54 protein-coding genes, 1 pseudogene and 1 riboswitch (2 of these 56 running past the window's edge) are annotated in these 57,671 nt (G+C 40.3%); of the genes and pseudogenes, 11 read left to right on the top strand and 44 right to left on the bottom strand.

Annotated elements, in window-relative coordinates; all coding sequences use genetic code 11:
* The 3 genes from AC1D69_RS05375 to yhbH form a co-directional block, all read left to right on the top strand.
* A protein-coding gene (locus AC1D69_RS05375; protein ID WP_495455302.1) for an RNA-guided endonuclease InsQ/TnpB family protein crosses the window boundary here: on the top strand, window positions 1-800 show its 3' portion. Its footprint begins 313 nt before the window's first position; the window shows 800 of its 1,113 coding nt (coding positions 314-1,113); the start codon falls outside the window, past its left edge; its stop codon occupies window positions 798-800.
* Between the two features lie 224 nt (window positions 801-1,024).
* Entirely contained in the window at window positions 1,025-2,281 is a 1,257-nt protein-coding gene (locus tag AC1D69_RS05370; RefSeq protein WP_495455108.1) for a polysaccharide deacetylase family protein, read from the top strand.
* Between the two features lie 437 nt (window positions 2,282-2,718).
* The gene (gene yhbH / locus AC1D69_RS05365) at window positions 2,719-3,879 is read left to right on the top strand and encodes a sporulation protein YhbH (protein ID WP_495455107.1); all 1,161 of its coding nucleotides are present in this window, start codon (window positions 2,719-2,721) and stop codon (window positions 3,877-3,879) included.
* Window positions 3,880-5,038: 1,159 nt separating this feature from the next.
* Here the strand turns inward: yhbH and AC1D69_RS05360 are convergent.
* From AC1D69_RS05360 to AC1D69_RS05350, 3 genes are all read right to left on the bottom strand, one after another.
* Window positions 5,039-5,389: a hypothetical protein gene (locus AC1D69_RS05360; protein ID WP_495455301.1), complete on the bottom strand. Its 351-nt coding sequence runs from the start codon at window positions 5,387-5,389 to the stop codon at window positions 5,039-5,041.
* 93 nt (window positions 5,390-5,482) lie between these two features.
* On the bottom strand, window positions 5,483-5,986 hold the full coding sequence (locus tag AC1D69_RS05355; protein ID WP_495455106.1) for a CYTH domain-containing protein: 504 nt from the start codon (window positions 5,984-5,986) through the stop codon (window positions 5,483-5,485).
* A gap of 3 nt (window positions 5,987-5,989) precedes the next feature.
* Window positions 5,990-6,952 (bottom strand): 3'-5' exoribonuclease YhaM family protein, encoded by a 963-nt coding sequence (locus AC1D69_RS05350; protein WP_495455105.1) that lies wholly within the window; start codon window positions 6,950-6,952, stop codon window positions 5,990-5,992.
* 315 nt (window positions 6,953-7,267) lie between these two features.
* Here AC1D69_RS05350 and AC1D69_RS05345 point away from each other — a divergent pair, with 315 nt between their 5' ends.
* Window positions 7,268-8,710: a SpoVR family protein gene (locus tag AC1D69_RS05345; RefSeq protein WP_495455104.1), complete on the top strand. Its 1,443-nt coding sequence runs from the start codon at window positions 7,268-7,270 to the stop codon at window positions 8,708-8,710.
* 55 nt (window positions 8,711-8,765) lie between these two features.
* Here AC1D69_RS05345 and AC1D69_RS05340 read toward each other — a convergent pair whose 3' ends face one another.
* A complete protein-coding gene (locus tag AC1D69_RS05340; protein WP_495455103.1) occupies window positions 8,766-9,773 on the bottom strand; it encodes a LacI family DNA-binding transcriptional regulator in 1,008 nt (335 codons plus the stop codon).
* 159 nt (window positions 9,774-9,932) lie between these two features.
* Window positions 9,933-11,828, bottom strand: coding sequence for a PrkA family serine protein kinase (locus AC1D69_RS05335; RefSeq protein ID WP_495455102.1), 1,896 nt, complete (start codon window positions 11,826-11,828; stop codon window positions 9,933-9,935).
* Window positions 11,829-12,109: 281 nt separating this feature from the next.
* Here AC1D69_RS05335 and AC1D69_RS05330 point away from each other — a divergent pair, with 281 nt between their 5' ends.
* Complete coding sequence (locus tag AC1D69_RS05330; RefSeq protein WP_495455101.1) at window positions 12,110-12,871, top strand: DUF2161 domain-containing phosphodiesterase; 762 nt, start codon at window positions 12,110-12,112, stop codon at window positions 12,869-12,871.
* Between the two features lie 4 nt (window positions 12,872-12,875).
* Here the strand turns inward: AC1D69_RS05330 and AC1D69_RS05325 are convergent, their stop codons facing one another.
* Together AC1D69_RS05325 and AC1D69_RS05320 are read right to left on the bottom strand one after the other, a co-directional pair.
* Window positions 12,876-14,105: an aminotransferase-like domain-containing protein gene (locus tag AC1D69_RS05325; protein ID WP_495455100.1), complete on the bottom strand. Its 1,230-nt coding sequence runs from the start codon at window positions 14,103-14,105 to the stop codon at window positions 12,876-12,878.
* A 100-nt stretch (window positions 14,106-14,205) separates the two neighbouring features.
* Window positions 14,206-14,862 (bottom strand): response regulator, encoded by a 657-nt coding sequence (locus AC1D69_RS05320; RefSeq protein WP_495455099.1) that lies wholly within the window; start codon window positions 14,860-14,862, stop codon window positions 14,206-14,208.
* 173 nt (window positions 14,863-15,035) lie between these two features.
* On the opposite strand from AC1D69_RS05320, the gene AC1D69_RS05315 reads away from it, so the two are divergent.
* Together AC1D69_RS05315 and AC1D69_RS05310 are read left to right on the top strand one after the other, a co-directional pair.
* Window positions 15,036-15,443, top strand: coding sequence for a hypothetical protein (locus AC1D69_RS05315; RefSeq protein ID WP_495455300.1), 408 nt, complete (start codon window positions 15,036-15,038; stop codon window positions 15,441-15,443).
* Entirely contained in the window at window positions 15,440-16,501 is a 1,062-nt protein-coding gene (locus AC1D69_RS05310; RefSeq protein ID WP_495455098.1) for a phosphodiester glycosidase family protein, read from the top strand. The genes AC1D69_RS05315 and AC1D69_RS05310 overlap by 4 nt, the downstream gene beginning before the upstream one ends.
* Window positions 16,502-16,767: 266 nt before the next feature.
* On the opposite strand, the gene AC1D69_RS05305 is transcribed toward AC1D69_RS05310, so the two are convergent.
* From AC1D69_RS05305 to metA, 20 genes are all read right to left on the bottom strand, one after another.
* Window positions 16,768-17,019 (bottom strand): AbrB/MazE/SpoVT family DNA-binding domain-containing protein, encoded by a 252-nt coding sequence (locus AC1D69_RS05305; protein ID WP_495455097.1) that lies wholly within the window; start codon window positions 17,017-17,019, stop codon window positions 16,768-16,770.
* A 113-nt stretch (window positions 17,020-17,132) separates the two neighbouring features.
* Entirely contained in the window at window positions 17,133-17,597 is a 465-nt protein-coding gene (gene trmL / locus AC1D69_RS05300; RefSeq protein WP_495455096.1) for a tRNA (uridine(34)/cytosine(34)/5-carboxymethylaminomethyluridine(34)-2'-O)-methyltransferase TrmL, read from the bottom strand.
* A 121-nt stretch (window positions 17,598-17,718) separates the two neighbouring features.
* Entirely contained in the window at window positions 17,719-18,807 is a 1,089-nt protein-coding gene (gene serC, locus AC1D69_RS05295; RefSeq protein ID WP_495455299.1) for a 3-phosphoserine/phosphohydroxythreonine transaminase, read from the bottom strand.
* Window positions 18,808-19,240: 433 nt separating this feature from the next.
* Entirely contained in the window at window positions 19,241-20,665 is a 1,425-nt protein-coding gene (glnA, locus tag AC1D69_RS05290) for a type I glutamate--ammonia ligase (protein ID WP_495455095.1), read from the bottom strand.
* 302 nt (window positions 20,666-20,967) lie between these two features.
* Window positions 20,968-22,026 (bottom strand): 3-deoxy-7-phosphoheptulonate synthase, encoded by a 1,059-nt coding sequence (aroF, locus tag AC1D69_RS05285; protein WP_495455094.1) that lies wholly within the window; start codon window positions 22,024-22,026, stop codon window positions 20,968-20,970.
* A 242-nt stretch (window positions 22,027-22,268) separates the two neighbouring features.
* Window positions 22,269-23,225, bottom strand: coding sequence for a 4-hydroxy-3-methylbut-2-enyl diphosphate reductase (locus tag AC1D69_RS05280; protein ID WP_495455093.1), 957 nt, complete (start codon window positions 23,223-23,225; stop codon window positions 22,269-22,271).
* Between the two features lie 44 nt (window positions 23,226-23,269).
* Window positions 23,270-24,724, bottom strand: coding sequence for a sensor histidine kinase (locus AC1D69_RS05275; protein ID WP_495455092.1), 1,455 nt, complete (start codon window positions 24,722-24,724; stop codon window positions 23,270-23,272).
* A 1-nt stretch (window position 24,725) separates the two neighbouring features.
* Entirely contained in the window at window positions 24,726-25,415 is a 690-nt protein-coding gene (locus AC1D69_RS05270) for a response regulator transcription factor (protein WP_495455091.1), read from the bottom strand.
* Between the two features lie 158 nt (window positions 25,416-25,573).
* Window positions 25,574-27,208 carry a S1C family serine protease gene (locus AC1D69_RS05265; RefSeq protein WP_495455090.1) on the bottom strand — a complete coding sequence of 545 codons (1,635 nt, stop codon included), beginning with the start codon at window positions 27,206-27,208 and terminating at the stop codon, window positions 25,574-25,576.
* A 127-nt stretch (window positions 27,209-27,335) separates the two neighbouring features.
* Entirely contained in the window at window positions 27,336-27,998 is a 663-nt protein-coding gene (locus AC1D69_RS05260; RefSeq protein ID WP_495455089.1) for a response regulator, read from the bottom strand.
* Between the two features lie 2 nt (window positions 27,999-28,000).
* On the bottom strand, window positions 28,001-29,056 hold the full coding sequence (locus AC1D69_RS05255) for a sensor histidine kinase (protein ID WP_495455088.1): 1,056 nt from the start codon (window positions 29,054-29,056) through the stop codon (window positions 28,001-28,003).
* A 4-nt stretch (window positions 29,057-29,060) separates the two neighbouring features.
* Complete coding sequence (gene liaF, locus AC1D69_RS05250; protein ID WP_495455087.1) at window positions 29,061-30,074, bottom strand: cell wall-active antibiotics response protein LiaF; 1,014 nt, start codon at window positions 30,072-30,074, stop codon at window positions 29,061-29,063.
* Between the two features lie 196 nt (window positions 30,075-30,270).
* Window positions 30,271-30,456: a hypothetical protein gene (locus AC1D69_RS05245; protein ID WP_495455086.1), complete on the bottom strand. Its 186-nt coding sequence runs from the start codon at window positions 30,454-30,456 to the stop codon at window positions 30,271-30,273.
* Between the two features lie 139 nt (window positions 30,457-30,595).
* Window positions 30,596-31,297, bottom strand: a complete 702-nt coding sequence (locus tag AC1D69_RS05240) for a 3D domain-containing protein (RefSeq protein ID WP_495455085.1) — start codon at window positions 31,295-31,297, stop codon at window positions 30,596-30,598.
* Between the two features lie 137 nt (window positions 31,298-31,434).
* Window positions 31,435-33,375, bottom strand: coding sequence for a threonine--tRNA ligase (gene thrS, locus AC1D69_RS05235; RefSeq protein WP_495455084.1), 1,941 nt, complete (start codon window positions 33,373-33,375; stop codon window positions 31,435-31,437).
* Between the two features lie 383 nt (window positions 33,376-33,758).
* Entirely contained in the window at window positions 33,759-34,664 is a 906-nt protein-coding gene (locus AC1D69_RS05230) for a putative sporulation protein YtxC (protein WP_495455083.1), read from the bottom strand.
* A 207-nt stretch (window positions 34,665-34,871) separates the two neighbouring features.
* Window positions 34,872-36,008 carry a cyclic dehypoxanthinyl futalosine synthase gene (mqnC, locus tag AC1D69_RS05225; RefSeq protein ID WP_495455082.1) on the bottom strand — a complete coding sequence of 379 codons (1,137 nt, stop codon included), beginning with the start codon at window positions 36,006-36,008 and terminating at the stop codon, window positions 34,872-34,874.
* A gap of 119 nt (window positions 36,009-36,127) precedes the next feature.
* The gene (locus AC1D69_RS05220; RefSeq protein WP_495455081.1) at window positions 36,128-37,309 is read right to left on the bottom strand and encodes a trans-sulfuration enzyme family protein; all 1,182 of its coding nucleotides are present in this window, start codon (window positions 37,307-37,309) and stop codon (window positions 36,128-36,130) included.
* 2 nt (window positions 37,310-37,311) lie between these two features.
* Window positions 37,312-38,490 carry an aminotransferase class I/II-fold pyridoxal phosphate-dependent enzyme gene (locus AC1D69_RS05215; protein ID WP_495455080.1) on the bottom strand — a complete coding sequence of 393 codons (1,179 nt, stop codon included), beginning with the start codon at window positions 38,488-38,490 and terminating at the stop codon, window positions 37,312-37,314.
* Window positions 38,491-38,520: 30 nt separating this feature from the next.
* Window positions 38,521-39,456, bottom strand: a complete 936-nt coding sequence (gene metA / locus AC1D69_RS05210; RefSeq protein ID WP_495455079.1) for a homoserine O-acetyltransferase MetA — start codon at window positions 39,454-39,456, stop codon at window positions 38,521-38,523.
* 128 nt (window positions 39,457-39,584) lie between these two features.
* Window positions 39,585-39,712, bottom strand: a riboswitch (SAM riboswitch).
* 450 nt (window positions 39,713-40,162) lie between these two features.
* Between metA and corA the strand changes: the two genes are divergently transcribed.
* Entirely contained in the window at window positions 40,163-41,098 is a 936-nt protein-coding gene (corA, locus tag AC1D69_RS05205; RefSeq protein WP_495455078.1) for a magnesium/cobalt transporter CorA, read from the top strand.
* Between the two features lie 58 nt (window positions 41,099-41,156).
* Here the strand turns inward: corA and AC1D69_RS05200 are convergent, their stop codons facing one another.
* From AC1D69_RS05200 to AC1D69_RS05140, 13 genes are all read right to left on the bottom strand, one after another.
* Window positions 41,157-42,170, bottom strand: a complete 1,014-nt coding sequence (locus AC1D69_RS05200; protein WP_495455077.1) for an HRDC domain-containing protein — start codon at window positions 42,168-42,170, stop codon at window positions 41,157-41,159.
* Between the two features lie 163 nt (window positions 42,171-42,333).
* A complete protein-coding gene (locus tag AC1D69_RS05195) occupies window positions 42,334-43,215 on the bottom strand; it encodes an ROK family protein (RefSeq protein WP_495455076.1) in 882 nt (293 codons plus the stop codon).
* A gap of 212 nt (window positions 43,216-43,427) precedes the next feature.
* Window positions 43,428-43,610: a hypothetical protein gene (locus tag AC1D69_RS05190; RefSeq protein WP_495455075.1), complete on the bottom strand. Its 183-nt coding sequence runs from the start codon at window positions 43,608-43,610 to the stop codon at window positions 43,428-43,430.
* Window positions 43,611-43,651: 41 nt separating this feature from the next.
* Window positions 43,652-44,512 carry a 5'-3' exonuclease gene (locus AC1D69_RS05185; protein ID WP_495455298.1) on the bottom strand — a complete coding sequence of 287 codons (861 nt, stop codon included), beginning with the start codon at window positions 44,510-44,512 and terminating at the stop codon, window positions 43,652-43,654.
* A gap of 121 nt (window positions 44,513-44,633) precedes the next feature.
* On the bottom strand, window positions 44,634-44,999 hold the full coding sequence (locus AC1D69_RS05180; protein WP_495455074.1) for an arsenate reductase family protein: 366 nt from the start codon (window positions 44,997-44,999) through the stop codon (window positions 44,634-44,636).
* Between the two features lie 2 nt (window positions 45,000-45,001).
* Window positions 45,002-46,009 carry an RluA family pseudouridine synthase gene (locus AC1D69_RS05175; RefSeq protein WP_495455073.1) on the bottom strand — a complete coding sequence of 336 codons (1,008 nt, stop codon included), beginning with the start codon at window positions 46,007-46,009 and terminating at the stop codon, window positions 45,002-45,004.
* The gene (locus tag AC1D69_RS05170; RefSeq protein WP_495455072.1) at window positions 46,006-46,575 is read right to left on the bottom strand and encodes a cob(I)yrinic acid a,c-diamide adenosyltransferase; all 570 of its coding nucleotides are present in this window, start codon (window positions 46,573-46,575) and stop codon (window positions 46,006-46,008) included. Before AC1D69_RS05170 ends, AC1D69_RS05175 begins: the two co-directional genes overlap by 4 nt.
* A 171-nt stretch (window positions 46,576-46,746) precedes the next feature.
* Window positions 46,747-47,289, bottom strand: coding sequence for a hypothetical protein (locus AC1D69_RS05165; protein WP_495455071.1), 543 nt, complete (start codon window positions 47,287-47,289; stop codon window positions 46,747-46,749).
* 96 nt (window positions 47,290-47,385) lie between these two features.
* Window positions 47,386-47,646 carry an aspartyl-phosphate phosphatase Spo0E family protein gene (locus AC1D69_RS05160; protein WP_495455070.1) on the bottom strand — a complete coding sequence of 87 codons (261 nt, stop codon included), beginning with the start codon at window positions 47,644-47,646 and terminating at the stop codon, window positions 47,386-47,388.
* Between the two features lie 118 nt (window positions 47,647-47,764).
* Complete coding sequence (locus AC1D69_RS05155; protein WP_495455297.1) at window positions 47,765-48,973, bottom strand: aminotransferase class I/II-fold pyridoxal phosphate-dependent enzyme; 1,209 nt, start codon at window positions 48,971-48,973, stop codon at window positions 47,765-47,767.
* A 13-nt stretch (window positions 48,974-48,986) separates the two neighbouring features.
* Complete coding sequence (locus tag AC1D69_RS05150; RefSeq protein ID WP_495455069.1) at window positions 48,987-49,487, bottom strand: Lrp/AsnC family transcriptional regulator; 501 nt, start codon at window positions 49,485-49,487, stop codon at window positions 48,987-48,989.
* A 185-nt stretch (window positions 49,488-49,672) separates the two neighbouring features.
* Window positions 49,673-50,059 (bottom strand): spore coat protein, encoded by a 387-nt coding sequence (locus AC1D69_RS05145; RefSeq protein WP_495455068.1) that lies wholly within the window; start codon window positions 50,057-50,059, stop codon window positions 49,673-49,675.
* Between the two features lie 36 nt (window positions 50,060-50,095).
* The gene (locus tag AC1D69_RS05140; RefSeq protein ID WP_495455067.1) at window positions 50,096-50,329 is read right to left on the bottom strand and encodes a hypothetical protein; all 234 of its coding nucleotides are present in this window, start codon (window positions 50,327-50,329) and stop codon (window positions 50,096-50,098) included.
* A 128-nt stretch (window positions 50,330-50,457) separates the two neighbouring features.
* Between AC1D69_RS05140 and AC1D69_RS05135 the strand changes: the two are divergent.
* A pseudogene (locus AC1D69_RS05135) lies at window positions 50,458-50,738 on the top strand (NAD(P)/FAD-dependent oxidoreductase); the annotation flags it as partial.
* A gap of 82 nt (window positions 50,739-50,820) precedes the next feature.
* Here AC1D69_RS05135 and AC1D69_RS05130 read toward each other — a convergent pair.
* The gene (locus AC1D69_RS05130) at window positions 50,821-51,375 is read right to left on the bottom strand and encodes a hypothetical protein (RefSeq protein WP_495455066.1); all 555 of its coding nucleotides are present in this window, start codon (window positions 51,373-51,375) and stop codon (window positions 50,821-50,823) included.
* A gap of 129 nt (window positions 51,376-51,504) precedes the next feature.
* Entirely contained in the window at window positions 51,505-53,874 is a 2,370-nt protein-coding gene (locus tag AC1D69_RS05125; protein WP_495455065.1) for an endonuclease MutS2, read from the bottom strand.
* Between the two features lie 148 nt (window positions 53,875-54,022).
* Between AC1D69_RS05125 and AC1D69_RS05120 the strand changes: the two genes are divergently transcribed.
* Window positions 54,023-54,379 (top strand): phage holin family protein, encoded by a 357-nt coding sequence (locus AC1D69_RS05120; protein ID WP_495455064.1) that lies wholly within the window; start codon window positions 54,023-54,025, stop codon window positions 54,377-54,379.
* Window positions 54,380-54,600: 221 nt separating this feature from the next.
* Window positions 54,601-54,987, top strand: a complete 387-nt coding sequence (locus AC1D69_RS05115) for a cupredoxin domain-containing protein (protein WP_495455063.1) — start codon at window positions 54,601-54,603, stop codon at window positions 54,985-54,987.
* Between the two features lie 51 nt (window positions 54,988-55,038).
* Here AC1D69_RS05115 and zapA read toward each other — a convergent pair whose 3' ends face one another.
* Together zapA and pheT are read right to left on the bottom strand one after the other, a co-directional pair.
* Window positions 55,039-56,631 carry a cell division protein ZapA gene (gene zapA, locus AC1D69_RS05110; protein ID WP_495455062.1) on the bottom strand — a complete coding sequence of 531 codons (1,593 nt, stop codon included), beginning with the start codon at window positions 56,629-56,631 and terminating at the stop codon, window positions 55,039-55,041.
* Window positions 56,632-56,776: 145 nt separating this feature from the next.
* Window positions 56,777-57,671, bottom strand: the 3' end of a protein-coding gene (gene pheT, locus AC1D69_RS05105; RefSeq protein ID WP_495455061.1) for a phenylalanine--tRNA ligase subunit beta. It continues 1,556 nt past the right edge of the window; 895 of the gene's 2,451 nt are visible here — the last part of the coding sequence; its start codon lies off the right edge, out of view; its stop codon occupies window positions 56,777-56,779.

The following is a 57,671-nucleotide window of genomic DNA, read 5'->3' as shown; positions in this document are numbered from 1 at the left end:
ATAGGGATTATTCTCTATCCAAAGATACCTTTTCTTTGAATACACTTGAAGGAAGAGTAAAAGTTCCCTATGAAGCAAAAGGTATGGAACAATACTTCGATACTGAGTGGTCTTTCGGAACAGCTAAACTCGTTAGCAAGTATGGGAAATGGTTTATGCATATTCCTATGACCAAAGAAATAGAAGATGTTTCGGATAGTGATATCGAACAAGTTGTTGGCGTTGACTTAGGTATAAACTTTGTTGCTACAACTTACGATTCTCAAGATAACACCTTGTTTTTCAATGGAAGACCAATCAAACATAAACGTGCAAAATACAAACATCTCAGAAAACAACTGCAACAACTCGGAACTGCCTCCTCACGCAGAAAGATAAAACGAATTGGACAACGAGGATCCCGTTGGATGACTGATGTAAATCATCAGATCAGTAAGGCACTCGTGGATCATTATGGAGCAAATACGTTATTTGTTATGGAAGACTTATCAGGTATTCGAAATGCAACTGTAAAAGTTAGAGTTAAAGATCGTTATGTGTTCGTATCTTGGTCTTTCTTTCAGTTCCGTCAAATGCTTGAATATAAAGCTGTTATGTCTGGCTCGAAAGTTATTGCAGTTGATCCAAAATACACTTCGCAGACATGTCCAAAATGTGGTCATACAGAGAAGGAAAATCAAGACAAAAAGAATCATGTTTTTTGTTGCAAAACGTGCCAATACATATCTAATGATGATCGTGTAGGAGCAATGAATCTTCAACGAAAAGGAATTGAGTACATCGTTGAAATAACTACATAAGCATGTCTTTTGTAGTTGGGTAGCTGTCAACCTGCCCTGATGTAACGCCATACTAAGGAAGGATACACGCAAGAATCGTTCGCACTTCTGGGCAGCTACAAGCTCGTGACTTTAGTCATGAGTTATTGACTCTCACCTCCATCTGAATGATAATCTCTGCTTAATCCTGAAAGGAGGGGAACCCTATCCACTCTTACACTGAGAAATGGCTTGAGCTTCTGTCTGTGGATAAAGGAAATACTAATATCATTCATGTCAAATTTTCCTTTGACCAAACTGTTCTACTGCAATGGGAGCTTGATGCTTATACGGCAGATCATATTATAGCAATTACTGATGTATCGGAGAGAGTAAAATACAGATTATCCTTACAGTGTTACTTCAACGTAATCCATAATCATCACTATAGCTACATAACGAAATATGGTCATGGAGTTAGTGACAAGATCATGTTCCCATGTTCTGAGTCTTATTCAACAAAAATTTCATCATTAAGAGAAATTGAAAGTCTGGATGCATTAAGTCTCACATCCTCATTCTCTATTCCACTTCAACAACATGTCTCAGACCTTCAGGATGAAGAGCCTAATGAGTCGAATGGGATTACCCCTTTACAATTTAGCAGAAGATTGAAACCAACCTTAACTCGAGTACTCGTATCCACGATAATTATTGCACTGATCTCTTTCATATATGTCCCAGAGTATTCATATACAAGTGAGAAAGTATTTGCAAATGTTATAAATGTATCTCCCGAATTAACCAAACGAATCGATCTGGAGCCTAAAGTAATAACTGAGAATAATGAATTAACATCTTCTACTCCTTTAGAAGAAAATTCCTTATCTTCAGTAAATGAGCCATCCGAGATTACGGTTACGTTACCTCCTTCCCCCCATGTAATTGACATGGATAAGGAGGTCAATTTTAAGGTACCTGTTGGATCCGTTTCCATCACTTTTGATGATGGTCCTTCCATTTATACCAAGGATATCGTCAATGTATTAAAGCAGTATAACGTAGGGGGAACATTCTTTTTCGTAGGAACACAAGTACGTAAATTCCCTGAGGCTGTCAAGTACGTAGATGACAATGAGTTCTCCATAGGAAATCATTCAATGACTCATGCTAATTTGGCTGAATTATCTGCAACCAACCAGAAATATCAAATCGAGCAGACCAATCAACTAATTCAGAACATTATATCCAAGCCAGTTCTTCTGTTCAGACCACCCTATGGCTCAAGGGATGATACACTTGACCAGCTAGTATCTAATAACAACATGAAAATGGTTCTGTGGAATAGTGATCCCGAGGATTGGAATCATAGTAGTTCGCAAAGAGTATTGGATTACATTATTAGTACCAAATCATCTGGTTCTATTATTCTTTTACATGAATCGAAAGAAACATTAAAGGTATTACCCTTAATCATTGAATTCTTACAAAAACAACAACTTGAAGTTTCGAGTTTACTCTAATTAATAAGACTAATACCCAGGAGTATCACTAGAAGATGGCGCTACGATAACAGATTAGCTTGGATAGTTTAAATAAAGTAAATATACAATAAAGACTGCTGATTCATTCAGCAGTCTTTTATTTGTCTTATATTCTTTTTTCACACCATTAGTCAGACAAGTAACGATTCAGATTATATAGGTCAGTTAGATTAATTAATCTCTATTATCTCGTCAGATTCATTCCACTTAATCTAATTCTATATTTTATACATCATGTTAGCCATCCAAGAAAAAGATTTCCCCCTCAAATGTACTCTCCCCTTCACCCTCCAGCGCTATCGAATAGCGCTTCATATTTATTCCCTCCTGTCTATCACATAACCACTCTCCCCGTGAATATACTTACTTAATAACAGACCACACTGTGCCGTACAATCCAATGGGAGGTGTCTATCATGTCATCGTCGCCCCAGCCTTATTCGTTCGTTGTTTCTCGCGAGGATTGGTCTCTTCATCGAAAAGGTTACCAAGATCAAGTCCGTCATCAACAAAAGATACGCGATGTAATTAAGCAGAACTTGCCCGATCTGATTACCGAAGAGAATATTATCATGTCTGATGGAAAACAGATTATTAAGGTACCCATTCGAAGTCTAGACGAATATCGCTTCATCTATAATTCCCAGAAACAGAAACACGTGGGGCAAGGGGATGGAGATAGCCAAGTTGGAGACGTTCTCGGTCGTGATCCCGCACAGAAACCGGGTAAAGGAGATAAGGCCGGGGACCAGCCAGGGCAGGATATTGTAGATGCTGAGATCAGCATTGAAGAAGTGGAGAACATGCTTTTTGAGGAGTTAGAGCTACCCCACTTACAACAGAAAGACAAGGAACAAATCGAGACACACAAGGTCATCTTTAATGATGTCCGTAAGAAGGGTATGATGTCCAATCTAGATAAAAAAAGAACCATCCTAGAGAACTTACGTCGTAACGCATCCGCGGGTAATCCAGGAATTCACGGAATCAATCCAGATGACCTTAGATACAAAACATGGGATGATGTTGTGGTTCCTGATTCCAATGCAGTCATCATTGCAATGATGGATACCTCTGGGTCTATGGGATCTTTTGAGAAATATTGCGCACGGAGCTTCTTCTTCTGGATGAATCGTTTCTTACGGAAACAATATGAGAATGTTGATATTGTATTCATCGCTCATCATACAGAAGCAAAAGAGGTAACAGAGAATGATTTCTTCACACGTGGAGAAAGTGGTGGTACGATCTGTTCATCCGCATACCAGAAGGCACTTGAAATTATCGATCAACGTTATCCCCCATCCAAATTCAATATCTACCCTTTCCATTTCTCTGATGGTGATAATCTGACGTCCGACAATGAACGCTGCGTAAAGCTGATTGGTGAGTTACTCAAAGTCAGCAACATGTTCGGCTACGGGGAAGTCAATCAATACAACCGGAGCAGTACCCTCATGTCAGCCTACCGCAACATTAAAATAGATCAATTCATGTATTACGTTATCAAAGAAAAAGGTGAAGTATATCAAGCACTGAAGACCTTTTTCCATAAGCGTGAAGGTGCACCTAGTTAATGACACGATATCATCCAATTCTCGAATGCAATCGGATAAATAAACCAGAACAAAGAGCCCTTGACCCTCCTATTTTGAACTGTGACCCGAAAGATGGACACTTTTAAAAAAGTGACCTCTCTTGGGTCTTTTTGCGCATGAAAGGTTAGGATCACAAATGGGAAACAGTTCGTCTACTGGTGAAACTAGGTTTAGTGAGAACCAGATCCGTCAGATAGAGAAAAATGTTAACGTGTTGCATGTTTCAGAGAGTTCAATAACATATCAGCACTCGAGAGACAAGCCAGGCAGAACAAACCTGACACCTCTGAGTGCTTCGAACTCATAAACCGTACGATCCGTAAGCACCAATTAGAGAAGATGACGTATTATCTTTTAAAATGGCGAACGTCAGTAAAAGTGCCTATTATCGTTGGCTAGCTGCTGAAGAATACAGACAATTATGCAAAAATAGATGATGAGCAAGACCTCATATTGATTAAGGAACACTTCGACAAGTGTAATGGCAAAGTAGGTACTCTCGTTCTAAAATGCGTTTAGATAACAAGAGTGGTGCAATTTCATCGCCACAGGAGGTAATTCAAGGAATTTAACAAGAATTAAACCACTATATTACCGAGTTTAGTCATTAATAAACAAAACCAAATACATGTATTTATTAGTATATATAGAATTTAATGTTATGATATATTAAAAAAAAAGTGGAGGCATCAAATGAAGATATCTTTAAGAAACACTTTAGTTGGTGCCAAAATACAGTCACTAATAGTATAAAATTTAATAGCCTATTTCAGGTGGATACTTAAAAAAGGTATCTGTGACCGAGGACTATGAAAAATATGCCCGCATGAGTGTGAAATAAGGAGTTACTCCTAACAGTGATTATACGCGTACATTTCACACAGAGTATGGTCACCTACAGCTAAACATACCACGAAATTAAAATGGGTAATTTAAGCATAAATCCGTTGCGCGGGGACAATCTGCAGGTTGAAGAAGTAACGTTATCTAGAAGAAAGATATGTGACGTACATCAATCCAATTATGGAGATTAAGATTTGGTCCATATTCATTTCACTAAATATTATTCTTTTAAAGAATAACACCCTTGCTCCCTTCCCATTTTTTTGGGAGGGAGCAAGGGTGTTATTCATGACCTTCATGAGTTCCGATTCACTTGAAGCAATGAAATTTTCTTAATGGATAGTGTATCTCTCACGGTATCTTCTGAAATGACATTCAACTTAATAAGACTAGCAATCTTGGTAGGATCTGCTTTAGAGATCATCTTCCACACACTAGGATCGGGTAAAGCGGCATATAACTTGTTATCGTCATATTCCTTTCGCTCCTGAGAGACAATCTTCACCTGGTAAGGACCCATTTGGAGCTCTGTTAGCTCTTGTTCTATGCAGTGATTGATAATTTCATTTCGTAGATCTCCTAATTCCTGCTCTATTTCTTTTTGCTTCTTTTTCAGTTGGAAATACCGTTTTACTTGAGTCTCCATCATTTCACGCCTCTCTCTTTTTAACATAGATATGCTGAGAGAGTCACTTTTATAACGAAATAGACCGCGTGAGAAATTGCGGTCTATCTCATCTTATTCAGAAAACTTTGCTTGAAGATCGATCCATACCTTCTTATTACTATACTGCTTCTCTGAGCTTATATCTTTACCGAACCAATCGGGTGCTACGAAGGCATTCGCTTCCTCTAAGGAATCAAATTCAACCTCAACTACCATCAGATCAATTTGGTCATAACAATCAATTTCAACAACCATACCTTCCCACACTGCCGTAATTCGGTTCTTCGTTAACGGAATCGCATCAAATGCTTGTACAATTTGATCATATATCCCCTCTGAGATGGAATATTCAATCTCCTCGCGAGCCAGACCATTGCCTTTCTTGAAGGTATGTGTGAACGACATCTCATTCGTTTCTAGGTCAATAATCCTCCGCACTCTCAATTCCTGATCCGTATCGAGCGCTATATATGTCTGCTCTATCCGGTGTTCTGAACGGAATTGCAGCTTCCCTTCACCTACTAACGATTCTGATATTTCAGGTAGTAGGAACTTACGTTCAATTTCTAAAGACATATGTTATAGCTCCTTCTTCATACGATAAATAGCTTTATTCTCTAATCCACGAATGAACGGCGTCCATTCCTCTGTCTCTGGTGTTGTATCGAGTGCATCCTCTACCATCTGTAGTTTGGCATCCATCGCATCAATGAAATGAAGGGCAACGGCTTCTGCCATTTGAGGTTGAACCGGACTTCCCCATTCACCCAAGTTGTGATGTGATAAGACCATATGTTGTAGACAGATCACTTTTTCAGAATGAAGATCAATATCACATCTTATTGCAGCTTCCGTAATCCAATTCGACGCCATGGAGATATGACCTAGCAGCTTACCTTGAACACTATATTCTTTGACGATACCAAGCTCTGCTGTCAGTTCCTCCGTCTTCGCTATGTCATGAAGAATAATACCTGCTTTGATCAGGTCTGCATTTAAGAAAGGTCTCTGTTTGCAGATGAATTCTCCAAGTTCCAACATGCGTACCATATGATAAGAAAGTCCTGCGTAAAAGGCATGATGGTGCATTTTGGCAGCAGGATAATGCATTAATTTATCTTCTACTTTAGTAACGCAGAAGTTAACAATAGTACGCATCTCTTCATCTTGAATACTTTCCATTGTCTGCTTAATGGTATACATCAGATCTATAGGCTGAATCGGAGCCGCACGAATAAAATCAGTGATCGTCACACCATCTTCATCCGTGACCTTACGCATCTTCGAGATTTTGACCTGTAGCCGTTCACGATAAGTGTGTGCGATGCCCTGAACCTTTACGAGATCCATAGGGAAAAATGTTTCCTTATCTGTTGCACTAGCATCCCAGAATTTAGCTGAGAGTTGACCACTGGAATCGCCCAGGACAATATCGAAGTAATCCTTCGGGGGAGTCCCGTTCGTCTGTTTGACTTCCAGCTCTTTCAATATATAAAAGCCAGTAAATTCATCCTGATTTATTAACGTATTAATTAAAGTCATGTGTTTACCTCCAACATGAAATGAAACCATTGTATTTTTTTAACAATAATATATTCGTAACTAGTTTCTTATAACTAACTACAATAACATACTGAGCATTTCTGTGCTATTTCTAGGCTTATCTTTTTTATGTAAATCTCTATTTCATACCTAGAATGTTCTGCTCACCATTGATGCCCGCTCATTTGACACACTTCCTTATCATACAACATAACTATAAGAACGCCCATTGAATATCTCTACATCTCTCCACATACACATAATAAGAATCTAATTTTTCTCCTTACAGAACAGGAAAGGGGGAAGCTCAATAACATGCATCCGGATGAAATAACCGCATTAGAGCGTTCCATAGCAGAAATTACTGAAATAGCCACTGGATTCGGATTGGATTTCTATCCTATGCGTTACGAAATATGTCCAGCGGACATTATCTACACTTTTGGAGCTTACGGAATGCCGATCCGATTCTCACACTGGTCCTTCGGAAAAACATTCCACAAAATGAAGACACAGTACGATTTCGGTTTATCCAAAATTTATGAGCTTGTCATCAATTCCAACCCCTGCTACGCTTTCTTACTTGATGGAAATTCGTTAATTCAGAACAAATTAATCGTTGCCCATGTTCTTGCTCACTGCGACTTTTTTAAGAATAATGCGCGGTTCAGTAAAACAAATCCCGCAATGGTTGAGAGTATGTCTGCCACAGCCGAGCGAATCAGCCAGTACGAAATCAAGTATGGTAGCCAACGAATTGAGGAATTCCTAGATGCTGTGTTAGCGATTCAAGAGCATGTCGACCCTGATCTAGTTAGTCCCTACCGTCGGAATCGTTATGACCGTAATGGAGATGGTATAACAGACTCTGGACACGAGAAGGCCGATAAGCCGATAACCGGGTTCGAGGATCTATGGGAATTAGATCAGGACGCTACAAATACTACGAATCCCACAAACCAACCCAAGAAATTCCCTCCACGTCCAGAGAAGGATCTCTTGTGGTTCATCCAAGAATTCTCGCCTAATTTAGAACCTTGGCAACGCGATATTCTAACGATGCTTAGAGATGAAATGCTCTACTTCTGGCCACAAATGGAAACCAAAATTATGAATGAAGGATGGGCCAGTTATTGGCATCAACGAATCTTAAGAGAACTGGATCTGACTTCCGAAGAAACCATTGAATATGCCAAACTCAATTCTGGGGTTGTTCAACCGTCAAAGAATAGCCTAAACCCTTATTATCTGGGACTGAAAATTTTTGAGGATATCGAGAAACGTTGGGACTCCCCTAAAGGGAACGATTTACATTCACATTCCTCTTCTCTTCAATCTGGGCAGGGACGAAGCAAAATATTTGAAGTACGAGAACTAGACTCAGACACCTCTTTCATAAGCAATTATATGACGAAAGAGCTTGTGAATGATTTAGACTTGTATGTATTTGAGAAGAAGGGTCCCGAATGGAAAATAACAGATAAATCATGGGAGAACATTCGTGATCAACTCGTCTACTCACGCGTAAATGGTGGCTTCCCTTACCTAGTCGTTCAAGATGGTAACTATGAAGATAACGGAGAATTATATTTAAAACATATGTATGAAGGATCTGAATTGGATCTAAAGTATGTTGAGCAGACTCTTCCCTACGTTCATAAGCTCTGGGGTAGGACCATTCACTTAGAAACAACGATGGAAGATAAAACGGTACTCTTTACATTCGACGGAAAAAAAGCAGCTAGAAAATTCGTCTAAACCATGTCATAACTAAAAGGACACGCAAATGTGTGTGTCCTTTTTGTGATATCCGTTAGTATTCCCTTGGCTTCCCTGTCGATTGCCTAATGACAAGATTCGATGGCTCTGTCAAAATGGGTGGTTGAGAATTAGAATTCTCAATCATGACTAGTAAATGTTCAATGGCTCTAATTCCGATATTATGTACGTTCTGATTAATTGTCGTTAATGCTGGTTTAAATACCTGCGCATAGTATGTATTATCAAACCCTATAACAGATATATCTTGTGGAACGGACATTCCTTGTTCTTCGATCTCATGAATTGTCCCAAATGCAGCCATATCCGAAGTACATATAATACCTGTTGGTGGTTCAGGTAATGAGAGCAGCTCTCTTGTGGAAGCGCTTCCCCCTTCAAATGAATAGTCGCATATTTTCAAATAGGAAGGTTCAAATGGAAGGTTTAAAAATTCTAATTGTTTCCTATATCCATTATATCTACCATCTGCAGCAATATGTCCTAGCACTCCTGAAATGTAAGAGATCTTACGATGGCCTAAATCATATAAGTGCTGTACTGCTAACTCTACAGCGTTCTCATTGTCTGTTGTAATATTACCAGCACGTTTCCCTGTTAATGCCGTATCTATAAACATAGCGGGAACTTCTGATTGAATAAGTTGCTCTAAATTAGGATTATCGTATTCCACACCAAACACCACAATACCATCCAAATTACGACTCTGACAATGATCAATAAAGGAGTAACTTGGATCATCAAGTCGGGTAGACAATTTCATGAGGTCATATCCACTATGTTCTAATGCTGTCTTAATCCCCTCTAATAACTCAGCTACGTAAGGATTCGTAAATGGAATGTTAATTAATACACCTACAGTCCAAGAACGTCCTTTCACTAATCCACGTGCGACTACATTCGGTTGATATCTCAGAAGTTGGATTGCAATCTTTACCTTTTTTCTTGTTTTATCACTAACGTCTGGGTAGTTATTGATAACCTTGGAAACGGTTGCAACAGACACGCCTGCTTCCTTTGCTACATCATGAATAGAAGCCACTACAAACTCAACCTACTCTCTCTTTTGAATCTATATCTACATGATACACTTGTCCTATATATTATAACGCACAACCAATTGTTTACAATACAAATAACCTCCAGTTCTCAGTTATAGAGTCTAGAGGTTATTTATATATTTATTTCCTAATCACTCCCATTACCTATTCAGCAAACTTCCCACATATTTCAACAACTCATTAGCACAGATCGGGCAGTACCCATGATCATTAATAAGTCGTTTACTTACCTCATTAATTCGTTTCAATTGGTTTCCATCTGGTGTCTTGGTCGACGTTGTAATCTTCACGATGTCTTTAAGATCAACGAAGAGTTTCTTCTCTATCGCTTCACGAAGCCGATCGTGATTGTTGTATTCGAACTTTCTACCCTTTCTGGAATAGGCAGAGATTCGGATTAGAATTTCCTCACGGAATGCTTTCTTAGCATTCTCAGAGACCCCAATCTGTTCTTCTATGGAACGCATCAGTCTTTCGTCCGGATCCATCTCCTCATCCGTCAGCGGATCTCGAATTTTGGACCAATTGCAGAATGCTTCTATGTTGTCGAGGTAATTCTCAAATAAAGTTTTGGCTGATTCTTCAAAAGAATATACAAACGCCTTCTGAATTTCCTTCTTAGCCAGTTCATCGTATTCTTTACGGGCAATCGCTATGAAATTCAGATACCGCTCACGCTCTTCTTTCGTAATGGATGCATGTTGATCCAACCCATCCTTGATAGCTCTCAGTACATCAAGTGCATTGATACACTGAAGATCTTGCTTAATTAGAGCACTAGAAATCCGGTTAATAACATAACGAGGATCTACGCCCGACATTCCTTCATCTAGATATTCATTCTGCATTTCTTTCAGATCAGCTTCTTTATACCCTTCGACTTCTTCCCCATCGTACATACGCATTTTTTTGACAAGATCCATCCCTTGTTTCTTAGTCTCTTTGAGACGCGTCAGAATGGAGAAAATTGCGGCAGCTTTAAGTGCATGTGGGGCAATATGAATATGTTTCATATCACTTTGTCCAATTAATTTTGAATAGATCTTCTCTTCCTCAGAGACCTTCAGATTGTACGGTATGGGCATAACAATCATACGTGATTGTAGAGCTTCATTCTTCTTGTTAGAAATAAAGGACTTATACTCGGATTCATTCGTATGAGCAATAATGAGTTCATCTGCTGATATTAGAGCAAACCTTCCGGCTTTGAAGTTCCCTTCTTGTGTCAAAGAAAGGAGGTTCCACAGAAACTTCTCATCACATTTCAACATCTCTTGAAATTCCATTAAGCCCCGATTCGCTTTATTTAACTCACCATCGAATCGATAAGCACGAGGATCTGACTCCGAACCAAATTCCGTAATCGTAGAAAAGTCTATACTACCCGTTAAATCCGCAATGTCCTGGGACTTCGGATCCGATGGACTAAACGTTCCAATCCCGATACGTCCTTCTTCAGATATCAATACCCGCTGCACATTTACCTTTTCAATATCTCCACCGTATTCTGTCTTTAATCGCATTTGGCAAGAAGGGCATAAACTTCCTTCTATACGAACCCCCAGCTCTTTCTCGACTTCGGGACGAAGGTCCAGAGGAATCAAATGTAGTGGTTCTTCATGCATCGGACAACCCTCAATCGCGTACACTGCCCCTTTATCCGTCTTGGTGAACCTCTCCATACCACGCTTTAAAAGGGTTACGATGGTTGATTTCCCTCCACTTACAGGGCCCATGAGCAATAATATCCGCTTACGAACATCTAATCGCCTTGCTGAGGAGTGGAAATACTCTTCCACAAGCCTCTCTACAGAACGATCTAATCCGAAGATCTCCTGTTCAAAAAACTTATACCTCTTATGCCCATTGACCACTTCTGTGCCAAATGATTCGATCATTTCATACACACGAGCATGGGCAGTCATGGCAGGTGTAGGATCTTTTCGAAGCAATTCAATGTAATCTTTGAATGTCCCACTCCACTCCAACTGATTACTCTCTGCACGATAGGCTGCTACTCGTTCGAAAATATCCATGATTGGTACCTCCTATGACTTATGTTTAGAACTGGCATCTCCAAGTAGAACCGGCTTCTGCGTGAAATATAAGGATCCAGTATAGTGTGAAACCTATTCCTGCTTATATTTCTAAATGTGTCACGGGTCAACCCCTTATCGTTTGAAAAAGTGTACTACATACCTATGCAAGAAAGTGAGTTTAGTTGACCTATTTTTTATCAATATAGAGTTTGCCTTTTTAGAAATGCTATAATTAATCATTACTCATCATGAATAAAGTCAGTGAAGGAGACATCTACATGGCCATTCAACACGAAACGGAGCTATATGAACCATTAAAACTTTTTTTTGAAAACCAGGGATTTGTCATTAAAGGAGAAGTACGCCATTGTGATCTGGTCGGAGTAAAGGAGGATTTAGCTGAACCTCTAATTGTGGAAATGAAAAAGACATTCAATCTCTCGTTGTTATTACAAGGGATGGAACGCCTCAAGATGAGTTCTAACGTCTATTTAGCTGTAGAACGTAGTCGCGCCAAGCGTGGAGCAGTAAACCAGCGTTGGAGTGAGTTGTCGGTTCTCTGTAGACGTCTAGGTCTAGGTCTAATCACAATTACCTTTTACAAGACTAAGAAGCCTATTGTAGAGATTCTCACTACGCCAATGGCACAAGTACAACCTCAAACAAGAAATAAACGCCGTCAATCCAAGCTAATTGATGAATTCCGTGAACGTAGTGGTGATTACAATATAGGTGGAAGTAATCGCGCGAAGCTCGTCACAGCTTATAGAGAAAAAGCACTTCGCGTCGCATTGCCTCTACGAAATGCCGAAGACTGCGGTATCTCTCCAGCGTCGATACGTGCTACTACCGGAGTAGCTAATGTAGCTTCCATCCTACAAAACAATTATTATGGGTGGTTTGAACGGGTCTCTCGCGGTCGTTATATTCTTACCTCCGTAGGTCTTGCTGCCTTAGATCAGTATCAAGGTGTCTTAGAGGTGCCCTCTTCACTTCAATCTATAGCTACACTTATAGAATATCCCACGGATTCAGAATAATCATTTAACTCCTAGCTGTGAATTCGTTCATGGCCTCGCCGATCAGATGCATCCCTAGCAATAATTCATCTCGTCCAGGATGGGTGAAATTAAGTCGAATGGTCCCCAAACCTTCTGCCTTGTTCGCGAAACATAATGTTCCTGGACAGAATGCCACCCCTTTACGGATAGAGCATTTAAGTAAAGCTTCGCTCCGCAGCCCATCAGGCAATCGTATCCATAGGAACATTCCTCCGGAAGGTAGATCATACCTAGCATCTTTCCAAGCAGGACGCTTTAATAACTCATTCATCAGCTTCAGACGAATGCTATACTCACGTTTTAATAGAGCAACATGTTCATACCAGTCGAATGTTGTAGATTCCAGTAACTCGTACAATAATCGTTGATTCAAGTTACTGGATTGCCAGTCCGCTAATTGCTTCGCTGCACGCATTACCTCAATCAATTTCCGATGACCCACTGCCCATCCTGTTCTTAGCCCTGGTGCCACTGTTTTGCTGAATGATCCGACATATAACACTTGTCCACCCTCACCGTGACCATCCAGTGCGAATAATGAGGGGTACTGTATTCTGAAAGTAGTAGGATCACTTATTTGATTAAAATAAAGATCCCCGTAAGAGTCATCCTCTATAATTAGAACCTGCTTCTGTCGACATAGTTCTAATACTTGTTGTCGTCGCTTAAGGCTCCACAGAACTCCTGTTGGATTCGTAAAATTAGGAGAAATAAATAGCAACTTCGGAGTTTTAGTCTCGATGAGCTCTTCTAATTGTTGAAGGTTTAACCCTTCATGATCTCCATCTACAGGAATAATGTTGGCACCTTGCATCCGTAATATTTGCAGACTACCCGGTGAAGTAGGATTCTCAACAAGTACAGCATCACCTATATCTACATACACTCGTGCTAATAAATCCATGGCTTGCTGGCTTCCTGTAGTTAGAAGAATTTGACTCGTGTCTACACTGATTCCTTTGTGCTGATTCCACTCGGAGCTTAGCCACTCGCGAAGTGGCATGTACCCTTGTGGGTCTCCATACTGCAACGCCATGGGATGACTCGAGAAAACAGCTGCTGCTGCAGTATGTAAAGGAGTAAGTGGAAATAGATCTTCCGCTGGAAGTTCCTCTGCGAGTGATATAAATGAGCTCTGTCGGGAATACGATTGGATATTCTCTAATGGAGAAGACATAATCCATTCTGCACGTGAAGCAAAAGAATATTTCATGATACAACCTCCTCTACTTTTCTCTTCACTCACCTACAGCCCTAATGGGTATTCTAAAACAGGGTAAATTATGCTAAGAAATAGTAGATATCTTTCATTACTATGTATATAGAGACCGAATCGGATACGTATAAACAGCGAATTTCTCAATCGCCTGCGCTCGCGTACTAACCCCTAACTTCACATATATCCTTCGCAAATAATTATCAATAGATCTTCTGCTAAGCTCAATTTCGAGTGCTATTCTATCGTAAGTGATCCCTCTTACAATACGCTCCATGATTAACACCTCCGTCTCAGACAGATGGAACAGATCCTGAGTACTTGGGGGTACCTCTGCTGGCCATATCCCTTTCTTCAACCATTGAAGCGGCATAAATGCGTACCCTTCACGCAATCCCTCAATAAGAAGGAGCAGTTGCCTTGAAGATGCTTGTTGAGATAATACTCCGCTTGCTCCAAGACTAAGTAAACTGTTAGCCTTTTGAAGGCCTTCTTCACCTATGAAAATAACAATATGACTTTTCGCTGAATGAATTCTTAACTGTCCTAACACATCTTCCAACTTCCCTTTTGGTAATAAGTAATCCAGTAGAATTAAATCTGGCTGTAACTCTTTAACCATATGTATTCCTTCGGAGAAACCAGAGGCCATTCCTATTACATTTAAATAAGACTGTTCCTCTAAAATTAACTTGGTTCCTAACATACTTGTGGGCTGACCGCCCAAAATAATGACGTTCCAAACTAACGACATCTATATAATCCTCCCAGTCATTCTAAACAGACATAATAGAATTGTATCGCAGAAGTTCCATTAATAGGAACAATATTATGAATAAATATATGATTTTGCGTTTTTGCGTAAATGATAGTGTAATGTTAGAATGGGAACTTGGAAAAAAAATATTAAAAGATGAGGTGATCATTTTGCAATCCTCAACGGATTCTCCAGCCCCTTACAATGAACGTCGTACCGCAAAACGTAAACCTTCAGTAAAAGTATTCTTATTGCTGTGGATATTACTGATCGGAATAGGAATAACTGCTTCCTATTTATATAGTAATGAGCTGAAAAAGGACATGCTCCAACAACTCCAAGCGGACAACCGACAGCAAATGACATTATTAAAAACAGAATATGTACAGAGATTCACAGAATTATCTTCTCAAGTTGAAGTATTGAACAATAAGGTGCAATCATTTAATGAATTACTTACCTTCACCAAGGATAATGCGACGAGTAAAACCGATAATAGCAACAAATTATACACGCAATTAAATGAAGTAAAGACCCAACTTAATACGCTTCAGAAGAAAATGGATCTTCTCAAATGAAATTGCAAGTTAAACAGGTCAATCGGCTTTTTCTACTCGCAACAGCACCATTCATAGGAATCTTGTTCTGTCTCATACTCAACCATGGATCAGTAGAATTGGACATCGATACAGCTACCTACATTCCTACTGAATCTATTCAAACGGAAGATATTATAAATTATCTAAATATGGCAGAGGATATGGTCCATAGTACCCTTTCAACCATACGTCACACATCGGAGTTATACCAGAAAACACTTCATACAACAAACAGTATTGTAAAGACGACAACATCACAGGCCCATATGCCAGAGGATATTTACAATAAGAGGATCACTACTAAACTCGGTACCCCTTATGAGAAGGTAACTAGTGATCGCATATCTATTGAACTTTATAAAGTGAATCCCGGTACATACCGAGGTTACGCTATGAAAATAAAGCTAAAGGATCCTAAGGCCATGAATATGAGTCTCGGAAGAGACGTTATTGGAGGCTCCGAGACGACCATGCAAGCTGTCCAACGCTCTGGTGCTGTTGCTGGCGTTAACGCAGGTGGGTTTGCCGACGGTAAAGGAAAACGATACCCACTAAGCACAACCATCTTGAATGGTGAGTATTTAACCGGTTTTGAATCTAGCTTTAAGGATCTCTCGTTTGTTGGATTAGATAAGTCAGGTAAACTTATCGGTGGGAAATTCCATAACAAGGAGGAACTTGATCAACTCAATCCCTCTTTTGGTGCAACCTTTGTACCTGTACTCCTACATAACGGTCAGAAGGTACCCATTCCAACCCAATGGCAGACATCGCCTTTACGAGCACCACGTACCGTTATAGGAAACTATAAAGATGATCAACTACTGATCATGGTCATAGATGGATACAATGAGAATGGAAGTTCTGGTGCCACCTTACAAGAACTTCAAGGTAAGATGTTTCAATTAGGTGTTCGAGACGCCTACAATTTGGATGGTGGAGGCTCCTCCTCTCTGATCTTGAACGGTAGAGTGGTTAATAATCCTTCGGATGGCAGTCTTCGTTCTCTGCCCACCAATTTTTTGTTTTTTAAATAAAATTTAAATGGTATAATAAGTATAATAAAGTAGTTATAGGAGGTGTGGTAGCCACGATGTCTTTTTCATTAACTTTTTGGATCATTGCATTGGTTCTAGCTCTATTCTTGACCGGCATCCTCACATCATCGTATAACGATGATAAAACAAAAGGCCTATAATTTCGCATGGATAGGATGGCTTCCTCTAATGAGGGGGCCCTTTTTTTGTCGTTAGCTAAACAAAAAAAGCATCACGGTAAAACGCGATGCTTCCTGTCACATGCATTAAGCCTCAAGAAGACCCGTCATTTCTGACTGGCACTGTGCACAAATAAAGCGTTCTTTGAATTCGCTCACTTCTTCTACAGAACCACAGAACACACATTTCGGACGATATCTCTCCAAAATGATATGATCACCTTGCACTAAAATCTCAACTGGGTCGCCTTCATTCATCTGATATCTTTTTCTCAGTGATTTGGGTAAAACGATTCTTCCCAGCTGATCCACCTTACGAACTACACCAGCAGGCTTCATAATGGTACTACACTCCTCTATCCAAAAAATATAATACGCCCTCAACGAATAAAATGGGTATATCTTATTAGTTCGATATGATTATGTCGAATCCTGCTGTTATAAACAATTTTTTATCGTAAATCCACGAAATCTAACTGTCTCAGTGCTTCATACACAACTATTGCCGCTGAATTAGAGAGATTTAATGAGCGAACTTGCTCACCCATAGGTATTCGCATACATGTATCCGGATTAGCTGCAAGTAGTTCAATAGGCAGTCCCTTAGTCTCTTTACCAAACACGAAAAAGTCTCCATCCTGAAATTCAAAGTCACTGTATCTTAGAGATGCTTTCGTAGAAGCGTAGAAAAACCGGCTTCCTGCATACTTCTCCTGAACCTCTTCGAAGGAATCATGATATTCGATATGGACAGCATGCCAATAGTCTAGTCCTGCTCTCTTCAATGTTTTATCGTCGGTAAGAAACCCAAGAGGGTGAACCAAATGTAGATGTACCCCTGTTGCTGCGCATGTTCTTGATATATTTCCTGTATTTGCCGGTATTTCCGGCTCTACAAGTACAATATGTAATGCCATGATGATATCCTCCACCTATCTATTTTTAATGATTATAACCCTAAAGGTTACACAAAACAAAAGCCCTCCACCGTTGGCGGAAGGCTAAGAGTATCAGAGAATTGAAGACGTTCAACTTTCGTTACCCATGACTTTTTTGGAAATGTGACATGAAATCAGTTAATGCTTTACAACTCTCATAAGGAACTGCATTATAGATCGAAGCGCGTAAACCGCCTACACTACGATGCCCCTTGAGACCTACAAAACCTTCCTTCTCTGATTCTTTAATGAACTGATTCTCAAGTTCTTCGGAAGTCAGACGGAATGTGATATTCATAATCGAACGGCTTCCTGGTTCAACAGGTCCCCGATAAAAGCCACCGCTGTTGTCTATTGTATCATAGATTAGCTGTGCTTTCTTGCGGTTTGTCTTCTCTAATCCTTCAAGAGCGCCCTGCTCTTCAACCCATTTCAATACTTCATTCACCATATATACTGAAAAGGCTGGTGGTGTATTATACAAAGAATTATTTGAGAGATGTGTATTATAGCGTAACATGGTTGGGATATCCTTAGGTGATTCGTTAATCAGTTCTTCTCGAGCAATAACAACGGTTACTCCAGAAGGCCCTAGATTTTTCTGAGCACCAGCATAGATCAGTCCGAATTGATTCAGATCAATCTGGCGACTTAGAATGTCACTCGACATATCCGCTATTAATGGAATGCTACCCGTGTCCGGGTATTGTTGGTATTGTGTGCCTTCAATGGTTTCGTTAGAAGTCACATGAAGATATGCTGTATGATCAGACAATTGAATTTGACTTAGATCGGGTATGGACATAAACTTGTTAGCCTCAGAGGATGCCGCGATGTGTGTTTCCCCAATAAGTTTAGCTTCTTTAATCGCTTTATCAGCCCAACTTCCAGAGTGAACATAGCTAGCAACTTTACCTTTTGGAAGGAGGTTCATCGGTAACATTGCAAATTGAGTACTAGCTCCCCCTTGTAGGAATAGCACTTTATATCCCTTCGCATGACCAAGCAATGATAACAGACGGCTCTCTGCTTCATTATGCACTTCTTCGTATACTTTACCTCGATGAGACATCTCCATAATAGACATACCTGTATTTCTAAAATCTACAAATTCAGCTTGTGCACGTTCTAGAACTTGGAGCGGTAACGCAGCAGGTCCCGCATTAAAATTATAGGCTCTCTTAGTCAAGTGTACTCCCCACCCTTTCTCTTTCTTCATCTTAGAGGTTGTTCAAAAAGTCATCTTTTGATCACGAAGTATACCAAGAAGCTTATTCGACATCGAATATTGAATTCAGCCGGTCCTTCCGGTGCTCACGTAGATACTGCCTACGCTCCGCTCCTCACTCCCTATCTTCATCCAATCTTCTTGGTGCTGAAAATCCGACTTTTTGAACACGCACTTATATGATATCGCTATGATAGCAGTATTACTACAGCCCATCAAGTACGATTTGCACTAACTCATCGGAAACGGGAGATATAATTTTTTTATAGGTAGACTCATTTTTATTTATCGGATTAAAGCGGCACAGTGTGAAGGGACCATGCACCCTTTATATACAAAATCCTTCGGGCATGCCCGAAGGATTAACTTAATATTTGATTGTATGATAGCTATTCTAGCAATCGAAATATAGACCATATTCATGTGGATGAACACGTATTGCAACGGATTTCGCTTCAGCACGTTTCATATCAATAAAGTTATCAATGAAGGACTTCGTAAATACGTCGCCTTCTGTAAGGAATTCAAAGTCTGCTTCCAATGCATCCAACGCTTCATCCAAGGTTCCAGGAACGCTACGGATTTTGGATTTCTCTTCATCAGATAATTCATAAATATTCGTATCCATCGGTCCATAACCTAGTTCCGTAGGATCAATCTTTCTCTTGATTCCGTCAAGACCAGCCATAAGCATAGCTGAGAACGCAAGATAAGGGTTAGCCGTAGAGTCTGGTGTACGGAATTCAATACGACAGCCTTTAGGTGTAACGGCTGCTACTGGAATACGAACTGCTGCGGAACGGTTACCTTTGGAGTACACAAGGTTTACTGGAGCTTCATAACCAGGAACTAGACGTTTGAATGAGTTCGTGGATGGGTTAGTCAATGCAATTAGAGCTGGAGCATGGTACAAGATACCACCGATGTAATGTAACGCCATTTCGCTCAAGTTTGCGTATGCACCTTTTTCGTAGAAAAGAGGTGTGTCGCCATTGAAAATGGATTGGTGAACGTGCATCCCACTACCATTGTCACCAAAAATAGGTTTTGGCATAAATGTTGCAACCTTACCATATTGGCGTGCCGTATTGTGAACAATATATTTATATACCATAAGGTTATCTGCTGTTTTCTTCAATGTATCAAAACGGAAGTTAATCTCAGCTTGACCCGCTGTTGCTACTTCATGGTGATGGCGTTCTACACGCAAGCCTGCTTCTGCAAGTAGACGGCACATTTCACTACGAATGTCTTGTTGTGTATCTACAGGAGCTACTGGAACATATCCACCTTTAACCCCAACTTTGAATCCTAGGTTACCGCCTTCTTCTTTACGATTCGTGTTCCATGCAGCCTCTTCTGAATCTACAAAGAAAGAAGAACTATTCATGCCACTTTCATATCGTACATCATCAAAAATGAAAAATTCAGATTCAGGTGCGAAGAATGCTGTTGTACCTACACCGCTCTTTTGCAAAAACTCTTCAGCTTTGGCAGCAATCCCACGTGGATCACGCTCATAACGCTCACCATCTGGTGTATGAATATTACACATAATATTTAAAGTAGGGTGGGCAGTGAAGGAATCAATAAATACCGATTCCGGATCAGGCATCATAACCATATCTGATTCTTCTATGCCACGAAAACCGGTAATGGAGGAGCCATCAAATGCCACCCCGTTGATAAATGTTTCTTCTTCTACTTCTGAAGCTGGTACTGAAATATGATGGGCACGTCCTGCCAAATCTACAAAACGAAAATCCACCCATTCGATATTATGATCCTCAATACTTTTCAATACATTTTCAACTGACATGTCTCTTCCTCCCAAATTCCGAACATTAACCCGCCATATGATTTACAATGTTCATGATCATTTATTTTCTGTCGCAATTATAAGGCTTAATCATTTGCACCGTCAATACATATGTCAGGTATTTCTTTGGATTATGTTAGAAACCCTGACATAAATGAATTTTTCAATTATTACTAACAAAAATAGCCCACTACATCCGATTTTTTTTCAAAAAATGGAGTGGGCAAATCAAACTATTCATCTTCAGAGCTTATAATTACGTTCAGTGACTCATGCATCCATTCATTCAAACATAGGCTTGCTTACAGTCTACCAGCAAATGCCTCAGCCGGAGCCTTCTCCGTATTAAATGTTCTTCCTACCAACGGTGCCAATTTCTCTAAATCCTTCAATAGAGCTGCAAATTGATCAGGAAATAGGGACTGCACTCCGTCACCTGTCATCGAGTTATCTGGATCTGTGTGCATTTCAACGATTAGACCATTCGCACCCGCAGCGATAGAAGCTTTGGACATTGGCTCTACCAATTCACGTCGTCCCGTACCATGACTTGGATCCGAGATAACCGGAAGGTGACTTAATTGTTGTAAAACAGGTATCGCTGCTAAATCTAGTGTATTACGAGTATAGGACTCAAATGTTCTAATACCTCTTTCACACAACATCACATTTGGGTTCCCTCCGGCAAGAATGTATTCCGCCGCATTTAGCAACTCATCATAAGTAGCACTGAATCCACGTTTCAGAAGGACGGGCTTACCACAGGTACCTAGCTTGCGAAGTAGGTCAAAGTTCTGCATATTACGGGTACCAATTTGTAAAATATCCGCATACTCCGCACATATATCCACATACTCAGGCGTCATCACTTCAGTAATGGTTAATAGTCCATGTTTCTTACCCGCTTCTTGCATCATAATAAGACCTTCTACCCCAACACCTTGGAAGCTATATGGTCCCGTACGTGGTTTGAATGCCCCACCTCGTAAAACCTGTCCTCCAGCAGCTTTGACTAATGCAGCTATTTCATCGATCTGTTCAACCGACTCTACTGCACAAGGCCCACCCATAATCACAATCTCTTTACCACCGATCTTCACACCTTTAATATCAATGATCGTATCCTCAGGGTGGAAGTCTCTACTGGCAAGTTTATAAGATTTAGAGATCTTAACTACGTTCTCTACACCCTTCATTTGACGTAGATGTTCAGCAAGCTTAGGATTTACACTGCCAATCAGACCGATAACAGTACGGTCAGCTCCCTTAGATACATGAGCTTGTAATCCCTCTTTCTCAATTGCCTTCACAATCTCTCCAATTTGTTCTTCTGGCGTTACATTCGATGTAATCACGATCATAATTTATATCATCCTTCCTCATCATTTACTATTTAACACTCCACTTTTCAACTTAAACGCTTACCCGCTTTTATGCTTTTAATCGCTAAAGTAAATATACATCAAATGCTCATTCTCCGTCAAGCGAACTTCATGGTGATCATAAAAACAAGACTCGAAAGATGAGTGCTCTTGCTGAAGAGTCTCTCTTTCGAGTCATATAAAATAAGTCATACTTAACATTAGCTACTTCACAATTGATCTTACGTCGTTGGACTACTTTTCACTTTAACGTTTGGAAGTAGTTTCTTCATGTTAACGGTTCGTTTGGTCTCCCATGTCTCTGGATTGTTAGGGTCATACTGTTCTAGGTACAATATAACTTCCTTCGTTATGGGTGTAGGTGTAGATGCACCTGAGGTTACTGCCACTTTCGAGATGCCTTCGAGCCATTCCCTCTTAATTTCAGTTACATCTCCTACACGATACGCCGTAACGTTAGCTATTTCCTCAGATACTTGAGCCAGACGATTCGAATTATTACTCATTGGGTCGCCCACAACGATAACTAGATCAGCTTGACCTGCTTGTTCTGCCACCGCTTCTTGACGTACTTGTGTCGCTAAGCAAATTTCATTATGAACTTCAGCAGAAGGAAACTTCTCTAACAATTTTTTCATAATATACTTAATATCCCATTGACTCATCGTAGTCTGATTCGTAATGACAATTCGAGAGGAATCTAAATGAAGATCCTTAATTTCCTCTTCTTTTTCAATGAGATGTACATGATCAGGAGCAATACCGATAGCGCCTTCTGGTTCTGGGTGCCCCCCCTTACCAATGTAGATCACTTCATATCCATCGTTAACCTTCTCTTCAATAAGAACGTGGGTCTTCGTAACATCTGGACAAGTCGCATCTACTGTTGTTAATCCTTTGTCACGAGCGATCTTACGTACTTCTGGAGATACGCCATGGGCCGTAAATATAACGGTTCCACTCTCAACTTTATCTAGAATATCAAGACGGTTAGTACCATCTAATGTAATAATTCCATCATCTTCAAAAGAATTCGTGACATGGCTATTATGAACGATCATTCCTAATATATATATAGGTCGGGGAAGATCTAAATTCTGCGCTGCTTGACGTGCAAGCACCATTGCATCTACGACTCCATAACAATATCCCCGAGGAGAAATCTTAATTACTTCCATTGGTATCAACCTCTTTTCATAAGCTTACCTTTCCTCATTATACCCTATTCCAAAGGGACAGGAAAGATCATAGGAAGCCAGATAATAAAGGTGGTTCCCTCATTCACTTTTGTCACCACTTCAATCGAACCATCCATTTCTTCAATAATCCATTTCGCAATCGACAACCCTAGCCCAATACCTTCTGTGACACCTCTAGACTGGTCTGCTCGATAGAAACGATCAAAGATAAGGGGTACATCCTCTTTATTCATTCCAATTCCCGTATCCGCTACACGTATTCCCACTTGATCTTGATATTTAAATGCATCTAAGGATACTTGACCTTCAGGTGTATATTTAAAAGCATTCTCTATGAAAATAAACAACATTTGCTGTAGATAGTCCTTATTTCCGTTCACATAAACACCATTTAACGTGGATAAGTTACCTATAATCCACTCTGCTTGATGAGGCAGGAATTGTGCACGTCGAGCTACTTCCTCGACCAATGGCTCGAGTGGTACGGGGGTTTTCGCAAAGGTCTGACCCGTATCTGCACGTGCTAATGAAAGCATATCAACGACAAGTTGACTCATTCGTTTGGCTTCATCCGAGATGTCATTTAATGCTTCTTTTGTCATGACTCGCATCGTCTCTTCATCCATATTAGAACGATTACCCTGTTCTTCATCCCATATCTTTTCGAGTAAATCAACATTGCCTCGTATCGTCGTAAGTGGTGTTCTTAGTTCATGTGAAGCATCCGATACGAATCTTCGCTGAGCTGCATAGGCGTCTTCTAATTCTTTATAGAATCCATTCATCCGGCTAAGCATATTATTGACAGTGCCAATTAATTGGCCAATTTCATCATTAGGGCCCTTATACTCAATTCGTAAGCTAAGATCTGCACCCTTCTGTATCTGATTAGCTGCCTCAATCACCTTGCCTATAGGTCGAATGGATTTATGCGCAAGAAATAACCCAAAGCTCGAAGCAATAATAATCATGATCACCGAGCCTAATACGAGTATATTCTGAAGACCATTTAATAGATTCTGTTCTGAACCTACATAAGTTGCGATTTGTAACAGTCCAATGATTTCTCCATTGTAAATAAAGGGCTCTTGATAAACCAAAAATGGATTCCCTTGAATTTGAACCTTGCTATACCCTTTGACCATGGTTTCTGGTTTTCCAGATGGAATGGGTATCTCCATACCTACTCTTTTCAAGTTGTCATCTGGGTTGATTACACCGTTAGTATAATTAAAAACTTGCACAAAGGTCTGAGACTCATCAAAATTACTTGCTGATCTCACCGAGAAATCATATGTTCCTCTAACTACATCAACTATAATTGTCGTTTTCACTCGTTGATTCTGCTGATAAATACGCTGCTCTACTTCATCGTACGTATTATAATAAATCACACCATAAACAGCAGACCCGAAGATGATAAGTGTTACAGCTAAAATAGCGGAATACCATGCTGTTAATCGGAATCGGATGGACATATTATGTATCTCCTCTTAGAATATATCCTGCTCCACGGATCGTCTGTATGATCCTCTTGCCTCCATGCTCTTCCAACTTTTGACGTAACATCGCTATATATACTTCTAATACATTAGATTCACCACTGTAGTCATAACCCCATATCTTATCCATAATCAAGTCACGCGATAGTACTCTTTTGGGATTCTGCATAAATAAGTTCAGCAATTCAAATTCCTTCGCTGTTAACTCTAATCTAACCCCTCCACGAAGTACTTCTCTTGCATCCATATCCAAGATAATATCTTCATAACTAAGCTTAGGTTCGCCTGCCTCATTCGGTCCTGGCTTACGGCGAAGAAGTGCACGCACACGTGCTAACAACTCTTCGAGGGCAAAAGGCTTAACCAAATAGTCGTCTGCACCAAGATCTAATCCTTTGACTCTATGTTCGATCTCATCTTTGGCTGTCAACATGAGAATAGGAACATTACTTCCCCCTTCCCGAAGTCTTCGACATACTTCGAATCCATCCACCTTAGGCATCATAATATCTAATACAACAAGATCTGGTTCACTATCCAGAATCATATGCAAGCCTTCAGCACCATTTGCTGCAGTTAGAACATCGTAGCCTTCAAAAGCAAGACCCCTGCGTAACATAGAAATAATTTTCTCATCATCATCAATTAGTAGAATAGTGGAACGCATAAATAAATCATAACCCCTTTATTATTGCATAATTAGGCATCTACCGATTATCCTTAGCCTCTATGCTCTATTGTAACCAACCACGAACACTCTAGCTATATATCCATATATAAATAGCGGAAGGGGAGTTTCCCTTCCGCTATTTAGTCACACCACTTCTATTCCTGAGTCGTTTGGATATCAAACCCATTACGATCTCCTATCGTTACAGGGAGATCCATCTTTCTACCGTCTCTGACAATATTGATTGTTATCTTCGTGCTCACTTCTTGCTTCTGAATGAAATCAATGAGATCTTGGCTTGTAGGATAATCTGTACCATTGATTCCAGTAATGATGTCGTACGGACGAAGGTCAGCTACATAGGCAGGAGATTTATATGTGATCTCAGCAATGACTGATCCTTCTTTCAAAGTCGTTCCCATTTGTTTTGCAACTTCATCGGTTAGTGTGATTAATGATGCACCAATGAATGGAACCGGATCTTTTGGAATTTCTTGATTATTCTTCAGTTTATCCACGACTTCTGAAATCACACTGGTAGGGATAGCAAATCCAATCCCTTGAGCATCTGCGCTTACCGCCACATTCATTCCGATAACTTCACCATTGAGATTCAATAGCGGTCCACCAGAGTTACCTGGATTAATAGAAGCATCTGTCTGTAGTAAATGCTCGTACTTACGAGTACCACTACCATCTTCCTCATTGATATCTATACTACGTTCTTTTGCACTAAGCACACCAGATGTTACCGTGTGGTCGAACCCTTGGGGATTACCGATAGCTACTACACTCTCACCTACTGCAGCTTTATCCGAATTACCCATTGGAACGATAGGGAAATTGTTGTCACCCTCAATCTTTAACACTGCCAAATCAAGATCCTTACTTGAACCAAGCAATTTAGCTTCATAAGGTTTGTTATTGCCTTCTAACGTCACTTGAATTACATCTGCGCCGTCAATAACATGTTGATTCGTTAGAATGTAACCCGACTTTTCATAGATAAATCCAGATCCAATACCGTAAGGAACTAGTTGATCTGATTCGGTTGTAGAATCAGAGTTCGAAGATGAACCTCCGTTTCCTTGACCGCTACTTCCACTTCCACCGAACTGATCCCCGAAGAAATAGGAGAATGGGTCACTTGAATAGGGGTTGGACTGCTGTCCACTTTTAGCTTTACCCGATTTAACCAAGGTTGCAATCTTCACCACGGCAGGACTTGCTTCCTTAAATACCGCAGAGACATTCCCTGGACTAGTTAACGGTAAAGTAGTCGTAGTAGCCGCGGCATTTTCATTATTACTAGGTGTTGTTACCGCTGTTGCATTGGATTCAATTGGAGCAATCGCCGCTAGCGGCGTGTCCGGTGTGAACAAGTTCATCCGATCCGCTGTAAACATGAGTGAAGTAATGACCAACATACCTGCTAGGAATGAAACTAATATCGTTTTTACTGAACTCTTAGGTTTCTTACTATATTGCCAATTTCCATTTCCACCAGAACCACCGTTGTTATCTCCTCCATCTTGACCATTTCGCGGTGAATTAAAAGAATTCCCCACAGGTAAGTTTCGAAGAGGCTGCGGTGGCGTAATCTCCACTTTGTCTCGATCACGATCATAGGAATCTGCTTCGTTCTGTATCACACTATCTTTACTTATCGATTGAAATGGTCCGTAGGAATAATAATAGGAAGAACCTGATTCTGAGGAATCTTTTTCTTTTGACATCTCTTGATCTAATTCATCATCCAACCGTCCGAATTTATTATCGCGTTCGTCCATATATAATTACCTCCTATACCCTAACCTCACTATTTGTAGGTGGGATATTATTTAACTGTTCTTATCATGTACTATTAACCTTAAAGTCACATTAAAAACAATTTAAAGGGAGATAAAACATATTTTTTTACAGATCTACCTTGGCCCACCCTTTACGATGAGCAAAAATAGCGAGTTGTGTTCGATCATCTAGTTCACATTTCATGAGTAAATTACTAACATGCGTTTTAACCGTCTTAATGCTGATATGTAGTTCTTCTCCGATATCCTTGTTACTTTTACCTTCAGCAATAAGAAGGAGTACTTCCTTTTCACGCTCTGTAAGTCCAGATGAATCTGCTTCGACCATCCTTTGGCGAATGCCTCTAGTAAGAGCTTGGGAGACATCGCCAGTCATCACGGGCATCCCTCTATAGGCACCTTGTAACGCATATATGAGCTCATCAGCTGATACTGTCTTAAGCACATAACTTACAGCACCTGCTTCAATCGCATCCACTACTAGATTATCTTCTAAAAAGCTGGTTAGGATCACTATTTTTAATTGCGGATATTCTTTGAGCACTGCCTTAGTCGTCTCGGCTCCATTCATGATAGGCATCATTAGATCCATTAATATTAAATCAGGTGGACCCTCAGGTATTCCTTTTCTTAATATATCTAATACTTCCTGACCGTTTCTTGCCTCCCCAATAACTTCGAACTTTGGCTCTAACATTAAATACGTCTTGAGACCCATTCGAACCATATCATGGTCATCTACGAGTAAAATCCGGATATTTCCTTCCATACTTATACTTCCCCCTCATATGTAGACACGGAATCATTCTCTCCAGGAGTAAATTTAGGAATATGTACGCGAATCGTTGTCCCTGCGCCTTCTTTACTTATAATTTCTACATGTCCACCCAATTTTTCTGCTCGCTCACGCATCGTAAGTAATCCATAGGATCCTTGTTTCTGAAACCCTTCGTTAAACCCTTGGCCATCATCACTAAGACTAAGTACCACTTGATGTTGCCCTTCGCGCAAAGACATACTAACTAATACCGCATGTGCATGCTTTACGATATTAGCCATCGCTTCTTGTATGATCAGGAATAGCTGATGTTCTATAGCTTCTGACAATTCTCCTTGTAACTCCATTTCCTTTATTCCTTTAAGTCCATTCTGACGGCAATAATCGGGGAACCACTTCTCCAGTGCTTCTGCCAGACTCTTCCCTTCTAATTCTACGGGTCGCAACTGCGCAATAAGTGCGCGCATTTGCTTCTGTGCCATATGAGACATCGTAATTAACTGTTCGAGAACCAACTTACCTTGCTCTTCATTCTGAACTAATACCTTCGGAAGAGCCGATGCAGACATATGAATGGCGAAGAGTTGCTGACTTACGGTGTCATGCAGATCTCTCGCCATCCTTCTGCGTTCTTCTAATACCGCATTCTCTGATGCTTTTTCTTTCTCTACCACTTCTTGAACACCTAATCGTTGTAGTAACATCATCTTCTTCTCAATCGCATCGATCATCGTATTAAATTCATGGTATACCCGTGCGAACGATTGATCCTCTGCTATAGGCATCCGCACAGATAGATTCCCTTTAGCAACCTGTAACATATTAAGATCTAGGACATCGATTCCTCGCTGAATGCGCTGCCCTGCCATGTAACCAATGACCACAGTGAATATAATAATGCCAAGGGAATAATACAACCACATGACATTATCTTTCACTTCAATATAGCCCATATAAATACCCATATATATAATCGCAGCCATAACGACTCCACTCAGTAAAAAATAAAACATTAACAACCATTTCGTGTTTTTCAGAATTTTCACCATTCGCTTAACCTACCGTGTTCACTTTAATGTCACCAATAAAGGCGCTGACATTAATGACTATTTTCTTTTGAGCCTCTTTGTAATAAGGCGTTGAGGATTGAACGGAGCTCATGAATCCGCTTTTAGATTGAGATAATATGGTCATGTCGCCAATAAAGGAACTTGAATTCACCTTAATACCCAAGTCCATGTCATTGGGAACATATATCTTAATATCACCGATGAAAGCAGAGATATTAATCTTAGTCTTTCCGTACGGAATTTGAGCTTTCGTCAGATCAAGTACCGCGTCTCCTATGAACTGAGATATGTTAGTAGGCTTTAGCTCGAAATAATCACTGCCCATATGAACATCGCCAATGAAGGCCGATTTATTAACCTTCTCACCGTCGCTATAGTTGTCATATTGAGCCTTGAATTTGTGTCTTTTGTCGCGAATATGATACGTTTCATCCTCTTCTTCATGCTCGCTATCATCACCCATATGAATATCAAAACTGATTCGTCTTTTATCCTGCTTTTTATCTGCAAACGAAACTCCAAACTTTTCTTCAAACTGTTTATCTAACGTCGATTGAGATTCCAGATCAGGTAAATCCGGTAGCTCAGATGGTTCTGGTGGATACCCCATTGGCTCAATAGGTGTCTTCATTTTCTTATCAGGTTTAGTTGTAGACCGGGTAGGCTTGAAAATGACATAAAGACCACAAAGAATCAGAAACCCAGGAATAAGAAACTTAAAGAACTCACCAGGACTTAAGAAGACCCAATCTAATGCCCGTGCTTGAAAATATCCCCCTACCGCTAGTAAGATGAATGAGCCTATAAAGGAACCCCCTTCACCACGTGCAGTCAACATGTTCTTAAGCCCTAAATAGATTAAGATTAGCGGCCAAAACGTTGAAATAATAGAACCTATACTAATATCTACATACCCCATCTGCTGAAGTAGAAATATAATCCCAATTCCGATAAGCACAAATCCGCCAAAAAAACGATCTGCCCATCCCTTTTTCATGTTCAACATCCCCCTTATCCTCTTACGTTATCCTTAGTTTACAATAGAGTTATCATTTCGGATACAGGCCACAGAATGAACATGACTCGGTCTAGAGGATGAGATGAAGTCATATGAAAAAATGCCCCCAACGATAAGCGTTGAGGGCATTCTTAACTTGTCAAAAAAATACTTAAGGGGTCTCAATGATCAAAAACTAATTTTGAGATTTAAACTCCTCATCATACTTTTCATCCGGTGTCTTGTAATTATCTTGCACTTTATTTGGTTTCTGAATTTTACCATTTTCCTCAGCGAATTCAGCGTTAAACTTTTCATCAGGTGTTTTGTAATTATCCTGTACTTTCTTTTGTTTCGAATTCATGTTTTGATTGTTGGCCATGAGATTTTCACCTCCTCTTAGGTTTGCTTATGCAAACTTTAAGTAGGGCTACGACTTTTCCCCAGTCCATAGTATGTAACACGGACGAAAAATTATGCAGTAGCAGAGCGATAAAAATCTAATGCCGTAGTTTCCTTCATCAAATCGATTGTTCAAGCACAAATGCAGGTAACGATTTATAGGTCTCAATCGCCTTTCCTAGGCTCTGTACCATCTTTTCAGTACATTTCCCATTCCCGCGCTTAATCACTTGTACTTCCACATCTTTCTTACCCCATTCTTTATACACTTGCTTCGTTGTTGCAAAATATAGGTCAATCTTCCGCCCCTTAATGGCAGAACCCGTATCAGCTACAATACCGTAACCATAGCCTGGAATATACAAAATACTACCTAATGGAAATACTTTAGGATCGGCAGCAATTGTTGATACCTTGTTTTTATCGCGTTTCACCTTTACACCCGAATACGTAATCCCGTATTCAGGATGGTTAGGTTTCTTACCTGTAGATTCATATCCAGCTGTGTACCCTGTTGCTACTACCTTCACTGTTCGAATGACTTGGTCTTGGCTTGGAGCCGACACTGCAACAGCCGGTGTTGTGGATTTAGTCGTTGATTGCTTCGCCTTCACTGTGGTATTCTTCTTTGCTTTATCCTTACTTACATTAGATTTAGGAGTAGCATTATATACCTGTTGCTTATAGCATATATTTTCAGGAATTCCCGCGTAATAACATTGTGAATAATTCATTGAAGCATACGTTGTTTTCTCCCCAATCACCAATCCTACCAAAAATATACATAACAAAATCCTCTGCCCTATTTTAACCTTGTTCATAAGAAAATCTCCCCCTTACTAGCGAGGGTTCCCATTTAAACAGGTAAATATACATGAAGGACTGCCAAGCATATGTACATTGCTTGACAGTCCTTCACTTAGCAGAGGACTAAAAAAACATCCAACAGGTTCATTAATTATGAAATTTGATGGTTTGATATTTCTTCCTTCAGCATGGAAATAACCTCATCCAAAGGTTTAGTTCCGATGTCTCCTTCGCCACGTTTACGGATGGAAACTGTGCCACCATTCATTTCATTCTCACCAATGACGAACATATACGGTATTTTCTCAAGTTGGCTTTCGCGGATTTTGTAACCCAATTTTTCGTTACGAAGATCAGCTTCAACAGAAATACCACTTAACTTAAGCTTATCTGCGACTTCATTGGCGTAATCTTCAAAGGCACCTGACACCGGAATAACTTTTACTTGAACTGGTGACAACCATAGTGGAAGCGCACCGGCGAAGTTCTCAAGTAGGAATGCAGTCATGCGCTCCATCGTTCCAAGAATACCACGGTGAATTACGACTGGACGATGCTTCTGTCCATCATCACCGATATATTCCAACTCGAATCGTTCAGGCAATAGTACGTCGATTTGAGTTGTAGAAAGCGTCTCTTCCTTACCAAGGGCTGTCTTCACTTGAACGTCTAGTTTAGGACCGTAGAACGCAGCTTCACCTTCAGCTTCAAAGAATGGAAGTCCCATTTCTTCAACAACTTCACGAAGGATACGTTGAGTGGATTCCCACATTTCATCATCTGGCCAATATTTCTCAGTATCCAGTGGGTCTCTATAAGATAGTCTAAAACGATATTCCTTGATTCCAAAGTCTTCATACACTTTAGTAATCAATGTCACAACACGCTTAAATTCTTCCTTGATCTGGTCAGGTCGGCAGAAGATATGAGCATCATTCAGTGTCATCGCACGAACACGGTGTAAACCAGTCAATGCTCCTGACATTTCATAACGATGTTGCATACCAAGTTCTGCAATACGGATAGGTAGATCGCGGTAACTGCGCATATCACTCTTATATACCATCATGTGATGAGGACAGTTCATAGGACGCAACACAAGTTCCTCATTATCAAGTTCCATTTTGGGGAACATGTCCTCTTGATAGTGCTCCCAGTGACCTGAAGTTTTGTAAAGTTCCACATTACCAAGCACTGGTGTGTAAACATGTTGATACCCTAGACTCTCTTCCATATCTACGATATAACGTTCCAATGTCCGACGTAACTTAGCACCTTTAGGCAACCACATGGGAAGACCTTGACCTACAAGAGGTGAGAATGTGAACATTTTTAGCTCTTTTCCTAGTTTACGATGATCACGTTTCTTCGCTTCTTCTAAGAAGTGTAAATGCTCGTCCAATTGGGCCTTCTTAGGGAATACTGTTCCGTAAATACGTTGCAACATCTTGTTCTTACTATCTCCGCGCCAGTAGGCTCCAGCCACATTCATCAGCTTAAACACTTTAATCTTTCCTGTTGAAGGTAGATGTGGTCCACGACATAGATCGAAGAATTCACCTTGATCGTACATGGAAATAATACTGTCTTCCGGAAGATTATTAATTAATTCTATCTTGTATGGATCTCCAAGTTCGCCGAATATTTGTAGTGCTTCTTCACGGCTAACTTCTCTACGAACGATTGGTAAGTTCTCACCAATAATGCGTTCCATTTCTTTCTCAATCTTCTGTAAATCTTCAGGATTAAGTGGATGCTCAAGATCCATATCATAATAGAAACCATCTTCAATCACAGGACCAATCCCAAGATGAACTTCTTTGTTACCGAACAAACGCTTAACCGCTTGGGCCATAACATGGGCTGTACTGTGACGCATTACTTCAATACCTTCTGGAGAATCCAGAGTCACAATTTCAATGAGAGCTCCTTCTTCCAATGGAGTGGACAAGTCCACAACGACCCCATTTAACTTACCTGCTACAGCACTCTTCTTCAAGCCACTACTTATGGATGCTGCTACATCTTCAATACTACTACCTTCAGCATACTCACGAACGGAACCGTCCGGTAATTTAATGCTTACTGCCATATTAATTCCTCCTAGATATTTCTATTTTAAAAAAAGACAACAAAAAAACACTCATCCCGGTAAGGGACGAGTGTTATCACCCGTGGTTCCACCCTAATTTGATAGTTGCAATACATTCTTGAAACATTGAATGCAATACCCATATCCTTCATCAGCATTTCATAACGGTTATGAACCGGTGATTCTTACTGTTCTCCAAATGTAACACATCAGAGAAGTTCATAATCACAGCTACAAAGGGGTAAACCAACGTCGGATACTGAAGGGAATTACAGCCTGGTTCCCTCTCTCTGTACAGTCCAAATCTTCGTGGTTCATGTCTTTTTCATTGCTTTTAGTCAATTTAACAGTAATTATAATTCTAGCTGACACTAAACGTCAAGTCATATCTTCTCTTTCTCTCTAAAGAAGGTGTGGCATTGTGGACAATAATGGCATACTTCCACGCGCTTATCAAAAATTTGCAGTATCGTCTTCACCGCCGGCATTTGTGGATCCCTAGTGTGAAGAATCAATTTGGCTGGAGATACCGAAATAAGCGTACTCACAACGGCATCCTCCATTTCCATATCCTGCTGATTAATTCTTTCTACAAAAACACCTTCGTTTGTTTTAGCCTCCAAAGGATTCATTTTTCCATCAAATAGTAAAAGTTCCTGACCGCCCTTATGAACAACATGAACTAATGGAATCTGTGGCTCTTGAAAATACACGAAATATTTAAGTAAACCTACAAATTCTTCATATTGCCGGTCAACTAAGAACTCATCTACGGCATATTCTATGATCTCTCGAAGTTCAACACCATAATTTTGAAGGCGAAACGAGATAAATCCATCTATATTTACTATAGGACTCTCCCGGAAACATTGGTACAAATTTTTGGTAAGCATCTTATATCGACGTTTCCATGGTTCGTTTGGGGCTCCATTTCCTTTTTCTACTAAAGAGATGCAGTGTTTTATAATTCGCTCTGAATCCTCTTTCCCCGAAAAATCAAATTCATCCCGCAGTAAGGTTCTGATTATATGTTGTTCCTTTATTTCTAAGATGACTTCCGCTGCTGCCTCTGCAGCAAGCTGGTACAAGGAGTCCATTCCATCTCCCAAGGAGATCTTTTGTTCATTCCCCATGCATTTCCACACTGACGTACCTTCACTCGAGATACATGAGAATTTCAATGGTTTATATTTCTTATGTAGTTCTTTGTTCTTTCTTGATACGATGCTTTCGAATAGAACCACTTCTTCTGCAGATGCTATCTTAGCTGATATACTGAATAGTACCATGGAGATCACTCCTTTCATTATCCTTGTTAAGTATATGGTCCCTGAACAAAGGATATACGGAAGGTGTTAGTGGAAAACAAGCTAACATTTCTCAGTTACTTAGCCCATAAGCATTCTAACTGAAAAGGTTGGTATTAAAAGTAAAAAGGGCTAATCCCAGAAAGTCGTTTTCCGACTTTCTGGGACAGCCCTCTTCATCACTTTCTTTTAATTCTGCATGATAAAATCACGATCGATGGTTGTTCCTTCTTCAAAGACCTTCAAGATGTCATATTTCGTATTACGTTGAGCTGGTATTTTACCCGCTTCACGAATTAATCCAAGAATAGACTCTATGTTGACCTTATGAACCGTACCAGCAGAAGAAACCACGTTTTCTTCCATCATCGTACTCCCGAAGTCATTGCATCCATAACTTAAAGACAATTTACCTACTTCAGGTCCCATCGTTACCCATGATGACTGTAAATTTGGAACATTATCAAGTAAAATACGACCCACCGCTACCGTCTTCAGATAAGCTTCTGGGGTCTCGCGTTCACGTGCATAGTTCGTGTTATCTGGTTGGAAAGTAAATGGAATGAATGCTAAGAAGCCTTTGGAGTTATACTTATTTGTAATACACTCATCTTGCGCATCACGAATCCGTAGCATGTGTAATGCTCTCTCTTCCATCGTCTCACCAAAACCAATAACCATTGTAGCCGTTGTATTCATACCTTGCTTGTGCGCGATTTGCATGACATCCATCCATTCACGCCAAGTGCCCTTTAAGCGGCTAATCTTTTTGCGAATACGATCATCTAGAATTTCGGCTCCACCACCTGGAAGGGAATCAAGTCCCGCTTCATGAAGCTCACGAACAACCTCTTCTAGGGATAATCCACCAGAAACCTCCTGCATCTTGCGAATCTCAGCAGGTGAGAAGGAATGCATCGTAATATTAGGGAATCGTTGTTTAATACCTCTGAGCAGGTTCGTATAATAATTAAATGGAAGATCTGGATTCGTTCCACCTTGCATCAGAATCTCGGTACCTTCAACGTCCTGTGTTTCTTGAATCTTCTTGAAGATAGCTTCATCTGGTAATACATAACCTTCACTAGAACCTGGGGCTCTATAGAAAGCACAGAACCTACAATATGTATCACAGACATTGGTATAATTAACATTCCGCCCAATAACAAAGGTCGTAATCGGGTCAGGATGTATCCGTTTCATAAGAATATCCGCTGTATGTCCTAGTTTCTCGATCTCGTTACTCTCTAACAGCCTAACGCCTTCTTCTAGATTAAGTCGCTCACCGCGTACTGCTTTATCTAGAATACGATCTACCGTATTCATAAAGGTAACCTCCCTTGATATGGATAATAAAAACAAATAAAAATATAATAACTACTCTTCATCTTAACATATTAGATTCAGAAGAAGAAACAGCACCGCCTAAACGATGCTGTTCATTCTTAATCCTCTTGGAGGGCTTGATCAAGATCTTCAATTAAATCCTCAATGTCCTCTAAACCTAGAGAGAAGCGGAGTAATCCGTCTGTAATACCTCTCTCAGCACGAACTTCGACAGGCATAGCCGCATGAGACATCATCGCGGGATAAGACAAAATACTTTCAACAGCACCTAGACTTACAGCAACTAATGGAATTTTAACTTTGTTCAGTACCTTCTTAGCTCGTTCTCCTGAGCCAACATCAAAGGACACAACTGCACCATAACCCGTGGACTGCTTCTCATGAATTTCTCTACCTGGGTGCTCTGCCAGACCCGGATAATAAACCGCAGAAATATCCTGTCGTTCATTAAGCCAATTTGCAAGCTTCCCCGCACTGATTTCACTTTGATTCATACGTGTTTTCAAGGTCTTCATTCCACGCATAAGAAGCCAGGAATCCTGTGGACCGAGTACAGCACCCAATCCATTCTGAAGTTGCTTTAATTGCTGACCGATCGACGCCGTCCTAGCCACTGTAAGGCCAGCAAGAACGTCACTGTGTCCCCCTAGAAATTTAGTAGCACTATGGATGATAATATCTACACCTTGTTCAATTGGGCGTTGATGGTAAGGCGTCATAAACGTATTATCCAACATCGTAAGGAGATCATGCTCTTTTGCCCAGTCAGTTACCGCTTGTATATCAGTAATTCTTAATGTAGGGTTAGACGGTGTTTCCATATAAACGGCTTTGGTGTTAGATCTAAGTGCTTGTTTCACTTGATCCAAATCTGTCATATCAACGAACGTTGTCTCAATTCCTAATCTGCTAAGAATACTTGTTAAGAGACGATAAGTTCCACCATATACATCCTCTGTGACAATGATATGATCCCCAGCCGATAAGAGCATGAATGTACTTGAGATGGCTGCCATACCTGATGCAAAGGCTAAGCCGCGTTCGCCACCTTCTAATAAAGATATATAATCTTCTAAAGCCTGACGCGTTGGATTGCCAGAACGACTGTAGTCATGCAGAGGTGGATTAAATATATCTTCATGATGAAATGTGGATGCTTGATAGATTGGAACACTTGATGCACCTGTAGTTCGGTCAATTTCAGATCCAAAATGAATTAACTTTGTAGCAAAATCCAGATCTTTGGGAGAACTTTTTCCTGATTGTTGTTGACTACTCATGCTTATTGTCCTCCTTCAATTTCTTGACGCGCTGCATCTAATGCCCCACCAAGATCTGCTATTAAATCCTCTACATGTTCTATTCCAACAGAGAAACGAAGTAATCTATCATCTACACCAATGGCATCACGAATCTCCAATGGAATGTCTGCATGTGTCTGTACTGCCGGGTAAGTCATCAACGATTCAACACCACCGAGACTTTCCGCAAAAGCAATTAATCGGATATGTCTAAGTAAGGGTTCTACATACCGAGCATCTTTCACTTTAAATGAGAAAATCCCCGTGTTGCCACTACACTGCTTCTTCTGAATATCATGGCCAGGATGATCCTTCAAGTACGGATGAAATACTTCAGCTACAGCAGAATGAGTCGTTAAGTATTCAGCTATTCGAATCGCATTACTCTCATGACGTTCCATTCGGAGTGCCAATGTCTTCATCCCACGCATAAGTTGATAAGAGTCTGTTGGACCAAGAACTGCGCCAAGCGAGTTATGAAGGAAAAACATTTCTTCCGATAGTTCTTTACCTTTTGTAATAATAAGACCTGCCAGTACATCGTTATGTCCACCTAAATACTTCGTAGCACTATGAACGACAATATCTGCTCCTAACTCCAATGGACGTTGAAAGAAGGGGGTCATTAATGTATTATCAACGATCGTTAATATTTGATGACGTTGTGCCCATAGGCATACCGCTTCAATATCCGTGATCATCATTAATGGATTCGTAGGCGTTTCAATAAACACAGCCTTGGTGTTAGGTCGTCTTGAACTTTCTAGTGCATCGATATCGTTCGTATCTACATAAGAGGCAGTGACTCCGAATTTAGAAAGAATTCGTTCCAATAGACGATATGTACCGCCATATAAATCTAAAGAGACAATAAGATGATCGCCTTGCGCGAACATGGCAAAGACAGTCTGTAATGCAGCCATTCCTGAACTACATGCGAAGCCCGCATCACCAGATTCTAGTTGAGCTGAAGCATCCTCTAATACTTTACGGGTTGGGTTCTTCGTACGTGAGTAGTCAAATCCAGTGCTCTTTCCTAACTGAGGATGGCGGAAAGCTGTAGCCTGATATATAGGGAAATTAATAGCACCTGTTACTGGTTCCTCAACTGATCCGATCTGAGCCAAGCGACTTTCTATTCGTAAGTCTTTCTCATTCATAGTGTTTTCCCCTTTATCATCATATTCTGATTATATTTGTGGCCATACTTCCATCGCTTCTCCAATATCAAAAGGTGTCTCTTGGTATACATAATAGTTCAGCCAATTTGCGAATAATAAACTTGCATGTGCACGCCATATCGCTGGAGGTACACGAGAAGGATCATTTTCAGGGTAATAATGTTGAGGTAAATCTATTTGCATACCCTTGGCTACATCACGTTCATATTCCCATTTCAACGAGAATGGATCATATTCCGAATGTCCTGTCACGAAGATTTGCTTGCCGTCTTTCGTCGCAACAATGTATACACCCGCTTCTTCTGATTCTGATAAGATCTCCAGTTCAGGAATCCCTTCAATATCTTCCTGACGTACTTCCGTATGACGAGAATGAGGGACATGAAACAATTCATCAAATCCTCTCAGCAACTTCACATTTGGCGTACTGATCGTATGTGAGAACACACCAAATATTTTGTCATTCAGATCATATTTGGGAACGCCAAAGTGATAATAAAGGCCTGCTTGAGATGCCCAACATATATGAAGGGTTGAGGTGACATAAGTCTTGCTCCATTCAAATATTTCTTGTAACTCTTCCCAATAATTAACGTCTTCAAATTCCATCTGTTCTACTGGAGCTCCTGTAATAATCAGACCATCGAATCGACTAGATTTCACCTCGTCAAACGTCTTATAGAATGTTCTCAAGTATTCTTCAGATGTGTTCTTGGAAGTATGTGATCTGGGATGCAACAATACGATATCAACCTGAAGTGGTGAGTTCCCAAGTAAACGAAGTAACTGCGTTTCTGTCGTTTCTTTCGTTGGCATTAAATTGAGAATCGCAATACGCAAGGGACGTATGTCTTGATGATAAGCCAGGCTCTCATCCATGACGAATATATTCTCCCCGGCAAGTACTTCCTTCGCTGGCAATGTATCTGGAATCTTAATTGGCATGCTGATTACACTCCTTTAGCTGAAATCGGCGATAATCATGTGAGGAAAGGGTTTTGTAAACAAAAATGACCTTAATCCATAGGAAAAAATCCATAGGAGAAAGGTCATCATCGTTAATCTATGCGCCTCTCTCATCTCTCAGGAATGGTTTGTCAGTGAAGTCGACAAATCTTCCTGCAAGAATTAGCACCGTGCGTATTACACGCCGGTTGCCGGGTTTCATCGGGCCTGTCCCTCCACCTGCTCTTGATAAGATTTCGCTGTATTCATTTTTAGTTTAATTGATTTTGGTAATATTTAAATCTGAATTAACTTTAAATCATAAAATTACCTTCGTCAAGAACTGTTCAACATTTTTACAAAGACTTATATTAAGTAACACCTAGATCACTCTTATTTCATAAACTGAAGACTAGAAGTAACCAGCTTTTCTTCTTGAAAGGATGTTAGGAGGACGTTATACTAGACAAGTATTACAATCCGGTTAAAGAAGAGGTGACCTGAAAGATGGACGGCGACCCGAGGCCCAAGCTGATTATTGGTGCATTACAACCGCATAGAACTAGTACCAGCCTGTTGGAGGAAGGAGCTATTCGACTCTTTCGTGCGTAAGCCTCTTACTCCATGAACAAGACTGATCTCTTTTCTATGCGCAGAAATTTAGCGCTACCCATAGCGAATTATGGGGATGAAGGAGTGAATATATATGAAAATCCGGTTGGTTAATTCTGGGGTATTCACCCCCATTAATGACATCCAAGTTACACTAACCCCACCAGAACAAGGATTCTACTGGATCGATGCAGATGCAGAGGATCTCACTTTATTACAACCTCTCTTTTCTCTTCATGACCTAGCTGTTGAGGACTGTCTTAGTGAAGATGAACAACGTCCTAAGATTGAAATATACGATAACCATTATTTCATTGTAGTTAACAGTATTCGATTCGATGATGAGGAAATTTTTCTAAGAGCTCTCAGCGTATTCTTAGGCAGACATTATATTATTACGGTTACCAACCAAAAAATAAACGAGCTTCGAACACTAAAGCCCATTCTGTGGGAGCAAGAAGTTAGTGAACCCGATAAATTTTTATATCTGCTCATCGACTTAGTTGTCGACAATTATTTCTCTGTAGGTGATCGGATCGAGGCCAAGATTGAGAAATTAGAAGAAGATATTCTGATGCACACTAAGAAATCTCATCTCATTGAGATTATTGGTCTACGAAGCGAAATATTATGGCTGAAGAAGGTTCTTGGACCCCAGAAAGAAGTAATCAACATTTTAAACAAGAAAGATCTTCGTCTGATCGATGACCAGCTACAGAAATACTTCAGCGATATTTATGAAAATGCTGTTAAGATCGCAGAAACTTTCGAAACCTATCGCGACCTTATGGGTAACTTACGAGAAGCGTATCAGTCCAGTATCGCCAATCGTGCGAATGAAATTATGAGAGTATTTACAGCGATTACTACCATTTTCATACCCTTAACACTCATTACTGGGATTTATGGAATGAACTTCACAAATATGCCCGAATTAGATATGAAGTATGGCTATTTTATGATTATTGGGATTATGGCTACATTGGGTTTCGGAATGTTCTTCATATTCAAAAAAAAGGATTGGCTCTAATCATTGCACAAGGACGAAAGACGCTCTGTATACAGAGAATCTTTCGTCCTTGTGTTATTTAACCGACGTCTTGTCTAGAAGCCTGCCCCCGCCGAAAGCGAATGCGAATCATGCGTATGCGTTCATACAGTTGGTCTATACTTCCTTTCGCAATAGTATCTTTCCCTTCACCATATACCTTTTGTAGGATAGGCTTCAACAATAGATCTCCTAACTCTTCAAAAGCTGACCATATGGCATTCTGCTCGTCAGCAGACATATCATATAGTTCATTCTGAATAAGATATTCCGTATCATAACCTTCTTTCTCCATTTCCTCCAAAGCTTCAAGAATGTCTTTCCTAGGAGTATTGCATTCTTGTTCTAATTCTTCGAGACTCTTCCCTTCTGATATTCCTGTCATGAGTGTACGGCGTATCCTATACTGATCAAGCTCTAATTTGTATTTTCGCTCTTTTTGCTTGAATACCCAGTTCATATAGAGCTCTTCATTTAATTCACCATAAACCCAGTTTAAAGGATAATGATGATGACGTTCTACTTTTGCTGTTATTTCTAAAATATCTACACCGTACTCCCCGGCTTTCACATCACCGACCCCCGGTAGTTGGATTAGCTCGTCCACTGTCTGGGGGATAAAGGTACTAATGAGTCGGAGCAGTTTGTTACTAGCAATGAAGTAAGGAGCTTTACGTTCAGAGACTGCTCTTCTACGTCTCCATGAACATAATTCAGAATATAGATTCTCCTGTGGATGAAGCTCGCTGTAACAATATAGTTTCTGAGCACTCTGGCCACGATACCGTTGCTCATCTTCTTCATGAAATACACCTTCAATGATGGGTCGATACCCCTCTCCTAACTTGATTGCAAGACCATGACGATAGATGCATAGTAACTCATCCCATGAGACACCTTCGTACCAAGATGAATCGATCGTATCTTCACCTATTTGGAAATCTCTCCAACCTAAATGCCAAATACCATCCTCTTCACCAATCCATACTTGTCCTGCTGATTCTTCATCTTGTTGTGACCCTTTAACCAGACGATTCATAAATAAAATTTGCATCTTACATCCCTCCCATCATTCAATACAACACGCAAAAAAACACCCCTCTTACAATAAAGTAAGAGAGGTGCTTCCTCAGTCGAGCCATGTTATACTGTTATTCCTATAATACCATATACTGTATATTCGTCAACGAAATTTCGTGACGGCTCAATATTCCAGACTAAGCTCCTTTAAGTGCTAAGGTTGCGAGTGCTAATGCCCCACACAGTCCTGCATTATCCCCTAATTTAGGAGAGACAATGTAGTTCTCTATATCGTTACTAATGGATGTATGTTGTACATAACCATTTAGGAGGCTACGAAGCTCACGTTGAATAAGTGGGAATAGCTGCTGTTGCTTCATAACTCCACCGCCCATAATAATTTTCTGTGGGGAAAGAATCAAGATATAATTCATTAATGCTTGAGCTAAATAATAAGCCTCGAGCTCCCAAGCTGGATGGTCGACACCTAACTCAGCACCTTGTAGTCCAACGCGGCGACCGATAGCTGGCCCTGCAGCTAACCCCTCTAAGCAGTCAGCGTGATAAGGACATGTCCCTTCATAACTATCATCAGGATGTCGTCGAACGATGATATGTCCCATCTCAGGATGAGAGAGTCCATGTAACATTTGCCCATTAACGACAGCTCCAGCACCAATACCTGTTCCAACTGTAATATACATACAGCTATCTAGGCCTTGTCCAGCCCCCCATAAATGTTCACCAAGTGCTGCACCATTGACATCTGTATCGAATCCAATAGGTACGTCGAAATGTGACTTCATAAAACCCACGATATTATATTGGCTCCAATGAGGTTTCGGTGTGGTTGTGATATAACCATATGTATCGCTCTCTTTAATCGGATCAATAGGCCCGAAAGAACCAACTCCGATGGCCTCGACTTCTTTCCCTTTAAAAAAATCCACTACCTGTGACATCGTTTCTTCCGGTGTTGTTGTAGGAAAACTGACTCTCTCCACAACCTCGCCATCCTTCGTGCCTATACCGCAGACGAACTTTGTTCCACCTGCTTCAATCGCTCCTAACAAGCCCATGTATAACATTCCCTTCTGTCCTAGGGTCGAATTTCCCCCATTATATTATATTGTACCTTTTTAAGATACTATAAAATAACGACATCCTTCACCTTGCCTGATAGATTCATAGAGAACTGCCCCCCGCAATAGATTCCATAAATAAAGGCGATTTCCCATTCTTGATTTCCGAATGAAAAGTCGCCTTTATTTATTAAGGATTTCTAATGAGGTTATACCTGAAAACCAATTGTCGTTCCGTAGTGTCCCATATGTGCAACTCGTCCATCTACAATTAGATTGCCATAAGGATTTGGAGAGCCACCATCGGCTTCAATGAATGCACCATTTATGGCAACTTCCGCATGATAGGCTATTACGATACTAACGTTATTATCGCTAGTATTCCTATTCATACCCATCCTTTTCGCACTGATTTAGATCCTAGTCTGCTCACTTAGACGGCTGCAACTCCAATCAATTGACATAAACTCTTCATTTCTAATTCTTCAAATTTGGAAGAGATCAGAACATTGTCGATTTGTAGCTGACAACCATCTACGGAGCACTCCACGGGCACTTCACAATGAATCTCTGCAAGTCTACGTGAAAGATGTAGCATTTCTAGATCTTTCTCAATCTTTATTCGTACGCTAGAGGAGAGTTTGTCTAGATTCTCCAGAATTCCCTCAATAGATTCGTATTCTTGGATCAACTTGATAGCTGTCTTCTCACCAATCCCACGTACTCCTGGATAATTATCACTCGTATCACCCATAAGTGCCTTCATATCTATGATTTGACGAGGACGAAGTTGCTTTTCCTCATATAAAGACTCTGGTGTATATACTTTATAATTACCCTGACCCTTTTTCATGATAATGACACTGGTTGCAGGACTTACGAGTTGAAGTAAATCATGATCTCCCGTTAATATCATAACATTCATTTCTTGGCTAATTTGAGCTGCTAACGTACCAATACAGTCATCAGCCTCGAAGCCTTGGTAACTCACATTAGGAATACCAAAACTTTCAATGACATCACGAATTAATGAAAACTGAGGAATAAGATCATCAGGGGCTTCCGATCGATTTCCTTTATATGCGGAATACTCCTTAGTTCGAAAAGTCCCGCCTCCGAGATCCCAACAGCATACAACATGGCTCGGATCAAAGGTCTGTACAGCATCCCAGAAATAACGTACGAAACCATAAATAGCATTCGTAGGTACGCCAGCTTTTGTTCGACGAATATATCCACTCGTAGCTGATGCAAAATATGCCCTAAACAATAGCGCCATTCCATCTACCAGCATTAATGATTGTTGTTTATTATTATGACTTGTCACTCTTTTAACCGCTCCTTATATATCTTTCTTCCGCTTAAACAGCGGCAATAGTTATAGTATAACATACCTCTAACAAGGCTTTGTCGTTTTATTCGCTTCCCCAAACATTGGCATATTGATCCTCTTTATAACCAACTGTCACCTGTTCACCACTACTTACGATAGGGCGTTTGATTAATTTTCCATTTGAAGAGAGCAACTCGATTTGTTCTTCGCGACTCATTTCACCAAGCTTATCCTTTAGTCCCATACTCTTATATACTTCACCACTCACATTAAAGAACTTCTTTAATTCTAGCCCACTTGTATTAATCAAATCGTTTAATTCTGAGACTGTTGGTGGCGCCTCAACGATATGACGAATTTCAAGTTCATGTCCATTAGCTCGCAACCATTTCACCGCATTGCGGCATGTACCACACTGTGGATATTGATATATTAAAAGTTTGCTCATAATTATTCTTCCTCCTCTATTGGATGTTGTATTAGTTGATTACGAAGGGTCTCCATATCGAAAGGGAGTGGTGCAGTAAAAGTCATCATCTCATGTAGAATCGGATGGACAAATGATAATTCTGATGCGTGCAATGCTTGACGTCCCATCAATTGATCAAGTCTAACTACCGCATTCTCAGCAATCGTAGGGTCCTCTATTTCAGTTATAGCACGATCTACATCCATCTCATGATAGACAGGATGTCGGTAAAATGAATCACCAATTAATGGGCAACCTATTGATGTCATATGCACACGGATCTGATGCGTTCTGCCCGTCTCTAATTTTAATTGTAGCATGCTCGCATCGTGATATCGTTCTAGTAACCAGTATCGTGTCAGCGAACTATATCCTGTTGGTGTTACTATTCGACGGTGAGGTTCCAAGGGATCTCTATCAATAGGTCCATCTACCACACCTTCAGAGGGATTAGGCACACCATGGACAATTGCAATGTATTTCTTATCGACCTTCCCCTGGCTCATTTGCTCAGAGATATGTTGATGCACGTAAGGATTCTTAGCAATAACTAGGACTCCTGTAGTCTCTTGATCAAGCCGATGAACGGGTCGAAAACGATACCTTTTCCCTTGTTCAATCCAATAATAGACTACTCCGTTAGCCAATGTGTTGGTGTAATGACCGTGTGTAGGATGTACGATCCTGCCAGATTCCTTATTAACGACCAATAAATGATCATCTTCATATAAAATATCAAAAGGAATGGGCTGAGGTAAAATATCTTCTGAAGACTCCTGCTCCATCCGAATTTCGACTCGATCTCCATTCCTTACAGGCACGCTAATATACACTCTCTCACCATTAAGCATGATTCCTTCCTCGGTCTGTTTCAGACGTGATACCAGTTTTCGGGAAATATTCATTCTTTTCTGTAAGATTGTCTTCAGAATCCAGCCGTCTTCTTCGACTGGAACAACGTATGTAATGGGGTTATAATATTGGTTCATTTGCCTGATTTAAACACCTTTTGACTACGTACATATTCGATGTCTGCTACTCCTTTACGAGCATTCACCGTTCTTGCAATGACGAAGAAATAATCAGATAAGCGGTTTAAATATTTGCACACATCTGGATTAATGTCCTTTTCCTTACCCAGAGTAACCGTTCTTCGTTCTGCCCTACGACACACCGTACGACACACATGGAGATTAGAAGAAATGATGTCTCCACCTGGCAGAATAAAACGCTCCAATGGCGGATTTTCCTGCTCGCAAGTATCCAGCCAAAGTTCCAATCGCTCTACCATATCGCCCGTCACTTTATACTTATCTACACTAAGATTAACAAACGCTAAATCGGACCCACAGTCAAATAGCTCATGTTGAATCTCCAATAATTGTTCCTTAAGGTCACTAAAAGTCTCTTGATCCATAAGGCTAATCACTTGCCCTACATAACTATTTAGCTCATCTATCGTTCCATAGGCTTCCACTTGGTTATCATCTTTGATCACGCGACCTCCGATGACCGAAGTCTCACCCTTGTCACCCGTCCGTGTGTATACTTTCATTTGGAATCCTCCTAAAATTTTTTGGGGCGTTACTCCTTGATTTACTACGTCAAAAAATCACTTCGAAAGCATACGCTTAGTTTTTGGAGAGCTGTGCTTCTCCGATTATTCTCCGTTCCAAAAACTTGCATCGGAAGCATACGCCTAGTTTTTCGAGCGTTACTCCTTGATTTACTCCCCGATCATAGCCTTCAGCACTTTAACCGAATCTTCCACGGAATCCGTGGATATGGGAATGGTAGCTAACATCCCCTCTGTGGTATACCCCAAATCTTGAAATACTTTCATTTCAGAAATAGGAATGGCAAATAAATGTTTCTCTTGTATCACTTCATCTGTATCCTCATCCGTTACGCCACCCTCAAAAAAACCTGTTGGATATGTGGCAGAATCAAAATAGGGATCAAGTGCGATATGTGTTCCCTGCTGTGCATAAACTTTCGTGACACCTTCAGGTAAAATAATAATCTCATGTTCTCGAGCTGCATATTCTATCAATATTTTCTGCTCATTATATATTCCAGCAGTTGAGATTTTTACCTTAAGGTCCTCTCCAACCTTCTCTTGTAAACTCTTTTCTAAGGGTTCACGAATGTTGGTTGCGTCAACAACATTATCCGTTATAAAAATAGAGACCCCTGCCTCATCTTTCCCGCACCCTGCTAACATGACAATACTGGAACAAATAAGAAGCCATCGACCTATAAATTTCAATGTTAATCCCCCAATCACTTATGAACCCAATATATCATAAAAACTGAACATATAAAAAGAAGGCTCGTCATGACGAGCCTCCGTTTATTGATCATATTATTTTTTGCTAGGGAATGTTTTCATATATTCATTGATTTTTAAATCTAGTAAGCTACTAATTTCTATAACAACTTCAGAAGTAAATGATTGTTCTTCAACAAATATTTGCTCCATCTTAGCTCTGAGCATCTGGATTTCATCTTCCAACGTAAACTCTCTATTCAAAGAGTCAATCGTTTTGCTTGACCATTTACCACGTTTGCCTTCAGCAATATAGCCTCCGCGATATGTGGGCAGATCATAATCAGCACAAAACAAATCGAATCCCTCCTTAGATAGTTCATTTCTGCTCCTAAATACAAATTATAACATATTAAACTAAAAATAAAAGTGAATATATTGTTAAAAATTCAAAAAATACTGATTTTCATCAATTTTATCCTTTTTTCAATTTTTCCACAAAACTCCCTACTCTTTCAAGAGCCTCAGATAGTTGAGCTACTGATGTGGCATATGAACAGCGAAGAAACCCTTCACCACCGAGACCAAAAGCATTACCCGGAACAGCAGCTACCCTAGCTTCTACTAGTAACCTATGAGCAAAATCATCCGATGACATTCCCGTACATTGAATACTTGGGAACGCGTAAAAAGCACCCTGTGGTTCGTGACAATCAAGCCCAACGTCACGTAGGCCTTGTACGATTAAACGTCTACGCTGATTATAAGATTCTATCATTCGGTCTTTTTCTTCTAAACCATTCGTTAGAGCTTCTAGAGCAGCAACTTGACCCATAACAGGTGCACACATCACTGTGTACTGATGAATCTTTAACATCGCCGAAATGAGATCTTCATGTGCACATGCATACCCCATGCGCCAACCTGTCATAGCAAATGCTTTGGAGAAGCCACTCACAAGCACAGTTCGATCTTTCATTCCAGGAATAGAGGCGAAGCTAACATGCTTATCCCCATAGGTTAATTCTGCGTAAATTTCGTCCGAAATAACGATCAAATCATGTTTTTCAATTACTTTTGCAACAGGAAGCCAATCTTCGTAAGTCATGATCGCTCCCGTGGGATTACTAGGGTAACATAATATCAAGACTTTTGATTTGGAAGTGATCTTTGCCTCCAAAGCTTCAGCAGTTAATTTAAAGCCATTAACAGATGTTGTCTCGATCCCAACTGGAATTCCGCCTCCTATGGAGGTGATTGGGGAATAGGATACATAACATGGTTCAGGGATAAGGATCTCATCACCCGGTACGATCAGTGCACGAAGTGCTAAATCAATCGCTTCACTCCCGCCTACTGTCACTAGAATCTCTTTCGCTGGGTCGTATGTGGTTTGAAAATTGTCATTTAAATATTGACCTATCGCTTCGCGAAGCTCAGGCATTCCCGCATTCGAAGTATAACCTGTACGTCCTCGTTCTAAAGAATACACACATGCTTCACGTACATGCCATGGTGTAACGAAGTCAGGCTCACCTACACCAAGCGTAATGATATCCTTATTGGCAGATACAAGGTCGAAAAACTTTCGAATGCCTGAAGGAGCGATCTCTCTAACGAGTGGCGCTAAATAGGATTCCATTGACTTCTTCTGTTCTGCTGCACGCCCTTCATTCAAGACCATCATATTTCCTCCTTCATGGTGATATCATGAGGCGATTATCTTCTTCATGATCCTCGAGAATAATTCCATCTTGCTTATATTTTTTTAGAATAAAGTTCGTCTTTGTTGAAAGTACGGAATCGATCGGAGATAACTTCTCAGAGACAAAGTTTGCTACTTCTCTTAAGTTATGCCCTTCTACTTCTACAAGTAAATCGTAAGCACCAGACATTAAATACACTGATTTCACTTGAGGGTATAAATAAATTCGTTCTGCTATTCCCTCAAATCCGCGTCCCCGTTCAGGTGTAATTTGTACCTCTATTAAGGCGGTTACTTTCTCATCTTCAATCTTGCTCCAATTCACAACAGCAGAGTACTTCACAATCACGTGCTCATTTTCAAGCTGGGTGATCGCTGCTTTGATCTCCTCTTCACTAACACCAGTGAGTGTAGCTAATAAAGCCGGTGACATTCTTGCATCTTCTTTTAAAAGATCCAATACCTTCTTGTTCAGATCGTTAAGTTCCTTCATAAGTTATCCTCCAGTGCTTGCTTTTCGTGGGCACCGATAATATTACAAATGACACACCCGCGTAAAAGAGATTAATACATATACTACAATATTTTAAGGTTTATGCATAGAAAAAAACCGCCTCACGGGGCTTACAGTCCCGTAAAGACGGATTTAATTCATGTAATACATCGTTACCACATTTTTTACATGTACTGGGAGTTTCCAGATTGAGATGCTTGTTGCTGAGCATTTGGAATATATCCACTCTGGATACTATTCCCTGTTTTTTGTGTTACGAATTGACGGGAGTTTTGTTGTGCCTTCTGAGAGGCTTGAACCTGCTTGTCTAATTCAGACTGTGATGCCTTACATGGTACTTCATACTGAGTCTGTTGCTGCATCAATGTAAATACCTCACCTTGTAAACGTAACGTATCATTCGTCAGACTCGTAAACATTTGGCGTACCGCAGAACAGTTCGATTCCGTCGCAGCTGTGAGATATTCTCTAGATGTTCTTTTTAAATCCGCAACAATGGTATATAACAAATCCTTATCTTCCATAAATGTTGAATTATTCTGAGTGTTCACGTAAGGATCCTCCTCTAATATCAGTATGTTGAGACACTATTGCATTTGTGTTGGCGCTAGCTGCTGATGTTCTTTGAGCGATTGTACAAGTTGATCCACGTGTTTATCCAGACTATGAATATAAGTTAAACACGCCTGTTGAATGGTTGCATTTTGCGTCGCTGCAGCCGTTGCTGCACATTGTTTAATCAGTAAATTCTCGTTGGTAATAGAGTCCGAAATGTAATTAAGTTCTTTAGTAGTTAAAGGTTGCATCTGCGTAGATGGCATGACTGTCGTCCCTCCTGGGTAAGTATATTTTAACAAGGATAGTATCACCCAACCTCTTCTTTTTATGTGTAATTCATATATTGTTCAAATTCTATAAAGGAGTGTTAATTAAATTGTGACGGCAAGCTGAGCATTTATTCCCTGAGATTGACCCCTTACAAATAGATTATTCTTGGGCGCTGTCTTTGGATCAACTCATGACGGAATTCCCATGATTGGTCCACATCCACAATATCCGCACTGTTACTTTCTAGAAGGTTATGGCGGCAATGGTACCGTGTATAGTATGATTGCTGCCGATATCATAGCGGATGTCATAATAGGAAAATCACGAACAGAAGATCTAGAATTATTCTCCTTAACTCGGACGAATAAACCTTCGCCTCCTTCAGAACACGCATTAACGTAATAAGACAGATATTGAAGAACCCGATTGGCAAGTATGCCAACCGGGTTTCTCTCAGATCATTAAAGTGTCCCTATATTACATATTATTTACTCAAAACTTGAACCATTCTTAAACGGTCTTCCTCAGACAACGTTGTCTGAACATGGAAGCATCCCGGGCAAATGTACATATCAAGTGTAAATGGTGTGCTTAACACAGGAGACTGTAGTGCTTTAACTAAGCTAGGTTGAAAGCCACCATCAGTCATTTGCTGTTGTCCTGCTAACAGCATGTATTCGTGGCAGTGAGGACATTCAGGCACTTCCTCCTGTTCATCTAACACTTTCTCAACCATTTCCTCATAATTCATCAAATCATGACTTGTTTCATACTTATCAAGTGCACGAATGACTGGGGTGGCACTAATAACATCCCTTTCCCAGAAAGGCTCTATCGATCCTGTATCTTTATCAGAAGGAGGGGATTGTAATGGCGTAGTTTCTTCCGGATCAAACTCCTCATCATCTTCATCAATACCAATATTAATTGTACGATATTCATTCAGTTCGTTCTGGCAATGCGGACATTCCTCTTCAGGGCCTAATTCTTCATCCCATACAATTTCTGTCTGACACCATGGGCACACTATAGTTTCCATGAAAATTTCCTCCTAAGCATTCTTCAAATAAACAATACCAGCGACTATAAACATAACAGCACACACAAATAAAATACGTATCAAGTTTTTCATAGGAATGACGCTCCTCACAACTGAACTTAAAAATAATTAATTCAACTCAGCTACAGTGACGCCATTTCCGCCTTCACCATAATTACCTAATCGATAGCTCTTAACATGTTTATGTTTACGAAGATACTCCTGCATCCCTGTACGAAGGATCCCCGTTCCCTTACCATGAATAATATATACTTGACCTAAATTACTCAAGAATGCTTCATCGATGAAACGGTCCACTTCCATTAACGCTTCTTCAAGGTTGGCTCCGCGAAGATCTAGTTCCGTACGAATATTGTCATCTCGAGTTCGTTTAACCATTGTAACATTCTTCTGCTTTTGGGGCTTATCCGATTGATTGACATTAGCATTTAAGAGTTCCAAATCGTCCAGACTAACTTTCATTTTCATAATACCTAACTGTACCATCGCTTCTTTTGTCCCTGTTAGTTCTACAACATGTCCCTTTTGGTTCAAGCTGTACACTCTTACTTCATCGCCAGGTTCAATCGTTCGAACTTTAACCGCATTCCTTGAAGGTCCCTTCTTCCGTTGCTTCGGCTCAGCTTCTTCAAGTTGTTTACGTGCCTCGATTAACTTGTGCTCTTTGACCGAAGCTCCTTCACTCATAGCGAGCTCTCGAAGTTCAGATATAATGCGTTCAGATTCTGAACGTGCCTTATCGATCACTTCTTGGGCCTGAAGTTCAGCTTTTTCCAAAAGTTTGTCACGTTGTTGTTCCAACTTCTCCAACTCTCGTTGATGCTGGCTTTTTAGGGATTCCATTTCGATTCGAAGAATCTCCGCTTGTTCACGTTCTTTCTCCGCACGTAGGCGATTATCTTCAAGGGAAGCAATCATATGCTCCACGCGCATATCTTCCTCTTTCACTTCGCCACGAGCGAAGTCCAATATACTTTTCTGTAATCCTAACCGTTCTCCAATGGCGAACGCATTACTTCTACCGGGAACACCAATTAACAGACGATAAGTCGGACTCAGTGTGTTGACATCAAATTCCATACTTGCGTTGATAATGCCTTCTCGTTCATAAGCATATGCTTTTAACTCACTGTAATGTGTTGTTGCCACCATACGACATCCAAAGCGATGAATATGTTCTAGAATAGATATAGCTAGCGCAGATCCTTCTGCAGGATCCGTCCCAGCCCCTACTTCATCTAAAAGTATTAGACTCTTAGGGGTCATCTGCTTCAAGATACGAATAATGTTAGTCATGTGACTAGAAAAGGTACTTAAATTTTGTTCTATACTTTGTTCGTCGCCGATATCAGCGAATATAGCATCGAAAACACTAAGTTCACTACCCTCTTCTGCTGGAACATAAAAGCCTGACATAGCCATCAGACTAAGAAGTCCTATCGTCTTTAACGTAACTGTTTTTCCGCCTGTATTCGGGCCTGTTACGATAATAGAAGTATGTGTAGCTCCTAATTCCACATCAATTGGAACAACTTGCTCCAGCGGAATGAGGGGATGACGTCCTTTTTTCAACTTCAGATACCCAGTATCATTCATCTTCGGCATAGTTGCCTTCATCACATGTGCGAGACGTGCTTTCGCAAATATGAAATCCAGTTCTCCAACTAAATCTATATCTATCAATAACAGCTCGGCTTGATCACCAACAAGCGCCGTTAGTTTCTGCAATATGACTTCAATTTCACGTTCTTCTCTCATCCGTAATTCACGTAATTTGTTATTCATGGCCACAATGACTTCTGGTTCAATGAATAATGTAGCACCTGACCCGGATTGATCATGAACGATCCCTCCGAAATAAGATCGATGTTCTGCCTTTACAGGAATTACGAATCGATCTCCACGAATGGTAACTAGCTGGTCTTGAAGCATCTTAGAGACCGTTGAGGAACGAATCATCGAATCAAGCTTCTCACGAATACGAACTTCCCCTGATCGAAGTTCTCTACGAACTTGAGCTAGTTCTGAACTAGCAGAATCCATCACGTCAGCACTTTCATCTATACAGATCTTGATAGCATCTTCAAGTACTTTCTGCTCTGAAATCCCTTCACTGAGCGTAAATAAGATCTTAACAGGCTCATCCTCATGAATGTTAGCAATAAATCGTTTAATCCTTCTTGATCCGTAAGTAGTATTACTTATAGCAAGGAACTCATGAGGATTCAATGTCCCTCCAAGTTCTGCTCTTTTCGTTGCTGCTGTAATATCAGTTATTCCACCGAAGGGAGGGGTGCCCTTTAATCGATCTACTGTATATGCTTCATCGGTAGCGTTTAAGAGTTGTTTAACAGTCTCTACATCCGTAACGGGTTTAAGTTCTTCTGCTCTCAGTTTCCCCATGCTTGTCTGGGTATAACCAGAACATTTATTTAAAATCTTGCGATATTCTAGAGTGTGCAAAATTTTGTCGTCCAAGAATATTCACTTCCTTCCATGTTAACTTTTATTATAACGAAACCAGTTGAAATACGCTATTTTGAACATCCATACATAAGTTTCTGATAAATGAATACAATAACTCTTGCATAACACACATTAATCATGTGTAAAGGAGGCGAAATACATGCATTTCCTAGGTCATGTCGTTAGGTTCATTGTAGCAGCGATAGTGTTAATGATTGTGGGATGGATTGTACCACAATTTTCGGTCGGTGGATTCTGGAGCGCACTTGTACTTGCTCTAGTCATTGCCTTGCTAAGTTGGGTCATCGAGGGTATATTTGGCAAACGAATCAATCCATTTGGTCGAGGTATTGTCGGATTCCTGGTGAGTGCTGTGGTAATCTATATTGCCCAATTCATCGTTAGTGGAGTCGACGTCACCATGATTGGTGCCTTACTTGCGGCACTTGTCATTGGAATTATTGACCTCTTCATTCCAGTAGCCACACCTTATACTGCTGGTCGTGACCGTCATTAATTAAGAATAGACTGTCTATTCTTAGTCCTAATCAGGTAAGCCCCTGTTCACGGAACAGGGGCTTACCTGTGACCATTTATTCATTTATACCATAGTAATTCACCTATGTATCGTCATAGGTTTGTTCACGAATTTTACAAATCATCATGTGCATACATGTTATCTATAAGGTATGATATTACTATATTTGTCACAATATTAGAGTTATAGGAGGGTGAATTATGAAAAAGGCACTTGTTTTTATTATTAGTTGCGTTCTTTTGATGACCTTATCTGCATGTGGAGAAAATAGTTCCTCATCGAAATCATCCAATAGCGGGGTTTCAGATACCGGAGTCGCTCCAAGCGAGGAAGTCGTCATTAAAGCATCAAATTATACGTTTGACCAAAAAGAATATCATATCAAACAAGGTGAAGCCGTTAAGATTGTTTTCGAGAATGAGCAAGGTAATCATGGCGTTATCATTCCAGGACTTGATATAGAACTTAGCAAGGAAAACCCTTCACAAATTATTACACCAGACAAGCCCGGTGAATACGAAGTTATTTGTTCCGTATTCTGTGGTCCAGGTCACACCACCATGACTTCTAAAATAATTGTAGACTAAACAAGCTAGGATCCCCGCGCTTCCACATGAATTGCGGGGATTCTTCATATTCTAGGTTTGATCCTGTTCAATCAGTTCAATCCATTCATTGTATTCACTTTGTAATTTCCCATATTCCTCACTGAGCTTGGCGAGTTCTTCCTGATGTTGCCTAGCTTGCTCTACCTGCATATCATGTTCCAACTGTAGGAGACGATATTGATGAGCTACAAGTTCAAAGGATTCTCCAATGGTATGCAACTCCTGAGCTACAGCTTCCTTCTCTTCACGTAACTCGTCCCGTTGTTCCTCAGTCGCAGCAATCTCTTGTTGCCAATTATCCAATTCTGCCTGAAGTTTCCGTTCTTCTTCCAGCAATGAAGATTGTTTGCGTTCAAGTTCTTCATACCGTTCTTCCCATTCTTTCAAAGACTCTTGAGCGATCCCCAGCAAGTGATGATGTTCCGCTTCGCGTGAATCAGCGCCTTCTATCTTATGCTGTAGCTCTGTCAAGAGTCTTGCGTTCTCTTCCTTCTCTTCTAACAACATCAAGTTCTCTAATCTTGTTTCTTCATCACGTCTGACCATCTCACGATAAACTTCCTGTACTTCTTCATGCTGCTGTTGGAGATGTAACAATTCATTCTCAGCTGTCTGGCGTTTATTAATATCGACTTCAGACTGCTCCTTCAGTACACTCAATTCATCATGAAGCGACTTCAACCCGACTTCAAGTGTCTCATTCTGTTCATTTGCTTCTAATAACATTTGTTCCAAGTCAACGATTTCATCAGCTTTCATGTCAGCAAGCATCTTCCAAGACTTCACTTCTGCCAACAACTTATCCACTTCAGCTTCAAGGTTACGAGTTGTAATCCCATTCTCTTCGAGGGAGTTCTGGGCCAATTGACGTGCTGTCTCAGATTTCGCTAAATGATCCTTAATTTGGCTCATTTCATCATGTAATTTCGTGATTTGAGTTTGTAGAGATTGTTGTTCAGCCTTTGCACCCTGTTCTTTTTGTAACGATTGCTTCAGTTGTTCACCCAATTGAGATTGCGCATCTTGTGATACCTTCAATTCCTTCTCACTAGTACGCAATTTGTTCTGGAGCTGATTGTTATTGTTTCGAAGATTAGCAAGTTGCTTGTCTAGTTCCAGAAGAGACTGTTTGTGCTTCTGCTCTTGTGTAACTTGATTGTTCGTTAAATGCTGATTCCTGAGTATTTCTTTATCAAGTAAAGATTTATTATTCTCTAGTTGTTGCTGTAGTTCAGCTTGTATACGCGTGTGTTCTGCCTGCAACTCTTCTTTTTCCTTAACAACAACAGCAGACTCCTCCTGTTGCTTCAATAAGTTCTCACTCTGTTTAGCACGGTCTGCTTGCAGCTGTCCGATCTCAGCTTTTAGTTCGCTACGCTCTCCAGTAAGCATCTTTAATTCATTACGAATTTCCTGAGTTTGAATGGCTTCCTCAGCCATATGGACAGCAGCGAGCACCGCGATCTTAGGTGTATCGAGCCGAGAGTGATTCTTAGATATGGAATTCATTCGTTCATCAACATACTGCGCAATTTTTTTCATATAGTCAGAACTACTTCCGACAAGTTTATAAGAAGTCCCGTAGATTTCCACGGTAACGCGATTACGATCGGGTATATTCACTGTTGTTCCCTCCTTCATATGTGTTCGACTCTTAGAGGTCTCATTAACATAGAATTAAGTGTATAAATTGAATCGATTCAGTTGCTAAAAAAGCCACATCGAATCTTTAATTCTATGGATTCGATGTGACTGTGTTCAATTCCTTCTATTTTCTTAATTCAGCTGTAAAAGTTTGTTCTAGGGCGGTTACAACTTCACCATGTAATGAAGTAATTTCTTCATCGGTCAGAGTCCGTTCCTGATGTCGATATACAAGGGAGATCGCTACACTCTTCTTATTATCGCCTAATTTACTTCCAGTGAACACATCAAACACCTGTACGTTCTGAAGTAACTCTCCAGCAGCTTCACGAATCGTTGTCAGTAATGCTCCCGCTTCTATACCATTATCCACGACAAGGGCTATGTCACGTTCAACAGCAGGATAACGTGGTAGATCACGATATTTCACTTCATAATTCGTGTTATCAAATAGCGGTTGCAACAAGATCTCTGCGACGTAGACATCTTCCAGATCACGATCATGTTGCAATTGTGGATGCACTTGACCAATGGTACCTAACAATACATTAACGCCTGATCCATTGTCTAAATAGATTGATGCAGAACGACCAGGATGGTACCCATCTGGTTGATTTCCTACATAGGAAATGCAATTTTGCAATCCAAGATGATTAAACAACGTTTCAAGTGTTCCTTTGATATCAAAGAAGTCAACCTTCACAGGATTAACGTTCCATTGTTTTTGGCCCTTAAGCCCACTAAGTAATAAAGACATTACCGGTAATTCTTTTGGCTGAACGGTTAAGTTCTCTTCTTCTGTGAAGAAGACGTGCCCGATCTCAAACAACGCTAGATCTGGGTGCTTACGGTTTACATTGTAAGTAGCAGCATCTAGTAATTGAGGAATAATACTTGTACGCAGTACACTACGTTCCTCACTCATCGGCATCGCTAATTTAACAGGCTTACTTCCCATTGTTAACGCTGGGAATACTGCCGTTTGATCAGGATGTGTAAAAGAATAACTGATTATTTCT

Source organism: Paenibacillus sp. Y301 (assembly GCF_059445505.1).
This window is presented reverse-complemented; position numbering and strand designations above follow the sequence as displayed.

Excerpts from the sequence above, each read along its gene's own strand:
- AC1D69_RS05195 (WP_495455076.1), bottom strand. The coding sequence starts at position 43,215 with ATGGGCTTGTTAGGAGCGATTGAAGCAGGTGGAACAAAGTTCGTCTGC.
- yhbH (WP_495455107.1), top strand. The coding sequence starts at position 2,719 with ATGTCATCGTCGCCCCAGCCTTATTCGTTCGTTGTTTCTCGCGAGGAT.
- AC1D69_RS05190 (WP_495455075.1), bottom strand. The coding sequence starts at position 43,610 with ATGAATAGGAATACTAGCGATAATAACGTTAGTATCGTAATAGCCTAT.
- AC1D69_RS05230 (WP_495455083.1), bottom strand. The coding sequence starts at position 34,664 with ATGGTACTATTCAGTATATCAGCTAAGATAGCATCTGCAGAAGAAGTG.
- AC1D69_RS05200 (WP_495455077.1), bottom strand. The coding sequence starts at position 42,170 with ATGCAAATTTTATTTATGAATCGTCTGGTTAAAGGGTCACAACAAGAT.
- thrS (WP_495455084.1), bottom strand. The coding sequence starts at position 33,375 with ATGGCAGTAAGCATTAAATTACCGGACGGTTCCGTTCGTGAGTATGCT.
- metA (WP_495455079.1), bottom strand. The coding sequence starts at position 39,456 with ATGCCAATTAAGATTCCAGATACATTGCCAGCGAAGGAAGTACTTGCC.
- aroF (WP_495455094.1), bottom strand. The coding sequence starts at position 22,026 with ATGATCGTGATTACATCGAATGTAACGCCAGAAGAACAAATTGGAGAG.
- AC1D69_RS05255 (WP_495455088.1), bottom strand. The coding sequence starts at position 29,056 with ATGGTGAAAATTCTGAAAAACACGAAATGGTTGTTAATGTTTTATTTT.
- AC1D69_RS05305 (WP_495455097.1), bottom strand. The coding sequence starts at position 17,019 with ATGAAGCCTGCTGGTGTAGTTCGTAAGGTGGATCAGCTGGGAAGAATC.
- AC1D69_RS05170 (WP_495455072.1), bottom strand. The coding sequence starts at position 46,575 with ATGAAAGTATACACACGGACGGGTGACAAGGGTGAGACTTCGGTCATC.
- AC1D69_RS05355 (WP_495455106.1), bottom strand. The coding sequence starts at position 5,986 with ATGTCTTTAGAAATTGAACGTAAGTTCCTACTACCTGAAATATCAGAA.
- AC1D69_RS05185 (WP_495455298.1), bottom strand. The coding sequence starts at position 44,512 with ATGCTGGTAGATGGAATGGCGCTATTGTTTAGGGCATATTTTGCATCA.
- AC1D69_RS05360 (WP_495455301.1), bottom strand. The coding sequence starts at position 5,389 with ATGGAGACTCAAGTAAAACGGTATTTCCAACTGAAAAAGAAGCAAAAA.
- AC1D69_RS05175 (WP_495455073.1), bottom strand. The coding sequence starts at position 46,009 with ATGAACCAATATTATAACCCCATTACATACGTTGTTCCAGTCGAAGAA.
- AC1D69_RS05130 (WP_495455066.1), bottom strand. The coding sequence starts at position 51,375 with ATGGAAACTATAGTGTGCCCATGGTGTCAGACAGAAATTGTATGGGAT.
- AC1D69_RS05335 (WP_495455102.1), bottom strand. The coding sequence starts at position 11,828 with ATGGATATTTTCGAACGAGTAGCAGCCTATCGTGCAGAGAGTAATCAG.
- AC1D69_RS05120 (WP_495455064.1), top strand. The coding sequence starts at position 54,023 with ATGCATTTCCTAGGTCATGTCGTTAGGTTCATTGTAGCAGCGATAGTG.
- AC1D69_RS05215 (WP_495455080.1), bottom strand. The coding sequence starts at position 38,490 with ATGAATGAGAAAGACTTACGAATAGAAAGTCGCTTGGCTCAGATCGGA.
- AC1D69_RS05220 (WP_495455081.1), bottom strand. The coding sequence starts at position 37,309 with ATGAGTAGTCAACAACAATCAGGAAAAAGTTCTCCCAAAGATCTGGAT.
- AC1D69_RS05240 (WP_495455085.1), bottom strand. The coding sequence starts at position 31,297 with ATGAACAAGGTTAAAATAGGGCAGAGGATTTTGTTATGTATATTTTTG.
- AC1D69_RS05150 (WP_495455069.1), bottom strand. The coding sequence starts at position 49,487 with ATGAAGGAACTTAACGATCTGAACAAGAAGGTATTGGATCTTTTAAAA.
- liaF (WP_495455087.1), bottom strand. The coding sequence starts at position 30,074 with ATGAAAAAGGGATGGGCAGATCGTTTTTTTGGCGGATTTGTGCTTATC.
- AC1D69_RS05260 (WP_495455089.1), bottom strand. The coding sequence starts at position 27,998 with ATGGAAGGAAATATCCGGATTTTACTCGTAGATGACCATGATATGGTT.
- AC1D69_RS05270 (WP_495455091.1), bottom strand. The coding sequence starts at position 25,415 with ATGCGTTCCACTATTCTACTAATTGATGATGATGAGAAAATTATTTCT.
- AC1D69_RS05275 (WP_495455092.1), bottom strand. The coding sequence starts at position 24,724 with ATGTCCATCCGATTCCGATTAACAGCATGGTATTCCGCTATTTTAGCT.
- AC1D69_RS05265 (WP_495455090.1), bottom strand. The coding sequence starts at position 27,208 with ATGGACGAACGCGATAATAAATTCGGACGGTTGGATGATGAATTAGAT.
- AC1D69_RS05350 (WP_495455105.1), bottom strand. The coding sequence starts at position 6,952 with ATGACTTTAATTAATACGTTAATAAATCAGGATGAATTTACTGGCTTT.
- AC1D69_RS05280 (WP_495455093.1), bottom strand. The coding sequence starts at position 23,225 with ATGGAAGTAATTAAGATTTCTCCTCGGGGATATTGTTATGGAGTCGTA.
- AC1D69_RS05245 (WP_495455086.1), bottom strand. The coding sequence starts at position 30,456 with ATGGCCAACAATCAAAACATGAATTCGAAACAAAAGAAAGTACAGGAT.
- glnA (WP_495455095.1), bottom strand. The coding sequence starts at position 20,665 with ATGTCAGTTGAAAATGTATTGAAAAGTATTGAGGATCATAATATCGAA.
- corA (WP_495455078.1), top strand. The coding sequence starts at position 40,163 with ATGAAAATCCGGTTGGTTAATTCTGGGGTATTCACCCCCATTAATGAC.
- AC1D69_RS05115 (WP_495455063.1), top strand. The coding sequence starts at position 54,601 with ATGAAAAAGGCACTTGTTTTTATTATTAGTTGCGTTCTTTTGATGACC.
- AC1D69_RS05325 (WP_495455100.1), bottom strand. The coding sequence starts at position 14,105 with ATGAAATATTCTTTTGCTTCACGTGCAGAATGGATTATGTCTTCTCCA.
- AC1D69_RS05330 (WP_495455101.1), top strand. The coding sequence starts at position 12,110 with ATGGCCATTCAACACGAAACGGAGCTATATGAACCATTAAAACTTTTT.
- AC1D69_RS05155 (WP_495455297.1), bottom strand. The coding sequence starts at position 48,973 with ATGGTCTTGAATGAAGGGCGTGCAGCAGAACAGAAGAAGTCAATGGAA.
- AC1D69_RS05345 (WP_495455104.1), top strand. The coding sequence starts at position 7,268 with ATGCATCCGGATGAAATAACCGCATTAGAGCGTTCCATAGCAGAAATT.
- AC1D69_RS05320 (WP_495455099.1), bottom strand. The coding sequence starts at position 14,862 with ATGTCGTTAGTTTGGAACGTCATTATTTTGGGCGGTCAGCCCACAAGT.
- trmL (WP_495455096.1), bottom strand. The coding sequence starts at position 17,597 with ATGGCATTACATATTGTACTTGTAGAGCCGGAAATACCGGCAAATACA.
- AC1D69_RS05310 (WP_495455098.1), top strand. The coding sequence starts at position 15,440 with ATGAAATTGCAAGTTAAACAGGTCAATCGGCTTTTTCTACTCGCAACA.
- AC1D69_RS05180 (WP_495455074.1), bottom strand. The coding sequence starts at position 44,999 with ATGAGCAAACTTTTAATATATCAATATCCACAGTGTGGTACATGCCGC.
- AC1D69_RS05140 (WP_495455067.1), bottom strand. The coding sequence starts at position 50,329 with ATGCCATCTACGCAGATGCAACCTTTAACTACTAAAGAACTTAATTAC.
- mqnC (WP_495455082.1), bottom strand. The coding sequence starts at position 36,008 with ATGAATACGGTAGATCGTATTCTAGATAAAGCAGTACGCGGTGAGCGA.